The sequence below is a fragment of the Sulfitobacter donghicola DSW-25 = KCTC 12864 = JCM 14565 genome (assembly GCF_000622405.1).
Classification (GTDB): Bacteria; Pseudomonadota; Alphaproteobacteria; order Rhodobacterales; family Rhodobacteraceae; genus Sulfitobacter; species Sulfitobacter donghicola.
The window spans coordinates 1,658,266-1,714,492 of the sequence record NZ_JASF01000005.1 but is presented as its reverse complement, the minus strand read 5'-3'; the positions used below and the strand labels follow the sequence as shown (position 1 = coordinate 1,714,492).

Here is a 56,227-nt window from a genome sequence, read left to right as displayed (position 1 = left end):
ATTTCGGCCGCGCGGCCGCTCCGCTGGCGCTGATTATTGCGCCAACCCGCGAGCTTGCGATGCAAGTTAGTCGTGAGTTGACATGGCTTTACGGGAAAGCGGGCGCAATTGTCACCACCTGCGTTGGCGGCATGGACACCCGTACCGAGCGCCGCGCGCTGGACCGTGGCGCGCATATCGTTGTCGCCACACCTGGGCGTCTGTGTGACCACATCAAACGCAACAACATCGACCTCACCGATCTGCGCGCTGTGGTGTTGGACGAAGCCGATGAAATGCTGGATCTGGGCTTTCGCGAAGACCTTGAATTCATCTTGAGCGAATCCCCTGAAGAACGCCGCACTTTGTTGTTCTCGGCCACCGTTCCGGCAGCGATTGCGAAACTCGCACAAAGTTATCAGCGCGATGCGCAGCGGGTTTCTGTTGTTTCTGACAGCAAGCAACATTCGGATATCGAATACCGCGCGCTGACCGTAAATCCGCGTGACACGGAAAACGCGATCCTGAACCTCCTGCGTTTTTACGAAGCCAAGAATGCGATTGTTTTCTGCAACACCCGCGCCGCCGTGGCGCGCCTGACCTCACGCCTGACAAACCGCAACTTCTCGGTTGTGGCCCTGTCTGGCGAGCTGACCCAATCCGAGCGCACAAACGCGCTGCAATCCTTGCGCGACGGACGTGCCCGCGTTTGTGTGGCCACCGACGTTGCTGCACGCGGCATCGACCTGCCTAACCTTGAGCTGGTGATCCACGCTGACCTACCCACCAACGCAGACACGCTGCTGCACCGTTCTGGCCGTACAGGTCGCGCGGGGCGTAAAGGTGTATCCGCACTGATCGTACCGCCAAAGATGCGCTCGAAGGCGACCCGCCTTATGGGCTGGGCCAAGCTGAAGGCAGAATGGGGCGTCCCCCCTTCCGCAGCCGAAGTGAACGCCGCAGACCAAGAGCGCCTGTTGAACGACGACGCATGGAGCACCCCCGCCCCCGAAGATGCACAAGAGTTCGTCGCGACGCTGGCTGAACGTTACACCGCAGAACAACTGGCCACCGCGTTTGTGAATCTGCACCGCTCGCGTGCATCCGCCCCAGAAGAGCTATCTGCACCCGGTGAAGGCCGTGACAGCGCGCCACGCGCCGAGTTTGGCAAATCAGTTTGGTTCACTGTTTCAACGGGCCGCAATGACGGCGCAGAACCACGCACCTTGTTGCCCATGCTTTGCCGCGTTGGCGACATGACCCGCGACGACATCGGTGCGATCCGCGTACAGCCGCGTCATTCTTATGTTGAGGTTGCCGAGGGCGCCGTGGGCAAATTGGTCAACGCATTAGGCGCGGATATGAAAGCCGAGGATGGTGTCACTCTGACACGTCTTGACGGTGTACCAGAGTTCGGCCCACGCACCCCGCGCCCTGACAACAAAGGCAGCGGCCGCGCGCGTTTCGACAAAGAAAAACGTCCGCATCGTGGCAAATCGAACTACGATCCAGATGCACCCAAGCCACCACGCAAGCCGCGCGCACCACGCGACGATGCGCCAGCGGATGAATACAAACCTCGCAAGGCCGAATCCAAGCCACGCAGCGCGCCGGCGAAATCCAAGCGCGATGCGACCCGTCCGCCAAAGTCTCACAAGACAGAACGCACACCGATGAAATCTGGCGACAAGCCCAAGGCAAAGCCCGCCTGGAAGGATAAGCCACGAGATGCAGGTGGCGACAAGCCGGCGTCAAAGGCAGGAAAATCTGGTGCAAAAGCTGTTTGGAAAAAGCCGGCTAAAGATGGCGCGCCAAAGCGCGATGCAAAGCCATCCAGCGGCTATAACCGCGCAGCGGATTCATCCAAACGCTTCACCCCTCCAGGGGGCAAGGGCAAAAAGCCAAGCGGCGGCGATGCGCGACCAAGCCGGTCCAAACGCTAAACCAACCAACATCTGAAAAGCTAAGAGGCTGGGGCATCTGCTCTGGCCTTTTTTATTGCAAGAATGAGGCAAAGCGCATGATTTTCATGCATTCCTTCCACGGCGGGTGAAAGTCTGGCCCTATTCTTAGAATAGATCTGGACCTATTTTTTAACTGAGCTTCTCTGTCAAATAAGACAAAGATCGAAAAAGCACTGTTCGATTTCCCCACTATCACGCTCTCTCGAAAGGTCGCCATCATGGACGGTACATTTAAAGATAATGACATCTCTCACATCGTTGAGGCAGATCGCGCCCACGTTTGGCACCACCTAAGCCAGCACAAACCCTATGAAACAACGGATCCTCGGATATTTGTCGAGGGTAAGGGGATGCGCATTTGGGATCAAAAAGGCAAAGAGCACATCGATGCGGTCGCCGGTGGGGTCTGGACCGTTAACGTAGGCTATGGCCGCGAATCAATTGCAGATGTCGTGCGCGAACAATTGGTGAAATTGAACTTTTTCGGCGGCTCTGCTGGCTCTATTCCAGGTGCCATTTTTTCGGAAATGCTGATTTCCAAAATGCCAGGGATGAGCCGCGTTTACTATTGCTCTTCCGGATCGGAAGCGAACGAAAAAGCATTCAAAATGGTGCGCCAGATCGCTGTGAAACGTTTTGGAGGCAAAAAGCACAAGATCCTGTATCGCGACCGCGATTATCACGGCAGCACCATCGCCTGCATGGGCGCAGGCGGCCAATACGAACGCAACGCACATTACGGCCCCTTCCCTGACGGCTTTGTTTCCGTCCCTCACTGCCTAGAATACCGCAAACACGAACAAGCAGGTGCCCCTGATGAAAACTATGGCGTCTGGGCCGCCAATGAGATTGAAAAGGTCATTCTGCGTGAAGGGCCCGAAACAATTGGCGCCCTGTGCTTAGAGCCTGTGACAGCGGGTGGCGGTGTGATCACGCCGCCTGATGGCTATTGGGAACGTATCCGCGAAATCTGCGACCAGTATGAAATTCTTTTGCATATTGACGAAGTCGTATGTGGCGTTGGTCGGACAGGCACATGGTTTGGCTATCAGCATTTCGGCATTAAACCAGACATGGTTTCCATGGCCAAAGGCGTTGCATCCGGTTACGCGGCGATCTCTTGCCTCGTCACCACCGAGACTGTTTTTGATATGTTCAAAGACGATGCGTCAGACCCGCTCAACTACTTCCGCGACATCTCGACATTTGGTGGCTGCACCGCGGGACCGGCCGCGGCGATCGAAAACATGAAGATCATCGAGCGCGAGAACCTGTTGGAAAACACAATCGCGATGGGTGACTATATGCTGGATCAGCTGAACGCACTGAGCGACAAACACGCTGTCATTGGTCAAGCACGCGGCAAGGGTTTGTTCTTGGGCGCCGAATTGGTTGAGGATCGCGCCAGCAAAACCCCAATGTCGGAAAAGATGGTTGGTGCGGTCGTTGCTGATTGCATGCAGCAGGGTGTGATTATCGGTGCAACCAACCGCTCTGTTCCGGGAAAAAACAACACACTTTGCTTCTCACCTGCCCTCATCGCGACCAAGGACGACATTGATCAGATCATTGGCGCGGTTGACGGTGCTTTGGGCCGCGTATTTGGCTAGATCTACCAACGAAATTTCAGAAAAGGCCCTGCGCGTTGCGGGGCCTTTTCGCTGTCGCGGCTGCAGTCAAAGCCGATGTGGCGGGCATAGAAAGATTAACATCGAATGAAGATTTCCTTAACTTTCAGCTAATTACTTTACTTTCCTCTCTCAGCCACAGCTTGGGCACAATCTGAGCCTAAACCCGCCCAATTCAAATTTTAGATATTTCCTATCAGTTTTTGATCTGGAGATATTCCTATGCCTATCGGTGAGGTCGGTGCCTTAACACGAGGAAGTTTTGCTGAAGGTGAAGTCGTTCGTATCGATTTCACCGAACCAATGACTGATGCTATCATCCACCTGTCTTCGACAAACCAAGGTGGTAACGAATTTTCCCTGCGCGTTGTGTCTGTTGATGCGGACGGTTTTGATTTCATTCTAGAAGAATGGGAAGACGAGGACGGCCCCCACCCTGCGACGGAAACCATCAACTGGATTGCCGTAGAAACAGGCGTACATACACTCAACGACGGGCGCACCATCGAAGCGGGCACAACCACCGCCACAGACACAGCTAGCTCGGTTTCATTGTCTGGCACCCACACTGGCACCCCTGTTGTTCTCACCAATGTCATGAGCCAAAACGACCCGGATGTCGTTGACAGCGATCCGTTCAACGTGACCAACAGTGGATTTGATGTCCAACTGCAAGAGGGATCGCTTTCGGACGGTGTAAACACCGGTGAAGACGTTGGTTGGATCGCGATTTCTACAGGGGGTGATGGCACGGCGGGCTTTGCATCCCTTCACAGCGCTCTCACAACATCGAACAGCACGTTTGCCCTAGGCGGCAGCCTGACAGACGGCGCGGTTTTTGGCGAAACTCAATCCATGAACGATCCCGAAGCGGGCAACGTCGTTCTTGGAAACGGGGCAAGCGTAACGGGATCAACCGGAAACGTTGTAGCGAAATTTGACGAAGAAACCGGCAACGGCAACTCTGCCCACGCAACAGAATCTCTGGGCCTTGTTGGTTTTGAAATCGGTCAAATCCTGTGTTTTACACCCGGAACGATGATCGATACACCCCTTGGACCACGGGCGATCGAGACGATTGAAAAGGGCGACTACGTTCTCACTTTGGATAACGGTCCGCAGCCCGTCTTATTCTCAAGCCGGACGTTTACCAGCGCGCAACAACTACAAACCCAGCCCAGCCTGAAACCTGTCCTGATCAAAGCAGGAAGCCTTGGGCCGAACCTTCCGCAACGGGATCTTCTCGTTTCACCACAGCACCGCATGCTTATTGGCGGCTGGCGGGCACAGATGATGTTTGGAGAAGATCAACTGCTTGCCCCAGCAAAAGGGTTGCTTAACGACAGCACCATCCTAACCAAAACGCCTGCCGCGGGTGTGACATACATTCACCTTGGCTTTGCGCGGCATGAAATCATCACAGCCAACGGCGCTCTTTCAGAAAGCTTGCATACAGGCAGTGTCGCGAAATCCTCTATGGACATTGCAGCGCGGGAGGAACTCTTCAGCCTATTTCCAGACCTGCGCACGGCACCCCACAATCCCGGCAATGCAGCACGGGCCTGTCTGAACGTCACCGAAACCCGCCTGATTGCTCCAACCGCAATTTAGGGCGCGCGCCCTTTTGGTCCAAAACCTTGGCTCGCACTGGCCTCCGTCAGGAACAGCTTCACACGCCAAAATAGCGCGCCATTCAAAAACACAGCCTTCAATTTCAGATTACCCCTGAAAGCACAGGATGGAATACGCCTGTACTTTGGCACCATTTCACCTCACTATAAGTCCAGATTGCCCCCCAGCTATATCCAAAATCGGGATCATAAATGGCGCTTCCAGTAGAAACCTTTTTTCTTCAACCTGACGCGCAGGGAACATTGCAAGCGCAAATCCAGCAAATGATTGCACAGGGGATCCTCTCTGGTCGTTTTCAACACGGCGAAAAGCTCCCCTCGACGCGGAAATTGGCAACCCACCTTGGTGTCAGCCGGATCACTGTCACGATCGCCTATACCGAGCTTTTGGCGAATGACTACCTCTCATCCAAAGGCCGGTCGGGCTATTACGTTTCTGAAAACGCGCCCAGCCCCCCATCTTTTACGCCCAGCCCCGATGTATTGGACGCCGTCGATTGGAACCGTGCGATTGGCCAGCGCTTTAGCGGAGGGGTAACACCAACCAAGCCACAAGATTGGTCGCAATACCGCTATCCGTTTGTTTACGGCCAAGCGGATCAGTCCCTATTTGATCACGCAAACTGGCGCCTGTGTGCCCTTCAGGCTTTGGGGCAACGTGACTTTAATTCCATGACGAAAGACTACTACGATCAGGATGACCCGAACCTGATCGAGTTTATTGCGCGCCATACGCTTCCACGGCGTGGGATCACGGCTGCGCCTGAACAAATTTTGATAACACTTGGCGCACAAAATGCACTTTGGCTGACAGCACAGGTTCTGCTCACCCAACGGCGGCGCGCCACCCTCGAAGACCCTTGCTATCCCGCGCTGCGGGACATTCTGATCCAGTCCCGCTGTAACGTAACACCTGTGCGCGTTGATCGGGACGGCTTGCCTCCCGATGCTATTCCACCCGACACAGACGTCCTATTTACAACGCCAAGCCATCAATGCCCAACCAACGCGACCATGCCAATTGAGCGTCGCCGCCAGCTGCTGAAACGTGCAAGAGAGATCGACGCGATCATCGTTGAGGACGATTACGAGTTTGAAACCTCGTTTTTGCGCGCACCTTCTCCGGCTCTTAAATCCTTGGATACTGACGGGCGCGTCATTTACGTGGGCAGTTTTTCGAAATCTCTATTTCCCGGTTTGCGGCTTGGCTATCTTGTTGGGTCAGAACCCTTCATCCGCGAAGCGCGCGCACTGCGCGCGTCCGTTTTGCGCCACCCGCCTGGTCATATCCAACGCACCGCGTCTTATTTCCTATCGCTCGGCCATTATGATGCTTTGGTTCGGCGCACCAGTAACGCACTGCATGAGCGCCGTTCAAAAATGGAGAAGGCAATCGCCGACAATGGATTAAAAATTGCAGGGCAAGGTGCCCACGGCGGATCATCCTTTTGGATGCAAGCACCCGATGACATCGACACCCAAACCCTTGCAAATCGGCTAAGGGAAAAGGGCGTCTTGATCGAACCTGGTCATTCGTTTTTTGATGGGGAAACACCTCCGAAAAACTTCTATCGGCTAGGTTACTCATCCATCCATTCAGACCGCGTATTAAACGGGCTAAAGCTCATCTCTGCCGAGATTGATGAGATGATCGCATCTGGTCATACCCCATAAAATCAACTGGCCCTAACGTTTGATTCGAAGAAACCGTAGCTTGTCGCAAACCCAGATTTCTACTAATCCAGATCAAGGATCCCCCCTATGAAGATGACCACCGAAGAAGCCTTCGTCAAAACGCTCCAGATGCATGGCATCGATAACGCCTTCGGAATCATCGGCTCTGCCATGATGCCAATCTCTGACATTTTCCCTGATGCTGGTATTAAATTCTGGGACTGCGCCCATGAAACATCTGGCGGCATGATGGCAGACGGCTTCACCCGCGCCACTGGTAAGATGTCTATGATGATCGCGCAAAACGGCCCAGGCATCACCAACTTTGTAACCGCGGTTAAAACTGCCTATTGGAACCACACCCCTATTTTGCTGGTCACGCCACAGGCGGCGAATAAAACAATCGGTCAGGGTGGTTTTCAGGAGATGGAACAGATGAACCTGTTCTCTGACTGTGTTGCCTACCAAGAAGAGGTACGCGACCCCTCGCGCATCGCCGAAACCCTGAACCGCGTGATCATGCAAGCCAAGCGCGCCTCTGCCCCCGCGCAAATCAACGTGCCACGCGATTTTTGGACCCAAGTGATCGACATCGATCTACCAGTCATCGTCGATTTCGAATTGCCCCAAGGTGGAGCTGTTGCGGTTCAAGAGGCTGCTGATCTGCTGTCTTCTGCCAAGTTCCCTGTGATCTTGAATGGTGCGGGGGCGATCCTGTCCAAAGGCGGCATCGAAGCCTCCCGCGTTCTGGCAGAAACGCTAGATGCACCCGTTTGTGTGGGTTACCAACACAATGACGCCTTCCCTGGAAACCACCCATTGTATGCTGGCCCTCTGGGCTACAACGGTTCCAAGGCGGGCATGGAACTGATCGCCAAAGCCGATGTTGTTTTGTGCCTCGGTACGCGCCTCAACCCGTTTTCCACTCTGCCTGGATACGGCATAGATTATTGGCCAACAGATGCGAAAATTATTCAGGTAGACCTAAACCCAAATCGCATCGGCCTTACCAAGGCTGTGACCGTTGGCATCGTCGGTGACGCCGCCAAAGTAGCAACCGCAATCTCGGAGAAATTGGCCGATGATGCTGGTGACGCAGGTCGTACCGACCGCAAGAATACAATCGCTACAACAAAATCCTCATGGGCTCAGGAACTGACCTCGATGACGGAAGAGCAGGACGATCCCGGTACAGATTGGAACGTTCGCGCCCGCGCAGCCAAGCCCGACTGGATGGCGCCGCGTATGGCGTGGCGCGCTATTCAGGCCGCCCTACCTGCCCAAGCGATCATCTCTTCCGACATCGGTAACAACTGCGCAATCGGTAACGCCTACCCATCCTTCGACGAAAGCCGCAAATATCTGGCCCCTGGTCTGTTTGGTCCCTGCGGTTATGGCCTACCTTCTATCGTTGGTGCGAAAATCGGGCGTCCTGACGTGCCTGTTGTTGGTTTCGCTGGTGACGGCGCATTCGGCATCTCGGTCAACGAACTGACCGCGATCGGCCGCGGTGACTGGCCTGCGATCACCCAGATCGTTTTCCGCAACTACCAGTGGGGCGCGGAAAAGCGTAACTCAACCCTTTGGTTTGACGACAATTTTGTCGGCACCGAGCTGGACGAGCAGGTTTCCTACGCTGGTATCGCCTCGGCTTGTGGCCTCAAAGGTGTTGTTGCCCGCACGCAGGACGAACTGACCGCGGCGCTGGCCCAAGCGATCAAAGACCAGATGGAAAACGGGATCACCACATTGATCGAAGCGATGATCAACCAAGAGCTGGGTGACCCATTCCGCCGCGATGCAATGAAGAAACCTGTCAAAGTTGCCGGTATCGATGCATCCGACATGCGCGAGCAATCTGTCTAAAACGTGCTGACAACCGCACATAAAAAATGGGCAGGCCATCATGAACACGCTGCGCGATCTTCAGATATGCGCAGCGGCTCGGCCTGCCGACATCGTTCTAAACCAAGGTCACGCGCAACGGGCTTTGCGCCAAACCCATGCAGCGCTATATTTTAACATGCACAAGACTAAGGGAAGCAACCAAAGGATCACGGCGCAACCAGCCATGCCACACCCCAACAGGTATCCAGATAACCGTCAGGAGAGACTATGACCCACAAACAGCCAACGCTGGACCTGAGCCCAAAAGTCTCTGACGAGATCCGCAAAACCACATGCTATATGTGCGCCTGTCGCTGCGGCATTAATGTCCACATGAAGAAAGACCCGCTGGGCGACCTAAAGGTTGCCTATATCGAGGGAAACCGCGACCATCCTGTGAACCAAGGCGTCCTTTGCGCCAAAGGGTCGGCTGGCATCATGCAGCACAATGCGCCATCGCGCCTGAAGTCTCCGATGAAACGTGTTGGCGAACGTGGCTCGGGTGAATTCGAAGAAATCAGCTGGGATGAAGCCTATGAGATTGCTGCAAGTTGGCTAAAACCGATCCGCGAAACCAACCCTGAAAAGTTGGCGTTTTTTACAGGCCGCGACCAATCGCAGAGCTTTACCTCGTTGTGGGCGCAGTCATTCGGCACGCCGAACTATGCGGCCCACGGAGGTTTTTGTTCGGTCAACATGGCGGCTGCTGGCATCTATACAATGGGCGGCGCTTTTTGGGAATTTGGGCAGCCTGATTGGGACCATACCAAGCTGTTCATGCTTTTCGGCGTTGCCGAAGACCACGATTCCAACCCCATCAAAATGGGGATCGGCAAAATCAAAAAGCGGGGCGCCCGTGTTATTGGCGTAAACCCGATCCGCACCGGATATAACGCCGTTGCAGATGACTGGGTCGGCATTACACCTGGCACTGACGGTCTGTTTATCTTGTCGATGATCCACTGCTTGATGAAAGCAGGTCGGATGGATCTGAACTATCTCGCGCAATACACAGATGCGGCTGTGCTGATCAACGGGGACGACAAATCCCCTGAATTCGGTCTCAAGCTACGCGACGAGAATGGCAAAGAGCTGGTTATTGATCGCACCACGGGCAAGCTAACCCCTTATGACCAAAAAGGCGTAAAGCCCGATCTATCGGCAACCCACCGCGCCAAAGGGATCACCCACCGCCCCGTCTTTCATCAGATGGCGGAAATGTACCTAGACGATCAATACGCGCCCGAAACCGTTGCCGAAACCTGCGGCATCTCTGCTGAACGCATTCGCACAATCGCGGCCGAGCTAGCCCGTGTTGCATTCGACGAAGCGTTTGAGCTCGATCACGAGTGGACGGATTTCCGCGGTGAGACCCACAAAACGATGACGGGGCGCCCTGTGTCCTTCCACGCGATGCGCGGCATCTCTGCGCACGCAAATGGGTTCCAAACCTGCCGCGCGCTGCACGTGTTGCAGATCATTCTTGGCACTGTCGAAGTTCCAGGTGGTTTCCGCTTTAAACCTCCCTACCCAAAACCCGCCACTGCACACCCAAAGCCACACGTTGGCATTTGCCCTGATCAACCTTTGGATGGCCCGCACCTCGGCTTTGTTCATGGGCCAGAGGACCTAGCACTGAAAGACGACGGAACGCCTGCGCGGATCGACAAAGCCTTTACGTGGGAAAACCCGATGTCTGTGCATGGGCTTATGCATATGGTGATCTCGAACGCTTATGCGGGTGATCCCTACAAGATCGACACGCTGTTCATGTATATGGCGAACATGTCTTGGAACTCGTCCATGAACACCACGGGTGTCATCGAGATGCTCACCGACAAAGACGAAAGCGGTGAGTATGTGATCCCGCGCATCATCTATTCGGACGCCTATAGCTCTGAAATGGTCGCCTACTCCGATCTGATCCTGCCGGATACAACCTATCTGGAACGCCACGATTGTATCTCTCTGCTGGATCGCCCGATCTGCGAAGCAGACGCGGCGGCTGACGCCATACGGTGGCCTGTGGTAGAGCCTGATCGCAACGTCAAAGGGTTCCAATCCGCGCTTTGTGATCTGGGTGCCAAACTGGGCTTGCCAGCGTTTGTGAATGACGATGGCAGCCAAAAATACACCGATTACGCCGATTACATCGTAAATCATGAACGCCGCCCTGGTGTTGGTCCGCTTGCCGGATGGCGCATGGGTGAGAACGGCCTGCAAAACGGTCGTGGCGGGGTGAATGCGTCGCAAATGGAAAACTACATCGGCAATGGCGGTTTCTTTGTCGAACACATTCCGGACGGGGCAAACTATTACAAACCATGGAACCAAGCCTATCAGGACTGGGCCGTGAAAATGGGTATCTTTGATAGCCAACAACCGTATTTGTTTACGCTCTATTCCGAACCAATGCGCAAATTCCAGCTCGCAGCAGAAGGTCACGGCGAGCGGCAACCGCCTGAGCATCTACGCGAACGCGTGAAGGAAACGATGTCGCCACTGCCGATCTGGTATGAAACCGATCAGGAAGGGAACGAAGGATTTACCGTTACCGCCCTCACTCAGCGCCCAATGGCGATGTACCATTCATGGGGCAGCCAGAACGCTTGGCTGCGCCAGTTACATGGCCGCAATCCAATGTATATACCCAGCAAGCTGATGAAGGCCCACGCGCTAACGGATGGCGATTGGGCCGAGATCACATCTCCCCATGGCAAAATCACCGTGCCCGTTATGGAAATGGCCGCGCTGAACGACAACACCATCTGGACGTGGAACGCGATTGGTAAGCGCAAAGGCGCATGGGCGCTGGATGAAGAAGCCCCAGAAGCCACCAAGGGTTTCCTGCTGAACCATCTAATCCACGAACTGATGCCCCCCAAGGGTGACGGCCTTCGCTGGGCTAACTCAGACCCGATTACTGGGCAGGCCGCATGGTTTGATCTGAAGGTTGCGATCAAAAAAGTTGATGCGCCTAGTGATGCAGTATCCCTGCCGTCGATGAAGTCGATCAAATCCCCCGTTGGAAAAGGCCCTGCGGAACTGAAATGGAAGGTAGGCCAATGACCCAATTGCCCACCCATACTGACAAAAAGCTAGGTCTGGTTATTGATCTGGATACCTGCGTGGGTTGCCACGCCTGCGTGATTTCTTGCAAAGGCTGGAACACCGAAAACTACGGCGCCCCCCTGTCTGATCAAGACCCTTATGGCGCTGATCCATCAGGTACCTTCCTGAACCGTGTTCACAGCTATGAGGTTCAGCCCGAACGAGGCGAAGCCCAGCTCATCCACTTTCCCAAATCCTGTCTGCACTGCGATGATGCCCCTTGCGTTACCGTTTGCCCAACTGGCGCCAGCTATAAGCGCGTTGAAGACGGTATCGTTTTGGTTAATGAAAGTGACTGCATCGGTTGTGGCCTGTGTGCTTGGGCCTGTCCTTACGGCGCGCGCGAGCTGGACCAAGCCGAAGGCGTGATGAAGAAATGCACGCTTTGCGTTGATCGCATCTATAACGAAAACCTACCCGAAGTTGACCGCACCCCGTCTTGTGTACGGACCTGCCCTGCGGGTGCCCGCCACTTTGGCGATTTGGGCGATCCCAATTCAGACGTGAGCCAGCTGGTCGCCGAACGCGGCGGGATGGATTTGATGCCTGAACTTGGCACCAAACCCGTCAACAAATACCTGCCACCACGTCCAAAGGACCAACTGACCCTCCAAAGCGAAGAAATCGATATCCTCGCGCCTTTCCTCGACCCTATCGCGACAGAGCCAAGAGGCTTTCTTAGCTGGCTTGATAAAACTCTGGAGAAACTCTGATGCATCCAGCACCTTCCGTCATCTTCTTCTCCACCTTTTCCGGTCTAGGTTTTGGCCTGTTGGTGTTTCTTGGCCTCGGTATGCCTGATGTCACGGGGTGGACCGCGTTTGCGTTCTTCACCATCGCCTACCTATTGGCGGTCGGGGGCCTGATTTCATCCACCTTCCACCTTGGCCACCCTGAACGCGCGCTAAGGGCATTCACGCAATGGCGCACCAGCTGGCTGTCGCGTGAGGCATGGTGCGCGGTTGCTGCTCTTGTCCTTATGGGGCTTTACGGCGGGGGCTTGGTGTTTTTGGATCAGCGTTGGAGTGTGTTGGGTATCTTGGGCGCGATTGCCTCACTGGCGACAGTTTACACAACCTCGATGATCTACGGGCAGCTCAAAACAGTTCCCCGTTGGAACAGCCCTCTGACGTCGGCCAATTTCTTGTCGCTCTGCATCGCAGGCGGTGCGCTATTATCGTCCAAGATCACGTGGGCCATCGTCCTACTGATTGTAGCTGGGGCTGTTCAAATCGCCACGTGGATGCGCGGGGATAAGGCGCTGAGCCAAAGCGGCACGAACATGGAAACCGCCACAGGCCTAGGGGGCATCGGCAGCGTACGCGCGTTTGAGCCCCCCCACACTGGCACCAACTATCTGTTGCGCGAATTTGTCCATGTCATTGGACGCAAGCACGCGCAAAAACTACGGATCATTTCGATCCTGCTGATGACGGTCCTGCCTGTGATCTTCCTGCTAACGCCGTTCAGCCACTATTTGGCGCTATTCGCTGTGCTATCCCATATCGGTGGCGTCTTGACCGCACGCTGGTTATTCTTTGCCGAGGCAGAGCACGTTGTGGGCCTGTATTACGGTAAACGGTAAACTGACCAGACAAACGATAAACGCCGCTGCATCATTGGATACGGCGGCGTTTTTCGTTTCTGACAAATTGTTAGGTAGAGAGCGGCAGACGTTTCTCAACGATCCGTGCCATGACCGATGCGCCTACGGGCAGGATTTCGGGATCTAGGAAAAACGACGGGTTATGCAGCGGAGCAGTGCCCGAATGCCCGATGACACAATACGCACCTGGCACAACCTTTAGCATATCCGCGAAATCTTCAGATCCGGTCGCGGGCTCCTTTTTGTGATAGATATTCTCTTCTCCGACAATGTCTCCGGCGGCCTCCAGATAGGCATCGGAAAGCGCATCGTCGTTCATCAACACATCGAACACATTCCTTAGCTCTAGCGAGATCGTCACATCATGGGCCAGAGCAAACCCATCACAAATCGCCTGCATACGCGCTGCGGCCAATTCATAAACCTCGTCCTTAAAATACCGGATCGTCCCGGCAAGCGTCGCCACCTCGGGGATAACATTATAGGCGGCACCTGCGTGCATTTGGGTCACCGACAGCACGCAAGTCTCCAGAGGCGCGACATTCCGGCTGAGGATGGTCTGGAATTCGGTGGCAAGGCTGGCCGCGATGATCAGCGCATCCTTACTTTCTGAAGGGCGTGCAGCGTGGCTTCCCTTACCGACGACTTTCACATCAAAAAAGGCCGCACCTGCCATGGCAGCACCTTTGGTGATACCAACCTTACCTGCCTGCCCTGTGGGGGTATTATGCATGCCGTAGATTTCGTCGCAGGGGAATTGATCAAACAGACCATCGGCGATCATCTGTCGCGCGCCGCCTAAGCCCTCTTCGGCTGGTTGAAAGATAAGCACTGCCGTTCCATCAAAATCGCGGGTTGCTGCCAGATGTTTTGCGGCGCCCAACAACATCGTTGTATGCCCGTCATGCCCACAGGCATGCATCACCCCGTCGTTGGTTGAGGCATAGTCCAGCTCGGTTATTTCATGAATGGGCAGAGCATCCATATCCGCGCGCAAACCGATGCGGCGGTTTCCCTTTTGCTTGCCATGGACCAATCCAACAACACCGGTTTTACCAAGCCCTGTGTAGACCTCGTCAACACCATAAGCGCGGAGTTTTTCAGCTACGATGGCGCTGGTACGGGTTTCGGTGAATCCGATCTCGGGATGTGCATGCAGATCGCGGAAAATCTCATTCAGCTCATCTGTGCTATCGGCAATGGTTGGGAGGATGTTCATCAAAAAGGTCTCCGGACAATGGGGTTACAGGCACCCTATGTCCGGAAATCCATAATGTGTAGAGCGATCAAATCGCCAAAGGCTTAAAGAAGGCCTGCGTGCTTTAGAGCTGCTTCAACCAATGCGCGGGTGTCATCATTCAGACCTGTCAGGGGCAGGCGAACCTCCTCTGCGCATAGATCAAGGCAAGACATCGCATATTTCACGCCAACCAAACCTGGCTCGGTAAAGACGGCCTTGTGCAGTGGCATCAGCTTGTCCTGAATCTCCAAAGCGGTGGCATAATCACCCGCCGCACAGGCAGCTTGCAATTGCGACGCCAGCTTTGGCGCGACGTTTGCCGTCACGGAAATACACCCAACACCGCCTTGGGCGTTGAACCCATGTGCGGTGGCGTCTTCGCCAGACAGCTGGATAAAATCGGGACCGCATGTAATGCGCTGTTCGCAGACACGGGCCAGATCGCCAGTTGCGTCTTTAACGCCAACGATGCGCTCCAGTTTTGCGAGCTCGCCCATTGTCTCAGGCGTCATATCGATGACGGAACGGCCAGGGATATTGTAGATGATGATCGGCAGTTTGCAGCAATCATGAACGGCAGTGAAATGCGCGATCAACCCACGCTGGGTTGGTTTGTTGTAATAAGGCGTGACCAGCAGGATACCGTCTGCGCCGACTTTCTCGGCGTGCTGGGCAAGGCGAATGGATTCCAGCGTGTTGTTGCTGCCCGCACCTGCGATCACAGGAATGCGGCCAGCGGCGGCTTTTACCACAACCTCAACAACCGCTTCGTGTTCCGCATGGGTCAGCGTTGGCGATTCGCCTGTTGTCCCGACAGGAACCAGACCATTGGAGCCTTCACCAACATGCCATTCCACGAGTTTCTTTAGCGTTTCAATATCCAGCTCGCCGTTGCGAAACGGCGTGACGAGGGCAGGTAGAGAACCTGAAAACATGTGCACGCTCCTTATGTGCTGGAGACCGAAAGGCCATCCGGGGTGAAAGCGCCTCGCCGATCGAGGTCGCAAGAGAAAGACCGCCTGCGCAAGGATACGTGAATTGAACCTGCGTTAAGATGGACTATGTTAGAAGGCTCTACTGTGAGGATGATAGGAAATGCAAGCCATGACACGCTATCTGACGGTCCTGTTGCTGCTGTGTGCCACGGCTTTTCCCGCATTGGCCGAACGCCCAAGGCCGCTGGGCTGGGCCATTGATGCCATGCGAGGCGGCGATTTTGACGCCGCTGAAAAGATCGCCGCGCGGGATGGTAAGGTCGCTCAGGACGTTATTTTATGGCATCGCCTCCGCGCAGCAGAGGGTAGCTATAATCAACTGATCGACTTTATCAAACGTCGCCCTGACTGGCCTGGTATGGAATATCTGCTGCGCCGCTCCGAGCCTGAGGTGATCAAGGAAAATGACGACAAAATCCTCGCCTTCTTTGAACAATTTCCCGCCCAAACCCCAAAGGGCGTGTTGGCCCATGCCAAAGCTTTGATCGCGAAAGGGCTGACAGGCCCAGCGCAGGCCAACCTTGTTCTGGCATGGCGCACCATGCCGATGAACGCAAATTCGCAAGCCGCCTTTCTAAAGGATCACGCGGCCTTGCTAAAACCTCATCACGATGCGCGGCTGGATGCGATGGTTTGGCAACGCGAATATGATGAAGCACGGCAAATGTACGGCGTGGCCAGCAAAGACGCGGAAAGAGCCGCAGAATCGCGTATCGCTTTTTATCGTCGTTCTAGCAGCGCCGTGAACATCTATGAAAAACTGCCCGACAACCTGAAATCATCAGGCGGTGTGAACCATGCACGCTTTGAGTGGCGCATTCGCAAAAACCGCGTCGGGGATGCAAAAGACCTCCTTCTTGAGGCCTCCAAAAGTGTTGAGGCTTTGGGTGATCCTGCTGCGTGGGGCAACCGACGCCGCGCATTGGCACGCGGTGAAATGCGTTCGGGCGATCGGCAGCGCGCCTATGCGATGGCTTCACAGCATCACCTAACCGAAGGGTCGGATTATGCGGACCTTGAATGGTTGTCTGGCTATATCGCATTGCGGTTTCTGGATGATCCAATGCGCGCGCACCAACATTTCCTAAACCACGACTCGGCAGTTGAATCCCCAATCAGCCAAGGGCGCGCTGGCTATTGGCAAGGTCGTGCGCTGGAAGCGGCGGGCGACAATGAAGGCGCGACAGCCGCCTATCAGATGGGGGCGAAATATCAGACATCCTTTTACGGATTGCTAGCCGCTGAACGTGCGCGCATCCCCTTCCCAGACCGCCTGCGCGGCGCTGCCCCGACAACAGACTGGAGAACCAGCGCCCTTGCTCAGGCACCTCTGTTCGAAGCGGGTCTCCTTCTTCAGGCATCTGGTGAAATGAGCCTTGCCGAACGGTTTTGGACACACCTCGCAGAGCAACTGCTAGAGCCCGACCTAGAGCTTTTGGGCCAAGCCGCCATCGACGTTGAGCAGCCCCATATCGCCGTCATGATCGGAAAACGCGCCGCGCGGCGCGGTCTGGAAATCGCCGCGCCTTACTACGCGCTACATCCTGCGGGTGAGGCAGACCTGCCCATGGCGCCAGAGATGACATTGGCCATTGCGCGCCGCGAAAGCGAATTTGATCCTGTTGTACAGTCTCATGTGGGTGCACGCGGCCTGATGCAGCTGATGCCTGCGACAGCCCGTGAGGTAGCGCAGGAAATAGGCGTTCTACCCCAGCACACCACAGACCGCCTGACGGCTGATCCTGTCTATAACGCCCGCCTTGGATCACAGTATCTGTCAAAGCTGGCAGGTCAGTTTGACGGCAATGTCGTCATGATGTCCGCCGGATACAACGCAGGCCCCAGCCGCCCTATCCGCTGGATGGACAATTATGGAGACCCCCGTGAAGGCGACATCTATATCGTTGATTGGGTGGAAATGGTCCCCTTTAGGGAAACGCAAAACTACATCATGCGCGTCACTGAAAGCTTGCCAGTTTACCGCGCCCGACTGGGCCGTGACCCTCTTCCCATTCCTTTTTACGAAGAGCTGACTGGATCAACGCTGAAGGCGTTCGCGCCAAAAGGTGAATAGCCCCGCCGCCACAATAATCACACATCCAATGGCAACATTGGTCGAGACAGTCTCTCCAAAGGCCGAGATCCCGATGACCGCGGCGAAAACCAGCTGCAAATAAGCAAACGGTTGCACCGCACTTGCCTCTGCGACCTCATAGCAGCGGATCAACAACCAGTGGCCCGTAACCCCTGTGAAACACAGACAAGTCATCCAGATCCAATCTTGGCCGCTCATCGGTTCCCAAAACCAAACCCCTACGCTGGTCATGGCAACTGCGCCGACGACACCTGTCCAGAAAAAGCTGGTGGTCGAACTATCCCGTCGCGAAGCGAACCGTGTAAGCAACCCATAGACCGCGAACATCGTCGCCGCGAGCAGGGGAATGAGGGCGCGAATATCAAAGACATCTCCGCTAGGGCGTAAGATAATCACAACCCCGATGAAACCAACTGCAATCGCAGCCCAGCGCCGCCAGCCAACGTGCTCTCCCAATACTGGCCCTGAAAAGGCCGCGACCAAAAGCGGATAACAGGTAAAGACAGCATGGCTTTCGACCAAGCCAAGGATCGTAAAGGCCACAACCATGACGCAGATTTCTGTCGCCAGCAAAAGGCCGCGACCGATCTGGACCCATGGCTGATCCGTTCGCGCCACACCGCGAATACCCTTGGCATGGCGTTTGGCCAAAGCGATTACAAAGGCTGCAAAAAACCAGTACCGGATCATCACGATCATCAAGACGTTGTATTCACCTGCCAAATGGCGTGACAGCCCGTCCTGCACTGCAAAAACAAAGGTAACAGCAATCATAAGGGCGATCCCCAAAGGGATGTTATTGCTTTGCTTCACGCTAGAACCGCCTGTGTCATGTGTCTTTTGCGGCCATAGCCCTTTATCCGAGCGACTTCAAACCCAGCGTCTTGCAACCCACGCCGCACAAATCCTGCTGCTGTATAGGTGGCCGCCGTTCCAGTCGGAGCGGTATGCGCGCCAACTTCACGCATCAATTCCGGCGACCATAGCTCGGGGTTTTTGGCAGGTGAGAACCCATCAAGGAACCAAGCATCGGCTTGCCCTTCCCACTTTGGCAGCGTTTCTCGTGCGTCACCTATGATCACGCGCAATTCGAAATCTGGACCATCCAGATACGAAGGGAACTCACTTGCTAAAGCCAGATCATCCGGCAACCCTTCAAAGGCGCGCAAAGCCGCGTGTAAATCATCCATAACCATTGGGAAGGCTTCAAAGCTGGTGAATTTCAAAACGCCTTTGCAACCGCTATCGCGAAAAGCCTTTAACGTGACCAGAAAGTTCAAGCCCGTTCCAAACCCCAATTCGGCCACGTGAAACCCATCCACAAATCGTTCGGGCAGGTTATTGCCCGCCAAAAACACATGGCGTGTTTCATCCATGCCGTTCTCAAGGCTGAAATACGGATCATCAAATTGGGTTGAGACAGGTACCCGCCCATCGCGCCATTCGATCTGTGCTGTCTGGTCCTGCACGTGTTTGCCCTATATCTGTGATTCCAGCGCAATCTGCGCTCAATCAAAGGCAGGGGCAATGACCGATATCACCATTCGAGGCGCTGGCATTTTTGGCTTGTCCATTGCATGGGCATGCGTGCAGCGCGGCGCATCTGTGCAAATCGTTGATCCGCATGGCGCTGGCGCAGGCAGCAGCGGAGGCGTTGTGGGGGCGTTGGCTCCGCATGTACCTGAAAACTGGAACCCGAAAAAGGCGTTCCAACTGGAAAGCCTGCTGATGGCACAGGCCTTTTGGGACGAGGTGCAGGCCGAAGGTGGCGAAAGCGCTGGCTATGCGCGAACGGGTCGCCTGCAACCCATTGCTGACGAGGCCACCCTTGCACTGGCCCAGCGCCGTTGCGAAACCGCGCGCGAGCTTTGGCAAGACAATGCGACATGGGAGGTCATTCCTGCGGTTACCTCAGACTGGCGCCCTATCAGCCCGTCGGGCTATTTCATCCGTGACACTCTTAGCGCGCATATGCATCCCCGCCGCGCCTGTAGCGCCTTGGTCGCTGCGCTCAAATCAAAAGGCATTCACGTTCTGCCATCTGCTCCCGACAAAGGGGCGGTTCTTTGGGCGACTGGTGTCGCGGGATTAGAAGAGCTCAGTGCAGGACGGACACGGGTCATGGGAAATGGTGTAAAGGGACAGGCGGCAGTACTAGATTTTGACGCTTCTGGGTTACCGCAGCTCTTTGCCCAAGGTGTACATGCCATCCCTCATCTCGATGGAACCATCGCAATAGGGTCAACATCCGAACGCGAATACACGGACCCAACCAGCACCGATGCACAGCTGGATGATGTGATTGCCGCAGCACGCGCAGCAATCCCAGCGTTGGCCGAAGCACCAGTCTTATCTCGTTGGGCGGGGGTGCGCCCGCGCGCCAGATCACGTGCCCCGATGTTGGGTGCATGGCCGGACAGGTCGGGGCATTTCATCGCCAACGGCGGTTTTAAAATCGGGTTCGGCATGGCCCCCAAAATAGCACAGGTCATGGCCGACCTTTTGCTCTTGGAAAAAGATGCGATACCCGAAGGTTTTCGCGTAGAGGATAACCTGTGAAACCCAGCCTGAAAACGCTCGACCATTTGGTCCTTACGGTCACCGACATCCCGCGCACGGCTGCGTTTTACACCCAAGTTTTAGGGATGAGCGAGGCGCCATTTACGGTGGCGGACGGCAGCACACGTGTTGCGCTGACCTTTGGCAGTATGAAGATCAACCTGCACCAAGCGGGCCTTGAATTCGAACCAAAGGCTGGGCGGGCTACGGTGGGCTCGGCTGATCTGTGTTTTTTGACCTCAGCGCCACTAGACGCATGGCAACTGCATTTGGCTGACCTCACAGTTGAGATAGAAATTGGCCCGATCCGCCGCACAGGGGCCACCGGACCAATCATGTCACTCTATATCCGCGACCCTGACGGGAACCTCATCGAGATCAGCGAACAAATCTAAGCGCCGATTTCAGCACGCAGCGCTGCCATCAGCTCGGTTAGGTCTTTGGTGTAGATTTCGCTTTTGAGGTGACCGTTGTCGTCGAACTCGGCATAGCAGGACGCCAGATGAATTTCTGGCCCTTGCAAGATACGCGGACGGAACGGGACCATAAACCCGCGCAAAACAGATTGCGCACGCTCACCACCTGCGCGCCCTGCTGCGGCTGACATGACTGCGACGGGCTTATCCCCCCATGGCTTGATCGCGCTTCGGCTGACCCAGTCCAGTGCATTCTTCAACACGCCAGACGGGCCTTTGTTGTATTCAGGGGTCGAGATAACAACCGCATCGGCATCCGCAATTTGTTGCGCCAAGGTTTCCACGGCAGCTGGTACGCCATTCGCTTCTTCGTCATCCCCATCATAAAGGGGTAGGTTCAGGTCAGCTTGGGTGTAATGAGAGTCTCCAAAAAGACGTGCCGCCTCTGCCAAAAGCTGCGCGTTATGGCTGCCCTTGCGAAGAGAGCCGGAAATACCAAGAAGTTTAGGGGTGGCCATGTGCACTGTCCTTTTCAAGTTTTCGCTACCGATGATATGAGGCGCATCTGTGCGTTTTCTCAAGGGCCACGCGCAAACAGCCCATGTGCAAAAATGTTCAAAACGAAAAAGGCCCCAATGCATCACTGCATCGGAGCCTTTGAAACCTTAGAGAATGCGATCAGGCTGCGTTAGGCAGAATGATGATCTCTACGCGGCGGTTCTGCGCCTTACCTTCTGGGGTTAGGTTGCTGGAAACCGGCTGGCTTTCGCCGCGCCCGTCAACGCGAATACGAGACGTTGCTGTTCCGTTATTAATCAGAACATTCGCAACCGCATTTGCGCGGCTTTCGGAAAGTTGCTGGTTGTAAGAGGCATCGCCATCGCTATCGGTATGACCGATAATTTGGATTGTTGAGTCAGGATAAGCCTGCAAGTTGCTGGAAACCGCACCCAAATCGCGCTGCAGGTCAGGGCGCACCGCGCTTGATCCCGTTGCGAACAAGATGTCTTGCGGCAAGGTAACGATCAAACGATCACCAGTGTTGGTAATCGTCACGTTGTCATTGCCAAGGCTCGCGCGCAAATCGCTCTCTTGTTTGTCCAGCAGCGCACCGCCACCAGCACCCAAAGCCGCACCAATCAGCGCGCCCTTAATCGCACCTTGATCACGGTTACCATCACCACGCGACAGGGCACCAATAACAGCCCCCGCACCCGCGCCAATCAAGGCGCCGTTTTTCAGGTTTTTATTCGCATCACCATCCTGCGCCAAGATAGAGCCGTTAGGGTCTGTACATGCGCCCAACGCGATAACGCTCGTCACCGCAGCGACGAGAGGGAATTTCAAAAGTGTCATACTACTACTGCCTTACTGTTTCGGCTCCGTTCGGGCGAAGCATCTTTTCGATAACCGCAATATAGGGCGTTTTGGGCGCTGACAAAATGGCCCGCTACGGGGAATAAGCGACATTTTGCGCACATTGGTGTTATCAGCGCCTGCGTCAAACCGCTTCGACGCGGGCCGCCTCATACCCCAACATCGCACGTTTCATGGGGAGCCCCCAATGATAGCCGCCCATTTCACCCGATTTGCGCAGCACACGGTGGCAGGGGATAAGATATCCAATCGGATTGCGCCCCACTGCCGTACCAACAGCGCGAATCGCCTTTGGGCTGCCGATGGCTTCGGCTATTGCGCCATAGGTCGTGACCTGCCCTTCTGGTAACTGCAACAAAGCCTCCCAAACCTTTATCTGGAACGGCGCGCCCGTCAGATACAGCGGGGCCTTTTCACCTTTTCGCCCTCGACCAAATGCCGTTTCCACCCAATCCTTCAACCGCGCAGGGTTTTCGCGAAATTCCGCCTTTGGCCAACGCTTGCGCAAATCCTCCATTGCGGATGCCTCACCCATTTCGGCGGCTAGGGACAGGCCGCAAATGCCTTTGTCTGTTCCCATCACCAAAACAGGACCAAAGGGGCTTTTGAACCACCCCCAGTCAATCATCAGCCCCTGCCCTCCGGTCGCGAAATCACCGGGGCTCATGGCTTCCCACCGCAAAAACAAATCATGCAGGCGACCCGTCCCCGATAGGCCGCTTGAATGGGCCGCTTGGAGCGTTGTCGTTTGCGCGCGCAAAAGGGATTTTGCGTGGCCCAAGGTCAAATATTGCTGATACCGTTTGGGCGACACCCCCACCCATGTTGAAAAGACGCGCTGAAAATGCGCCGCACTCATGCCCATCTCGCGCGCGAGCGCTTCTAGGGTCAGCGTTTCATCCGCGGCATCAATGATTGCAATTGCGCGGGCAATGACGCCGTAGTGATAGCTATCCTGCAAGTCGTCGGGGTTTTGTATCATCTGTGTCATACCCCCACATTATGCGCGGTCCCGCTTGCACGCGACCCGAAACCTGCGCATACCTTTGCGCCATGAGCAAACCGTCAAAACAACTCGATTATCACACGATCCGCGCCATCATGGAACGCTTTCAAGAGGCCGACCCTGAGCCCGAAGGCGAGTTGGAGCATGTGAACGTCTATACATTGGTTGTGGCCGTCGCCCTGTCAGCCCAAGCAACCGATGTCGGCGTCAACAAAGCCACCCGCGCCCTGTTCAAAGTCGCGGACACGCCGCAAAAGATGCTGGACCTTGGGTTGGAAGAGCTAACCGAACACATCAAAACAATTGGACTGTTTCGCCAAAAAGCCAAAAACGTGATGAAGCTTAGCCAGATTTTGGTGGATGAATATGACGGCATTGTTCCGAACTCTCGGGCTGCGCTGCAATCTCTGCCTGGTGTTGGGCGCAAAACGGCGAATGTTGTTTTGAACATGTGGTGGCAGCAGCCAGCACAAGCCGTTGACACCCACATATTCCGCGTCGGCAATCGCACAGGCATCGCTCCTGGCAAAACCGTGGACGCCGTTGAGCGCGCGGTAGAAGACAATATCCCTGCAGATTTCCAGTTGCATGCGCATCACTGGCTCATCCTGCACGGGCGCTATCATTGCAAAGCACGCAAACCTCAATGCAGAACCTGCATCATCAGAGACCTTTGCGAATACAAGGACAAAACAGAATGAAGACTTACGACCTCGTTGGCATTGGTAATGCTGTTGTGGATGTCATCAGCCATTCAGACGACGCGTTTCTCGATAACATGGGTATCGAAAAAGGCATCATGCAGCTGATCGAACAGGACCGTGCCGAGCAGTTGTATGGCGCGATGGGTGATCGCTTGCAGACCCCTGGCGGCGCTGTGGCGAATACTGTTGCTGGCGTTGGGGCCTTGGGCCTGAACACCGCGTTTATCGGGCGCGTCCGCGATGACGGCTTGGGCCGTTTTTATGCTGATGCAATGACGGACAATGGCATTGATTTTGTGAACCCACCCGTAGCCGAGGGCGAAACGCCCACCTCGCGCTGCATGATCTTTGTCACACCCGATGGGGAGCGTTCGTTGAACACCTATCTAGGGATTTCAACAGGCCTCACCTCAGAGGATGTGCCACAGGACGTTTCGGGCAATGCAAAACTGATGTTCCTAGAGGGATACCTGTTTGACCACGACGCGGGAAAATCAGCTTTCCGCGAAGCAGCCCGTTCCGCCAAAGCTGGCGGTGGCATGGCTGGTATCACCATCTCTGATCCCTTCTGCGTCGAACGTCATCGCGCTGACTTTCTGCAGATGATCGAACATGAGCTGGATTATGTGATCGGCAATGAGGCCGAGATCAAATCCCTGTTCGAAACAGATGACCTAGAAGCAGCCATGACCAAAACAGCTGCGATGTGCCCCATCATGGTGTGCACCCGTGGCGGCGATGGCGTCACCCTTATCCGCGGCGATGAGCGTGTCGACATTCCAGCCCCCGAAAGGGTTGTGCCAGTTGATGCCACAGGTGCTGGTGATCAGTTTGCCGCTGGCTTCCTTTACGGTTTGGCAACAGGCCGCGATTTGGAAACCTGTGGGCGGATGGGGAACCTATGCGGTTCCGAGGTCATCTCGCACATCGGGCCGCGCCCAGCGACCGACATGATGGTCGAGTTCCGCAAAGCAGGTTTGGTCTGATGTTAACGGATGGATTTCACCCTGTCCCCAAGGGCAAGCTTGCCATGGTTGTCACCCATCTGGAAATGCACGCCCCCGCAACGATCAAAGATGTTCCGCTTCCCGACGGGATCAGCTTTCGGGCAGTCAAACCGACACTCGAATGGTACCGCGATGTTTTCACCCGTGTCGGCGCGTTAGAGTGGCTATGGTTTGGCCGCCTCAAAATGTCAGACGCTGAATTACAAGCGATCCTTGATGATCCAAACGTCTCTTTCTTTACGCTTTCCAAAGACGGCGTTGATGAAGCCCTGCTAGAGCTGGATTTCCGCGCGGATGGCGAATGTGAGCTTGCTTATTTCGGCCTGACGCCCAACCTGATTGGAACAGGCGCGGGGCGGTATTTGATGGATCAGGCGATCACCCAAGCATGGGCGCAAAACATCAAACGTTTTCACGTGCACACCTGCACATTAGACAGCGCGCAGGCGTTGAACTTTTACATCCGCTCTGGATTTACCGCCTACAAACGGGAAATCGAAGTAGACGATGACCCACGCCTGACGGGTGTTTTGCCAGCGAACGCTGCCGCTGGGGTACCGATTATCTAAGCGGTTTACACGACCGGCCAGCAAAGCACCCTTTGACCGCGCGGATCATTTTGGGTGTCGGTGAATGGAATAAAAACCCGCCACATGGGTTGGTTGTGATAACATCTCCGGCTTCGCTCTGCTCAACAAAGGCAAGCACCTCGCCGCCTTGTTGCGCTGATGCGCACCACGGACCAAAACAATGCACGGCCAAGGTGACCGATTTGTTGAAAGGCGTTTTAAAGCCTTTGCGCGACAAAACCGACCCAGACAGCCGCGCCTTGATGCGCGTTGTCTGCGGGGGCGTCTGATTTACCCCTCCGTCCGCCTTTGGCAATTTTCGTTCATCAAACTCAAGCTGCCCTTTGACAACAACAAAGCGCGCCTCGGAACCGTCTGCCTCGAGGTACGCGGCCTCGACGGAATGAGGTGTACAGGACAATGCTGCCACCGATACCGGCGTAAGGGCAAACAAAGTGGCTGCAAGAAGTCTCATCAAATCTGATCCTCGAATTCTTTGATAACGCGCGCATAGACGTCCTTTTTGAACGGCACGATGCTGCCCAACAGTTTATCGGTAGAAATCCACTTCCATTCCCTAAATTCAGGCTCGGCTGTTTGGATATTTACCTGATCGTCCGTCCCATTGAATCGCAATAGGAACCATTTCTGCTCTTGCCCGCGAAAGCGGCCTTTCCACAGTTTTGGCACCAGATCATGGGGTAGCTCGTAGGGCAGCCAATCTTTGGTCTCGGCTTCGACCGTAACCAGATCGCGTGTGATACCTGTTTCTTCCTCCAACTCGCGCAGCGCCGCGGCCTGAGGGTCTTCGCCCGGATCAACGCCACCTTGCGGCATCTGCCACGCATCCGCATTGTTATCCAACCGCTGCCCGACAAACACTTTTCCAGAAGAGTTTATAACCATGACACCGACACAAGGCCGATAGGGCAGTTTTTCAATTTCTTCAGGCGTCATCGCACATATCCAACTGATTGATCTATTTTGAACACACTCTACATCACCTCAAGCAAGGCGGAAACCGAAAGCAGCCTGACGCCGCGTTCTTAATGACAGCGCCAGATGCTATTGCCATGGTATGGTGAAATTGAATAACCGCCAGAAGGGTTCCCCCATGTCCAGCTACCCCAACATGCTCCGTCCACTTGATCTCGGCTTTACCACGCTCAAAAACCGCGTCCTCATGGGGTCGATGCACACAGGGCTGGAAGAGACGAAAGACTGGAACCGCGTCGCCGAATTTTATGCGGATCGCGCACGCGGTGGTGTTGGCCTGATGGTCACAGGCGGCATTGGCCCCAACCTCGAAGGGTCCGTCCTGCCTGGTGCTGCGATGCTGAGCACCGATGAAGACGTCGCCAACCACAAGATCGTCACAGATCGCGTTCACGAAGCAGACGGCAAGATCGCGATGCAGATTTTGCACGCTGGTCGTTACGCCTATGGCCCCAAATGCGTGGCGCCTTCGGCGATCAAATCCCCCATTTCCCCCTTCCCACCAATCGAGCTGGACGCCGCAGGCATCGAAAAACAAATCGCCGACATTGCTGCCTGTGCGGGCCGTGCCAAGGAAGCAGGATATGACGGGGTAGAGGTAATGGGGTCTGAGGGTTATTTCCTGAATCAGTTCCTTGTGACCCACACCAACAAACGCACCGACGAATGGGGCGGTTCATATGAAAACCGCATGCGCCTGCCAATCGAAGTGGTGAAACGCGTTCGCGAAACGGTCGGAACCGATTTTATCGTGATCTACCGCTTGTCGATGATCGACCTTGTTCCCAATGGATCAACCTTTGACGAGGTTGTACAGCTGGCTCAGGAAATCGAAAAAGCTGGCGCGACGATTATCAATACGGGCATCGGCTGGCACGAGGCGCGCGTTCCCACCATCGCAACATCGGTTCCCCGTGCGGCCTTTGCTTGGGTCACCAAGAAACTGATGGGCAAGGTTTCGATCCCGCTGATCACGTCGAACCGCATCAACACCCCCGATGTCGCGGAGGAAGTCCTATCAACCGGATGCGCCGATATGGTTTCGATGGCGCGCCCGATGTTGGCTGACGCTGATTTCGTGAATAAAGCCGCAGCAGGCAAGGCCGATCACATCGCGCCCTGCATTGGATGTAACCAAGCCTGCCTTGATCACACCTTCAGCGGCAAAATCTCTTCCTGTCTTGTGAACCCGCGTGCCTGCTATGAAACCGAATTGGTTTTGGAGCCCGCCGAGAAGGTAAAAACAATCGCCGTTGTTGGTGCTGGCCCTGCTGGCCTATCCGCTGCCATCGCCGCCGCAGAGCGCGGCCATACCGTAACCATCTTTGACCGCGCGGCTGAAATCGGTGGCCAATTGAACCTCGCCAAACAGGTCGCAGGTAAGGAAGAGTTCTGGGGCTTTGTCGATTGGTACCGCACGATGGTTGCCCATCACGGCATTAACGTAAAGCTGAACACCGAAGTCTCGGCAAATGATCTGGATGACTTTGACGAGGTTATTATCGCGACAGGTGTTGTGCCGCGTGATCCACAGATCGACGGCCAAAACCACAAAAGCGTATACTCCTACATTGACGTCCTTCAGGGCCGTGCCACGATTGGTGACCATGTTGCAGTCATTGGCGCTGGCGGCATCGGCTTTGATATCTCTGAACATCTGGTGGATGATGGCGAAAGCACTACGCTTAACCTTCCTGAATGGATGAGCGAATGGGGTGTGGCAGACACATCCGAACACCGCTCAGGTCTGGCCCCTGAAGGGCCACAACCCCATCCGGCTACGCGTGCCATCACGATGATGCAGCGAAAGCCATCCAAACCGGGTAAGGGGCTAGGCAAGACAACAGGATGGATCCACCGCGCGTCACTGACCATGAAAGGCGTCAACATGATCGCTGGCGTTAACTATGAGCGGATCGATGATGAAGGTGTCCACATCACCTTTGGCGAAGCACGCGAGAACCCACAGGTGATCCCCGCCGATACGGTTGTTCTATGCGCCGGCCAGCTATCGGATCGCAGCCTTGCCGATGCATTAGAGGCCAAAGGCAAAACCTGCCACGTCATCGGCGGCGCCGATGTTGCGGCCGAATTAGATGCAAAGCGCGCCATTAACCAAGGTACGCGATTGGCCGCGACCCTCTAAACCAGAAATACAATAATGATTCCCCAAGACGTTGTTTTGGGGAATCAACGCTCAACTGTTTCCCAAAAACGCCTGAGTTTTTAACTCCGACAGAACGGTCAAGAGCTGCCCATACCCTCGATCAGCTTCGCATAGCCCAATAAAACAAGGCGAATGAGCCCATCGAAACACACTGTTCCCGTGTTTCCTGCCGCGCAACGGTTGCGTAATTACCTTGCTACTGTCCCACCGCTGCCCAGATTGCGCCCCAATCCACCATCATATCTATCCCTCGAAATATGAATGGAAAGGGACGGCAAATGGACCGCCTTACAGAAATGGAAGCATTCGCCACCGTGGTGGATCAAGGGGGCTTTACCGACGCCGCCAAAAAGATGGGGATTTCAAAATCCGCTGTCTCGAAACATGTCTCATCTCTTGAGGCACGCCTTGGCGCCCGTTTGTTGAACCGAACAACGCGCCGCGTGTCCCCAACAGAGATTGGCCTCGCTTACTATGACCGCGCCCGCCGCGTTCTGAATGATGCTGGCGAAGCCGATGCATTGGTCACGTCGATGCAATCTGCGCCATCTGGCCTATTGCGGATCTCGGTTGCGACTGATTTCGGGGTGAACCACCTATCGCCGGTTTTATCCGAATTCCTTGGTGATTTCCCTGATATCACGGTCAACATGGTCTTGAACAACCGCTACGTTGAGCTGATCTCCGAAGGCTTCGACATGGCCGTTCGTATCGGTGAGCTGGAAGACAGCACATTGCGGGCACGCAAGCTGACCGAAACAACAAAACGTATGATCGCCTCGCCCGAATATTTCGAAAAATATGGCCGCCCTGAAAAGATCGACGATCTGAACGATCACAAGCTGCTGCACTATTCAAACCAGTCTTCTGGCAACGTCTGGAAACTGACGGCCCCTTCTGGTGAAAAGCGTCAGGTACGGACCGCTGGCTGGCTATCGGTCAATGACGGTCAATCCTTGCTGAACGCGGCGATCTCTGGCCTTGGCATCGCTTACTTGCCTAGCTTCCTCTATGCAGAAGCGATGGAGCAAGGTCTGGTTATGGATGCGATCCCTGATTTGCCGCAAGAGACCCAAGGCATCTACGCTGTATACCCACCAGGCCGTTTTACACAGCCAAAGGTACGCGCCTTTATCGATTTTCTGGTCCACGCTTTTGCCGAGAAAGGCCCAAGCGACTGGTAACCAGACCCAAGACACCAATCCCCTCGGTGACCTTCCCCCTCGGTATTGCATTGCAATATCGGGGGTTTTTTATTGGGCGAGGAGGATAACTTCGACCCGTCGGTTTTCTTCTCGGCCCTCTTTGGTCAGGTTTGTCGTGAACGGCGCGAGATAGCCCATGCCCTGCGCCTCTAGGCGTGAAGGGGTGACATCGTATTTATCAATCAAACGGTTACGTACCGCATTGGCGCGGTTGCGTGATAGTTGGATGTTCCCCTCAAGCCCTCCAATATTGTCGGTATGCCCCACCAGCGCGACGCGCAGATCAGGCTGTTCCTGTAAGGCTATGGCCAAATCGGACAAAGCGGCAAAAGGGCCTGTGCCTAGATCGGATGTCCCGCTGTTGAACTCCAATCCTCCCAGCACGGCACGCCCGTATGTCAGCAGCTGTTGGGCAAGCTCACCTTCAGGTTCCACCACGTCAGCAAAAGCACGAGGCGGGGCGACCGCATCAATCTTATTTTTGTCGGCAGAGGGTGCGACTTGGATGATTTGTAAGAAAGACACCCCACTAGAAGCACTCGCGAAAATGCTAACAACTTCGGCACTCTCACCCGTGCCTCTTTTCGCTGTCAGAACGTGGTAGTTTCGAATGTTAACATACATGTTTGGGGCTGGCATAACCTCGGTAGCGAACCGAAAATCATAGCCACCGCACGCCACATCAGCACAATCCAGCACCACCTGATATCCAGCTGCCAACAACTGATCCTGCAAAGGTGTCACCACCTGAAGCGGCGTCAATCCGGCAAGGTCAATCCGCCATGAGCTGCGCGCGATAGCCCCTTGGAAAACCTGTGCAGGCAAGGCACCTTCTTGAAAGGGACCGATAGGAGCAAAGTATCGATCCTCTACCGTTTCACGCACTATCAACTGGCGCGCGTTGGCGGGAAGCTGCAGCTCAACCGCTTGCGCTGCTCCTCCAATCATCACCGCCAATGCACACAGCCAATGCTTCATCGTGATAGCGCGTGGTATTCTTTGTTTGGCCGCATATCTGTGGCACTTGCCACACGGTTGGTCATGTTAAAGAAGGCCGCAACCGACGCGATATCCCAAATATCGCGATCCGAGAAACCCGCAGCGCGCAAGGCGTCACGGTCTTCGTCTTCGATGATCTCTGGCGCCTCTGTCAGCTTGACCGCGAAATCCAGCATCATCCGCGTTTTCGGGTCCAGATCCGCAACACGATAGTTCATCACCAGCGTTTCACCCAAAATAGGATCACCCGACAGTTCCCGCACCGCCTGACCATGCGCGGTGAGGCAATAGAAACAACGGTTCACAGCCGAGACCACCACGGCGATCATTTCACGCTCAAGCTTGGTCAGGTTGCTCGCGCCTAACATCAGGTCGTTATACAGCGCGGTAAAGCTGTTCAGCTTGTCGATATCAAACGCATAGGCCTGCAGAACGTTCGGGATCATTCCCAACTTATCCGTACAAATATCAAAATATTTCTGGGTCTCAGGGGGTAGCGGATCGACCATTGGCAGATCGAGAGCGGTTGGGGCGTCGTCACTCATGGGGCGTTCCTTTATTCTGGTAAGATACGGTAATGGTATGTTCCAATCGGGGTAAAGCCCATCTTGGAATAAAGCGCATTCGCTGGCTTGCTATCCGTTACACAAAGAACGGCGATCTGCGTTGCCCCTTGTTTTTGCCCCCAAATTGCAGCGGCCCGCATAATCCATTGCGCGACACCTTGTTTGCGCTGGTGCGGCAAAACCTCAACGGCATGAACCATCGCAACACCATCGTGCACAGCGGCAAAAGCAACCCCTGCCGGTTTTTCATTCCAACGTGACAGGATGCCCGTCTTGGCCTTGGCCCGCTTCATCACCTCCAGACGCGCAGGGCCAACACCCCCCTGTGCCCAGATTTCTTCCATGATGGCCAAGGGTTCCCAAATCTCGAAACAGGTAACGCGCGGGATGGGAAGATCCGTCAGCAGCCCAATTGGCGCGGTATACAGCGTCACTTCGTCGATCAAATCATACCCACGCGCAGCAAGGAGCGCGTCCAGCGCTTCCTCCCCTTCGCGGATCATAAACAGAGGCGTTTGCCCGATCTTGCGCATCTTGGTTTCCGCAAGTGGAATATCTGCGTCCGTGATACTGCCCGCAGCTGTCGCCGCCGAAACACGCTTGCCACCCTGCGCACCATCACGCAGCGTCCATGGCCCTTCGGCCCACACATTTGCAGGTGGCCAAGTCCCCTCGATGACATCGTAAAGCGCCTGAATATCTATGCTCATGAAAACGCCTCGCTCAATTTGCCCATCGCTTCATCCAGCATGGCCCGATCCTGACCACGCACAACAAGGTGGGCACCGTATCTACCATCTTTCTGAAACGGATAGCTGCCCATGGACAGCGATGGATAAGCTTCAGCAATCGCACCGAAGGGGCCGGCGATATCACCCTCGCCCCGATGAACGGTCAGGGTTTCACTGAGCAGCGGCGCCCCGCCCGTAAGGGTTGGTAATACACTGGCAACCATGGCGATAAAGACGCTAGGAACGCCGGCCATGACATGAACATTCTCAATGGTAAAACCTGGCGCCGAGGAGACAGGGTTATCAATCAACGTCGCGTCCGCCGGAATACGCGCCATACGAAGGCGCGCCTCATTCAGCTCGGTTCCGGATTTATCGTAGTGAGCTTGCAGAATGTCGCGCGCATCGTCGCGCACATCAATGGTCTGACCAAAGGCAGCTGCCATGCAATCTGCGGTGATATCGTCATGGGTTGGCCCGATGCCACCAGAGGTGAATACGGTGTCGTAGTTTGCAGCCAATGCCTGAACCGCCGCGATAATCACATCCCGCTCATCCGGCACAACGCGAACCTCGGCCAGAGCAATGCCTGCATCCGTCAATTGCCCCGCGAGATAATGCATATTCGCATCCCGCGTCCGCCCCGAGAGGATTTCATCCCCGATCACCAACATTGCCGCTGTGGGGTTCTTCATTCTACCTCTCCTTGAGCCTGTTCTTACAAAGGTATAGCCCTATGGCATGCGCTTTCAAACCGATCTTGTGCCCGCCCGCCTAATCCGCCGTTACAAACGTTTTCTAGCTGATTGTCGGTTAGAAGATGGGCGGGAAATTACCGCCCACTGCGCCAACCCCGGATCAATGATGGGCTTGGCCCTAGAGGGAAGTAAGGTGTGGCTAGAGCCAAATGACGACCCGAAAAAGAAGCTCGATTACGGGTGGCGATTGGTCGACCACGAGAACGGTCACTTTACTGGTGTTGATACATCCCTGCCCAACCGCGTTTTACGCGCCGCTTTGGAGGCAGGTGAAATATCCGCGCTGAGTGCCTATAAAACCGTCCGTCCCGAGGTGAAATACGGCACGAATTCACGCATTGATTTTCTGCTCAGCCAAGATGGCCTGCCCGATGCCTATGTCGAGGTAAAATCCGTCACGCTGTGCCGAAGCGAGGGGCAAGCCGAATTCCCCGATTCCGTCACCGCCCGCGGTGCCAAACACATGGGCGAGCTGGCAAAAGTCGCGCAGCAAGGCCACCGCGCGGTCCTGTTGTATCTCGTGCAGCGCACGGATTGCACCCATGTCGATATCGCAAGCGACATTGACCCGAATTATGCGCAAGCCCATGCAGCAGCAACCAAAGCAGGTGTTGAAACTCTTTGTATTGGCACCCAGATCACACCCGAAGGCATCAGCATTTCTAGCCCTCTGGCCCTTGGCCGCGCGGCAGGTTAAACAAACCCAAACAACCGATGGAGAGCCCGGTGACAGACACCCACAAAGGTCGCACAACTAAAGACGGCATTCGCATTCACGAAGCAGCCGATTTTGCGGGCATGCACGCAGCGGGCAAGCTGGCCGCGACCATCCTTGATGAGATCGCAGAACATGTCATCGTTGGCCAAACCACTGCCGAGATCGACCGCATCATCGAAGAAAAGGTCAACGCAGCGGGCGCCAAATCAGCGACCATTGGCTACAAAGGCTATCAACACGCCAGCTGTATTTCGATCAACCACGTTGTTTGTCACGGCATCCCAAGTGACAAAAAGCTGAAAGATGGCGACATCGTCAACATCGACGTCACCGTGATTGTTGATGGTTGGTTTGGCGACACATCCCGCATGTTCGTCGCGGGGAAACTATCACGCAAAGCCGAACGCCTGATCGACATCACGCATAAGGCCCTGATGAAGGGCATCGAAGTTGTCAAACCCGGCAACACATTCGGCGATATTGGCCACGCGATCCAATCATTTGTCGAAGGGCATCGCATGTCGGTTGTCACAGACTTTTGCGGTCACGGATTGGGCCGCGTATTCCACGCGCCGCCAAATGTTTTGCACTATGGCAAGGCGGGCACAAAATCCGTTCTGGAACCAGGCATGTTTTTCACCATCGAACCTATGGTGAACCTTGGCCGCGCCGAGACGAAAACTCTGGCCGACGATTGGACCGCAGTAACGCGTGATAAATCCCTTTCGGCGCAGTTCGAACATTCGATCGGTGTGACCGAAGACGGCTATGAAATTTTCACGCTGTCCCCAGCCGGAAAATTCCACCCAACTTACTAATTCCCCAACCCCGCTAACCTGAAAAAGGGGCGGGGTTGACTTTTACCTATCATGTAATAATGTAATTACATGTTTACTAATAACGATATGGATTCGGTTTTTCAGGCCTTGGCCCATGAAACCCGCCGCGCGATCCTAGATCATCTGCGCGACCACCCCGGCATGGCAGTGGGTGAACTGGCCGCCCATTTCGACGTCTCGCGCATCGCTGTGATGAACCATCTTCGCGTCCTGACCGAGGCCCAACTCATCACCAGCCGCAAAGAAGGGCGCAGTCGCCGCCTCTACCTCAACGCGCTTCCCCTACAGCTCATCTATGAGCGGTGGATCGACGGCTATTCCGCCCACTGGTTGGACCGGATGAGCCTAATCAAAGCCACCGCAGAAGCCGTCGCTAAAAAGGAAATTGGAAAATGACCGAATATGCCCCGAAATCTATCAGCCGCACCTTCATCGAAGCGCCCATCGAAACGGTGTGGTCCACGCTAGTGGCAACCGACACGCCGCTCCCTTTCTTTTTCGGCGCCGTTTGCCAGACAACAGACGGCCTAAAGGAAGGCGCAAAGATGCGGATGGTGAACCCAAACGGCAAAGTCGCGATGGTTGTTGGCGAAGTGTTGGCCTTTGATCCGCCGCACCGCTATGCCCACACCTTCCAGATGACAAACATCGACGAGCCGCCCTGCACCGTCACCTATGAGCTGCGCGAGAAAGACGGCGGCACCGAATTTGATCTAATCATCACCGAAACCGTCGAAGGCTCCAAACTGCGCAAGGAAATGCTGGGGGCACAGGGCTTTATCGCCTCGAACCTCAAAGCCATGGCAGAGACGGGCAAAGCAGCCTTTACAGGGCGGATGGTCGTCAAAATGAGCCCAATCATGGGGTTGCTGGCAAAGAAATCCCAGCGGATCGAGAACTGGCCGCTTTGATTTAGCTAATCAATCAGCTGTCAGCAGCGTGACATGCGTGTCACCATATTTGCGCCGATCTGTACGGGTGTAGCCATCGGGTGCATCCATCGGCGCACTCTCTTCCCATACGACCAACGCACCTTGGGCCAGCCACTTGCCCGACTGGATGGCCGACAACGCCTGTTGTCCCATCCCTTTGCCATAGGGCGGGTCAAGGAAGACGAGATCAAATGGCGGGACCGAGCATACCCCCAAACGCGTTGCATCATTGCGCAGCAACGTGGTTTGGTCTGCCGCTCTGAGCTTATCAACGTTCTGGGTGATTAGCTTTTGCCCAACCCGTCCGTTTTCAACAAACGCAACTTCATCCGCGCCGCGCGACAGCGCCTCCAGCCCTAACGCGCCAGTTCCTGCAAACAGATCAAGAACCCGCGCCCCGTGAATGACATCAAGGTGCGTCAGCATAGAAAACAGGCTTTCGCGCACACGATCCGAGGTTGGCCGCAAATGTGCTGCGGCATCCCCCTTGCCGACATCGGCCAACACCGTGCCGCGTGATTTTCCTGCGATGATCCTCACGCCTTTAGCAACGCCTTGAGGTCGGTATCAGCATCGGCGACCAACTCAGCCGCAGGTGACTTGCCGCTTTCGATCAAACGTTTGCCCACCATATAACCACGGGGGTCATTGGCGGCATCAACCGCCAAAAGCGTTTCACCTTTGTAATACCAAAACGACACCGGACCGGGGGCGGCCCCGCGTGTGACCACACGGTCATATCCAGTGTTCAGCCCCGCGATTTGCAGCTTTACGTCATATTGATCCGACCAGAACCAAGGCTTCGCGGCATAGTCTTTCTCGGCACCCATCAGGTTTTGCGCAACGACTTCGGCCTGCTCAATCGCGTTTGGGACGCTTTCCAAACGGATGCGCCCATCGCGGTAAGGGAAAGACGTGCAATCCCCAGCAGCCCAAACATGCGCGACATCTGTGCGACCATGGCTATCGACCGCGATCCCGTTGTCCAACCCCACACCAGCCGACTGGGCCAACGCGGTTGCTGGCGCGATACCTACACCGACGATCACAAAATCAACGTCCAGCGTGGTACCGTCCGTCAAAACGGCTCCGGTTACTTTGCCTTCACCCGTCAGGTGATCTAGGCCGACCCCCTCGCGCAGGTCCACGCCGTGGCCCTTGTGTAGGTTGCGAAAGAAATCAGAGGTTTCAGGCGCGGCAACACGTTGCAAAATACGGGGGGCCATTTCAACCAGAGTGACCTCAAGCCCCAGCTTTGCAGCAACCGATGCCGCCTCTAACCCGATATAACCGCCGCCTACAATCAGCACGCGGGCCCCTTTGACAAAGCGCGACTCCATCGCGTCAACATCTGCAAGGCCACGCACCACATGCACGCCGTCTAATGCTCCTCCAATCGCGGCGGGCAAATGATGGGGGACCGATCCAGTGGTCAACACCAACTCATCATAATCCAATACCCCATCACTGGTCGTGATCTGCTGCGCGGCAGTGTCGATAGATTCGACCGTAATGCCAAGGCGCAGATCAATATCGTTCTCGCCGTAAAACGCCTCAGGCTTGAGAAACAGACGCTCCAGCGTCATGTCCCCCATCAGATAGGCCTTTGACAATGGAGGCCGCTGATAGGGCGGCTGAGCCTCGGAACCAATCAGAGTGATCTTACCATCAAAACCACTGTTGCGCAGCTTCACAACGCAAGACGAACCCGCCTGCCCAGCTCCGATCACAACGATGTGCCGCATGGTAATCTCTCCTTATGCTCTGGCCCCGACTCTATGCAGACCCTATATCTGGGATAAGGACAAACACAATCATATGAAAGGTTACCCTATGTCGATTTCTCAAGGTGATACTCTGCCCGACGCGACACTTGTTCAAATGGGCGCGGAAGGGCCAACACCGGTAAAAATGAGCGACAAGACAAAGGGCCGCAAAGTTGTGATCTTTGCTGTGCCAGGTGCCTTTACGCCGACATGCCACTCGGCCCATGTGCCCAGCTTTGTCCGCACCAAGGATCAGTTCGACGCAAAAGGTGTGGATGAGATCATCTGCATTTCGGTCAACGATCCATTCGTGATGAAGGCATGGGGCGACGCAACTGGCGCAAATGAAGCAGGCATCACAATGCTGGGCGATGCATCATCGGAATTCACAAAAGCCATCGGCATGGATTTTGACGCAGTTCCAGCAGGCCTAGTCGCGCGCTCAAAGCGTTATGCGATGTTGGTTGACGACGGCAAGGTCACGCTGCTTCAGGCAGAAGAAAACCCCGGTATGTGCGAAGTATCTGGTGGTGAAGCACTGCTCGATAGCATGTAAAAACTGGACGAGGGTCGCAGCACTGCGGCCCTTGGCCCCTACCTATAGCTGGTCCATTTTCTGGGCCAGCTTGATATCAAGATCGCTCAGCCCATCAACGCTGTGGGTGATGAGCGTCACAGTCACCTTGTTATAAACATTCGCCCACTCGGGGTGATGGTTCCACTTTTCGGACCAGATTGCGGCGCTGGTCATCCAGCCAAATGCAGCGGCGAAATTTGCAAACTTGTAGGTTTTGGTAATCGCGTCGCGCCCTTGAACCATTTCCCAACCATTAGACAGCAAGGGTTCCAATAGCTCTAAACGGTCCTGCTCTGTTAGCTTCTCGCTCATTCCTGTTCGTCCACTTTCACCTGCTTGAACGGGCCGTAATCCGTGAGGATTTCAATCTCTTCATCAACGGCCGCGCGTTCGGCTTCCAGAAACTCGCCTACAGCGCGGGCAAACCCTTGGTCACGCATCCAATGCAGGGACCATGTTGGCGTGGGCAAATATCCGCGGGCAAGTTTGTGTTCGCCCTGCGCGCCGGCCTCAACGCTGCCGAGGCCCAACTGGATCGCGATATCAATCGCCTGATAATAGCACAGCTCAAAGTGCAGACATGAGTGGTGCTCGATACAGCCCCAATACCGCCCATAAAGCGAGTCCGCGCCGATAAAATTCAACGCCCCCGCGATCCACCGCCCATCCCGTTCCGCCAGAACCAGCGAAATGTCATCGCGCAAGGTTTCCTGCGCAATGTCAAAAAACGCGCGAGTCAAATAGGGCTGCCCCCATTTGCGTGCACCAGTGTCCTGATAAAACATCCAGAAGGCATCCCAATGATCCGCGGTTAACGCATCCCCCGTGAACGTCTGGATAGTGCCGCCAAATCCCTGTGCGGTTGCACGTTCTTTGCGGATGTTTTTACGTTTGCGCGAACTTAGCGTTGCGAGGAAGTCATCAAAGGTTTCATACCCCTCATTGCGCCAATGAAACTGCTGGGTTTTGCGCGCCATCATGCCCAGGCTTTCGGCGCGCGCCGCTTCGTCGCTGGTACAAAAGGTTGCATGCAGCGAGCTAAGGTTATTGTTATCCGTCAGCTGCACTGCGCCTTGAACCAAGGCGTTAAACCCCGTCTCCTCAAACCCTTCACGGGTCAAAAACCGGCGCCCAGTGGCTGGCGTATGGGGCACAGCGATCTGAAGCTTGGGGTAATACCTGCCGCCTGCGTTTTCGTACGCGTGGGCCCAAGAGTGATCAAAAATATACTCACCCTGCGAATGCGATTTAACATACAGCGGGGCCACCCCGATAATCTGCCCCTCAATAAGGGCGATCAAATACTGCGGCTGCCAACCCGTTCCCACGCCAACGCTGCCGCTATCTTCCAGTGCTTTAAGGAACCTATATGTCGTGAACGGGTCTTTGGCGCGCGCACCCTCAACGGCGTCGGGGCAGGCACAAGCATCCCAATCAGCGGCATCGATTTCAGACAGTGATTGAATAATCCTGATCTCGACCTGTTGCTCGCTCATTTAGGTGTCCTTGATTTCAGCTATCCGTATTAAGTGGCATCCCAAACGGGATGTTCAAGCGCCTAGTGCCGCCGGATAACCCTCAAACGTAATAGTGTCAGCCACATCGCGCGCGGCAACTTCCTGTTCTGCGCTGATCACCGTCCAGCAGCAAATCATGGCTCCGGCCTGTTTCAGCTCGGCCACCCGTGCCCGATCCAGATCATCGACCTCATGGCTGATAAACGAAGCCCCGACAGTATCGTAATCTGGAATGCCGCGAAGACGGTCGCATGTCGCATCCGATAAAGGCCATTCATGCGAACGATAGGCCGAAGTTGTAAGGCCCCGCGGGATCTCAGGGCAAAGGGTTTGTAACAGCTTCACCGAGTGTGGGTTGAACGACATCACCGCTACATCGCCCTCATACCCCTCAAGTGCCTGTGCCGTGGCACGCTCAAGCTGGCCAATGTTCTCTCCCATTGCGCCATCTTGATCTTTGAGTTCGATAAGTAGTGGCACCTGCCCCGCAACGAGGGATAAAACCTCGGGAAGGTCCGGTATCCCTTCAGCATTTCCGCGTAACGCCGTTTGCTTCAACTCTTCTGATGTCGTGAGCCGCACAACTCCCTGCACCTCGGTCAATCGCCCAAGGTGATAATCATGAAAAACCATCGCTGCGCCATCTGCACTCAGCTGGACATCGACCTCGATGCCATAGCCCGCCTCGATGGCCGCACGGATGGCCGCACGCGAGTTTTCCGGACGGCCCTCGTGGACATTATGCAATGCGCGGTGTGCAAAAGGCACCCGCGCAAAGCTTTCTGGCAAGCCTGTCGTCGTCATGAGATTTCGAAAATACCTTCGATTTCCACGGCTACGCCCAATGGCAATGCACCTGCTGAAACAGCCGATCGTGCGTGCCGACCAGCATCCCCCAATGCTTCAACCAAAAAGTCGGAGCAACCATTGATGACCTTAGGCTGGTCTGTGAATTCCTTGGTTGAGTTCACAAACCCCGTCAGTTTCACAACGCGCTTTAGGCGATTGATATCGCCACCACAGGCTGCTTTGACCTGCGCGAGCAACTGAAGCCCGCATGTACGCGCAGCGGCAGCCCCGTCTTCGACGCTCATGTCGTCACCCAAAACACCAAGAATCAATGCATCATCCGTGCGTGAAATCTGGCCTGAAACATACAAGGTATTTCCGACCTGCACGAAGGGCACATAGTTCGCCGCCGGAGCGGAGGCGTCGGGAAGAGTAATGCCCAGATCTGACAGGCGTTTTTCGATGCTCATTTTGCAATCCTTTGCTTCATTGATTTGAAGCCGACGCTATCCCGCTTCCCCCAGAGGGGGAAGACTTTGGATTAGCTTTCGCGCCAAGATTTCACAAAATATGCTGCAACCGGTTTCACCAGATAGGTAAGTGGTGAACGATCACCCGTTTTAATAAACGCATCCACCGGCATGCCTGGTAATAATTGTGTCCCTTCAGGCAGGCGTTCAATTTCCCCCGGAGACAAAGTGATCTCGGCGCGGAAATAGCTGATACCTGTGTTTTGATCATCCAGCGCATCCGCAGAAATGACCTCAACACGGCCTTTCAATTCCGGTGTTGTACGTTGATCCAGAGACGAAAGGCGCAGGTTTACTTCTTGGCCAACAGAAACCTCATCAATATTCGTGGGCATTACCTGCGCTGCGATCACCAGTGGCCGATCCTGAGGGATCAAGAACATCAACGGTTCTGCCCCGCGAATAACCGAACGGGGTGTGGTAACCTGCAAGGAATAGACAATACCCGAAACCGGTGCGCGAATATCCAGCCTGTCAATTGTCGCCAGCAGCGCGCGGCGTTGTTCAATAATTGCCAGTTCTTGGAAACGGATTTCCCGCAATTGCGAAATAGCCTCTTCGCGGCCAGAGGTGCCCAATTTCAGCTTTACGATTTCCAGTTCCGTTATACGCCCTTCTGCCTCGGCGCGTGATGCAACCAGCCGTCCAATTTCTCCGGTCAACCGTGCCGTTTCACGTTGCAAACCTAAAACTGACGCGACTTGGGCCAATCCCTGATCCAATAGTTTTTGCTGGCCATCCAGTTGCTGCTCGATCAGTTTCAATTGCTGGGCCAGCGAGGTTTCCTGAGCCGTGATGCCGGAAATCTGATCTTCGATTTGATTCCGCTGCTTTTCCAACTGCTCAGTTTCGCGCGCAATACTATCGCGGCGCGCATCGAAAAGGTTTGATTGACCGTCCATCAATTCCTGAGCGTCGGCATGAACGGCTGCCACCGCAATGAGTTCCGCATCAAACACAACACTCTCAAGTTCATCGCGCTGTGCTTCAAGACGGCCACGGCGCGCCATCAACTCATACAGTTGCCCTTCTATCAAATTCAGTTCGGACTGGGCCTGCTGTGGATCAAGTTGGAATAGAAGATCACCGGCCTTGACCAAATCGCCCTCGTCAACATGGATTTCAGCGATCGTTCCACCGGTGTCATGTTGAACAACCTGACGGTTCCGATCCACCTCGATGCGGCCCGACGCAATAATCGCACCAGCAATGTTTGACATGACCGACCACGTGCCAAAACCGCCGAATAAAACAGCGATCCCGATAAAGCCGACGGCGACAGGCCGCCAAGCTGACCATTTCTTTTTATCGCTCATGACACACCTCCCGAGCCGGCTGGCGCCTGCTGAATTTCCTGATGGTTTTTCACCATACCTTTCAGAACTTCATCTTTGGGGCCAAATGCCATCCGCATGCCGCCATCCAATACCAGCAGCGTGTCACATTCCTGAATAGCTGCGGGGCGATGCGCCATAATAAGTACAGAACGACCCGCAGCTTTCATGGCGCGAATGGCGTGGTTCAAAGCCTGAGATCCCGTGTTGTCCAGATTTGAATTCGGTTCATCCAAGACGAGGATTACGGGCTCATCATATAGGGCCCGTGCAAGCCCAATACGCTGCATCTGCCCACCGGATAATCGGACCTGCCCCGCCTGAACAACCGTGTCATACCCATCAGGCAGTTCAAGGATCATCTCATGCGCAGCTGCCATCTTTGCCGCGGCGACAACTTTCGCGTCATCAGGAACATCCGCAAGACGGGCAATATTCTGGGCAATCGTTCCGTCAAAAAGGGAAACCCGTTGTGGCAGATAGCCGATGTGTTGGCCCAGTGTTTCTGTTCCGTAATGCTCTAGCGCAGCACCATCCAGACGCACCGACCCACCCGCAGGGCGCCACACTCCCGTTAGAGTTCTTGCCAATGTGGATTTACCTGCACCAGAAGGCCCGATAACCCCAACCGCCTGACCAGGCTCAACTTTGAAAGAGATCGATTTCAGTGACGCTTGTTTCTCTCCGGGAGGGACGACTGTTAGGTTTTTGGCAACCAATGCTGCCTTTGGCTTTGGCAGCTCGGTGCGTGGTCCTTCCGGAGCGACTGTGCCTAACAATTCAGTCAGATTGGACCAGCCGACCATACCGCGTTGCAAAATTGGCCATTGGTTCAGCATCATTTCTACAGGAGCAAGAGCACGTCCCAACAGAATAGAACCTGCGATCATCGCCCCCGGGGTGAGTTGGTTTTTGAGGACAAGATAGGCCCCCATCCCCAACATTGCAGACTGCAGGAACAGGCGAATGGTTTTGGTCATCGAGCTGAACGTACCACCTACATCGGCTGCGCGAACTTGCCCTTCCAAGGCTACTGTTCTCGCTTTCCGCCAGCGCCCAAAGGCGGCCTCGCGCATGCCCATGGCCTGCACCATCTCGGCTTCGGTTCGGATTTGATCCGCCATGCTTGCCGCGTGTTGTGCCGCCATGTTTGCGCGCGCCTGAACACCGCGTGACAACATCTGATTTGCGATCGCAATGACCACCAGAACAGCACCGCCCAGCAACGCCATAATGCCTAAATAGGAATGAAATACAAAAATCGCAGCGAAAAAGATTGGTGTCCAAGGCAGATCAAATGCCGCCATCAAAACCGGAGAGGTCAATGTCCGTTGAACTGACTCTAAATCCGCAAGGCTTGCATTTGTTTTTGAATCCGGCGCAACCGCTGACTTTCGGACAACAGCATCAAAAACGCGCCGATCCAGATCATCCTGAAACCTAGCCCCGACGCGCCCCATGATCCGTCCGCGCGTGTAATCCAGAATGCCCATCACAGCATATAGAAACACTACCAACAGCGACAACGCGACCAAAGTTTCCTGACTGCCCGACCCTAAAACGCGATCATACACCTGAAGCATATACATCGGGCCCGTCAGCATCAGCAGGTTCGCAAAAGCGGAAAACAAACCGACAGTCCAGAAAAGAGCGCGGCTTCGTTTACGCACCTGACGCAGTTCTTCGCGCCCGCGTTTTATCAAATCGCTTTGCATAATTACCTTTCAAACAATATCGGTCGCTTGGGCTTTATACCGCAAAATACCAGTAGCTTCCAAACGACATGTAAAAATCACGGCAACTGTACTCAGGTAGCCATCGAGATAACAAGGTAGTTTCCTTATATAGCGACCCCGCTATGTACGCTCTACCGATCCCCACCAGATGGGTTGGAACTGGCACTGCCGTCACCCGTGCCGCCGAAAATATCCTGCAACACCTGATCAATGATGTTGGTCGGGCGGCTGGGTTGGGTTGGCTGTTGCTGAACCTGAGGAGTTAGCGGCTCGACCTCGTTAACATCGCCTTCGAATATCACCTGCGCCGGAGCAGGGGCGACCATTGGCAATGGCTTTAAGGGCACACCTTGGTGGACACGCTGCATTGCTTCGCGGAAAATTTCAGCAGGTAGGCCACCGCCTGTTACCCCTTTAAGAGGCGTATTATCGTCATAGCCCATCCAGACGCCAGCCACATAGTCAGCAGAAAACCCGATGAACCATGCATCCTTTGCCGCCGAGGTTGTGCCTGTCTTACCAGCAATCTGACGATCCCCGAACTGGGCACGTTTACCTGTGCCTTCAGACACAACCTTTTCCATCATATAGATCAGCTGACCCGCTGCATCCTCCTGAATGACGCGCTCACCAATACCGCCACCAGTTCCCATCAAGGGCTCTGCATCTCCGCGCAGACGTAGATCGATCAGACCAAAGGGGGTAACGGATGAGCCGCCGTTCAAGATGCCTGCAAAAGCCCCTGTCATTTCGATCAGCGTGCTTTCCGAAGCGCCAAGAGCCAAGGCAGGGCCAGCCGCCAGATCATTTTTGATCCCAAACTGCGAGGCAACCGTGCTTACCGTTTGCCGCCCTACAGATTCCGATATCTTCACCGCAGGAATATTCAACGATTGCGCCAACGAGTTGGTCATTGTGGTTTGCCCAACAAAACGCTTGGTATAGTTTTTCGGACACCATTCGCCCGAGCCAGGAATGTTCAGACAATAGGGGCTGTCATCAACAAGGTCGTTCGGGGAATACCCCAGATCAAGTGCCGCCGCATACACGAAAGGCTTGAAGGCCGATCCGGTTTGGCGCAACGCTTGCGTGGCGCGGTTGAATGCCCCTGACACTTTGGTTTTGCGCCCACCGACCATGGCCCGTACCGCACCATCTGCGCTCATCACGACAATAGCGGCCTGCGCCTTTGATCCCGCGCGCACCTTGTTATCAAACACCCAGTTCAAACCATCTTCGGCAGCTTTCTGCATCCGCTGATCTAGGGTTGTTCGAATAATCACGTCTTCGGTTGTTTTGCGGGTAAAAAATTCAGGCCCTGTCGACATAACCCAATCGGCAAAATACCCACCCGCGCGCGCTTCGGCTGCCTCGGACAGGGTCGCGGGATTTGCCTGCGCTACGGCCATTTCCTCATCTGTGAGATAACCCTGTTCGTTCATCAGGCGCAGCACAGTTGCCGCACGGTTACGCGAACGTTCTAGATTAGAGGTCGGCGACAAGGTGCTGGGCGCTGTCAGCAAGCCAGCCAGCATTGCGGATTCGGCGGGGTCAATCTCGGCTGCGTGCTTGCCGAAATAACGCTGTGCCGCACCTTCGGCCCCATAGGCACCGCCCCCCATGTAGGCGCGGTTTAGGTAAATAGAGAGAATTTCGTTTTTGGAATACTTCGCTTCCATCGCCATCGCATAAACAGCTTCTTTGGCTTTACGCTTGATCGACCCGCGGCGACATTCTGCTTCGTACTCAGCCTCGGTCTGCCCCGCACTGGGATCAAACGGCTCTCCCAAGCACAACAGTTTTGCCGTCTGTTGCGTAATCGTCGACCCCCCATGCCCCGACAGCGGGCCACGGCCTTCGCTTAGGTTGATGCGAACAGCTGACGCAATACCGCGCGGGCTGAGGCCAAAGTGACGATAGAACCTCTTGTCCTCGGTTGCGATCACCGCATTCTTCAAATGCGGAGAAACATCTTCGGCGGTCACTGCGCCGCCAAACTGATCGCCGCGCCATGCAAACACTTCACCCTCGTGATCCAACATAGTGACAGAGCCACCCGCGCGCCCATCCAAAAGATCTTCGAGAGGAGGCAAGGTTGTATAAAAATAGCCAACGATCAGCCCCAGCAATAACATGCCGACCAAAACAGATCGTGAAGTAACCACCCAGATCAGCCGAAGGATCCAACGCACCACCCCGACAAAGAACCCCATAATGCCACCACGCCGCTTCCGCGGTGTCTTGGGCTTTTTCGGCGCCCGTTTTGGCTTGGGCTTTGGTTTTGCCTTGGCTTTGGCCGCAGGCATAGCTGCCGTGACCTTGGCCTTCGAGCCATACCGATTCTCGGCAACCAGCGGCCGCCTGCGTTTAGGAGTGTCATTCATGTTAATTTGCCTGCTCGGCTTTCGTTTTTTTCCACCTTAGCCCCCTACAGCCCGATTGTTTAGCGTTTCATGCCTAAGTTTATCTCAAAATACTGACTGATTTTTGAGCAGTTAACGATTGCTGCCTAATTTTTAATCGCACTAGCGCCAAAAACATGCAATTTTAACCTCTCTAACCTTCCCTTTTGGAGCCTCAATCCAGTTTTCTGCAGCGGCATCATGCAGAAAAATCTGCGAATAAAGAGGGGACAATTTGATGAAACTCATCATTGCCACAATCAAACCATTCAAGCTCGAAGAGGTTCGCGAAGCGCTGACCGAAGCGGGCGTCCGAGGCCTGATGGTCACGGAGATCAAAGGTTTTGGCGCGCAATCCGGCCATACCGAAATTTATCGCGGCGCAGAATACGTCGTAAACTTTGTACCAAAGGTCAAATTGGAGCTCGTCGTTGCAGACAGCGTTGCCGACCAGATGGTCGAAGTGATCAGCAAGACAGCACAAACCGGCAAGATCGGCGACGGCAAGATCTTTGTGCTCGATGTCGAGCAAGCTGTGCGCGTGCGCACCAGTGAAACCGGCGAAGACGCTCTGTAAATTCAAGGACGATAAGATGACTATGAAATCTCTCATTCCAGTAGCAGTCGGAGCCACGTTGCTGCCGACTTTTGCTTTGGCCCAAGACGCGGCGGCGCCTGTCTCCGCTGATATGATCTGGATCATGAACACATTGCTGTTCCTGATCGGCGGCTTTTTGGTATTCTTCATGGCGGCAGGTTTTGCCATGCTCGAAGGTGGCTTGGTACGTTCCAAAAACGTAACCATGCAGATGACAAAAAACGTAGCCCTGTTTTCACTGGCGACAATCGCCTATTGGGCGTTCGGCTACAACCTGATGTACCCACTGGGCACATGGTCCATTGAGGGCGTTCTGTCAGGCGTATTCGGCGCAGGCGTTCTGGAAGCTGTTGGCATCGATCTGGCTGGCGCCGACGATGGCGAATATGCCTCCACCGGTTCCGACTTCTTCTTCCAGCTGATGTTCTGTGCGGCAACAGCATCCATCGTTTCTGGTGCCTTGGCTGAGCGCATCAAACTATGGCCTTTCCTGATCTTCGTGGTCATCCTGACAGGCATCATCTATCCTTTGCAGGCTTCCTGGAAATGGGGCGGTGGTTTCTTGGACGAAGCAGGCTTCCTCGACTTTGCGGGTTCCACAGTTGTGCACTCTGTAGGCGGCTGGGCTGCTCTGGCAGGCGCGCTGATCCTTGGACCACGTATCGGCAAATACAAAGACGGCCGTGTAAACCCAATGCCAGGTTCCAACCTCGCACTGGCGACACTGGGTATGTTCATCCTGTGGCTCGGTTGGTTCGGCTTTAACGGCGGCTCACAGCTGGCGATGGGTTCCGTAGGCGATATCGCAGATGTATCCCGCATCTTTGCCAACACAAACGCAGCTGCTGCTGGTGGTGCTGTTGTAGCGCTGATCCTGACGCAGGTTCTGTACAAAAAGCCTGACCTTACAATGATCCTGAACGGCGCATTGGCTGGTCTGGTATCCATCACAGCCGAGCCTCTGACACCAGGTCTAGGCATGGCGACATTGATCGGTGGTATCGGTGGTGTGATCGTGGTCTTCGCGGTTCCATTCCTCGACAAGCTGAAAATCGATGACGTTGTTGGTGCGATCCCTGTTCACCTCTTTGCAGGTATCTGGGGCACAATCGCTGTTGTTCTTACAAACGGCGACGCGAGCCTCGGCACGCAGCTATACTCCATCGTTGTTGTAGGTATCTTCACCTTCGTTGTGTCCGGTGTGGTTTGGTTCATCCTGAAAGCAACAATGGGTATCCGTGTTAGCGAAGAAGCCGAGATCGCTGGTCTCGACACTGCTGAGCTGGGCATGGAAGCCTACCCTGAATTCACCCGCGGGTAATATCAGATAACGCCCCTCCCGATTAGGGAGGGGTACACAAACGAAAAGGCCCCGCATCATTTGATGCGGGGCCTTTTTACTTGTTCAAATGGAACCCTGTTAGATACCGGAATCAATAATCGCTTTTGCCAAAACCGGAACGGTCTGTGCATTCAAACCCGCAATGTTCATACGGCTATCGCCCACCATATAGATGCCATGCTCAACCCGAAGTTTCTCAACCATCTCAGGTGTCGTTCCAAGACGTGAAAACATACCGCGGTGCTGCGCAAGAAAGCCAAAGCGATCAGAACCTGAAAGGCGTTGCAGCTCTTCTGCAAGCTGGCTGCGCAGCCCCAGCATCGATTTGCGAACCTCTTCCAATTCAACCTGCCAGTCGGCGCGCAGGTCAGCATCGGAAAGGATTGTTGTGACAATGCGCGCACCGTGATCTGGCGGGAAGCTAAAGTTCTGGCGGTTCAGATAGGATAGCGTCCCTTGATTTAGGCCCGTTGCGCTATCGTCTGCGCTGATCGCCATCAAAATGCCGGTACGTTCGCGGTAGATCCCAAAGTTCTTTGAGCAGCTCGCCGCGATAAGGCATTCTGGAACCGCCGCAGCAACCTTGCGCGTGGCGGTGGCATCCTCTTGCAAACCATCACCGAAGCCTTGGTAGGCAATATCAATCATCGGGGTCGCGCCGGTTTCCAGCAACACCTTGATGACCTCATCCCATTCGGCGCTGTTCAGGTTCGCGCCGGTCGGGTTATGGCAGCAACCGTGCAACAGAACCACATCGCCCTTTTTCGCGGTTTTGAGGTCCTCGATCAGACCATCAAAATCAACGCCACGGGTTTCGCTATCGAAATAGCGATAGGAAACCGTTTCGATCCCGAGATAGCCAAGGATGGCAACATGGTTTGGCCATGTCGGGTTTGATACGAAAACCCGCGCATCCGGATTTGCCATTTGGATCAGTTCAAAGGCTTGGCGCACTGCGCCCGTTCCACCCGGTGTGGCCGCAGCAGCGACATTCCCGCGCGCAACAGCATCCCCAAGGACAAGATCAACCATCACGTCACTAAACGCCGGATCACCAGCCAGACCTGTGTAAACCTTGGTGTCTTGGGACTCCCAAATTTTCTGCTCCGCGGCTTTCACCGCACGCATAACAGGCGTTAGGCCTGTCGCGTCTTTATAAACACCAACACCTAGATCCACTTTGGTGTCGCGCGGATCTTCGCGGTACATCTGGACAAGAGCCAGAATTTTATCGGCAGGTTGGGGTTTTAGGGTTTCAAACATCACGCATCTCCAGTTGCGACTGGCACAGTCGGGAACATTCCCCACTCGGCCCATGATCCATCATAAAGAGCCCACTCACTGTGGCCTATTCGTTCTAACGCCAATGCTAAAACGGCGGCAGTTACACCCGATCCACATGACGTGATGATCGGCTTTGCCAAATCCAAACCTGCGGCTTGAAACACGGCCTTGCACTCGGCCTTGGTTTTCATCGTTTGCCCGTCATTCAATAGGCTGGCGAAAGGCACATTGCGGGATTTAGGGATATGGCCCGCGCGCAGACCCTCGCGTGGCTCTGGTGCTTCGCCCCGAAAACGGGGGGCCGCACGTGCGTCGACGATCTGCGGCAACCCCAGTTTGGAAGCATGAGCAACCTGTGTAACATCGCGGACAAGTTGGTTTTGGAAACGGACCGTCATGTGGCGATCACGAAGGACTGGCGGCATGTCTTCTGTGGGGCGACCCTCAGCCACCCATTTCGGCAGACCACCGTCCAAAACCGCAACGTTCTCTTGGCCCATCAGCTTGAACAACCACCAAACGCGCGGTGCAGACATAATGCCAGCGCCATCATAAACGACCACTTGGTGCCCGTCACCCACGCCCAAGGCGCGCATGCGTGACATGAATTTTTCGATGGGAGGAGCCATATGCGGCAGACTGGATCGCCCGTCTGATATTTCATCAATATCAAAGAACCGAGCACCCGGAATATGAGCCGCGTCATATTCGGCCTTTGGGTCGCGTTCATCCGTTGGTAAATACCATGACGCATCCAACACCCGAATATCGGGATCCTTTAAATGTTGCGCCAACCATTCGGTTGAAACCAGAGTTTTGGGATCGTCCGCCATTTCATGCCCTCGACAACAGTTTTCTTTGCCTAGCTGTCTGGGCCGGAAACGGCAAGAGCAGGAGGGTTTGCCCCCTGCTCTGCTAGGCAGTTTAGCCCATTTTGTTGCGGATCATCCCAACAACAGCAAGAACAACACCACCACCGATGCCGCCGCCCGCTACTTGGGAGATGATTGAACCAATATCCATCCCTGCTGTGGGATCACCACCACCAGAGATCATACCGAGGATAGAGCCACCAAGCCCCCCACCTACAATACCTGAAATCGAGTTGATCAACGTACCTTGGTTAAGCCCACCAATTGCTTTGCCAGCTAAGTTGCCGCCTACTGCGCCTGATAGCAGGCCAATAATAAGTTCCATATCTTATCCCCTACGCCGTAAAAAAGTGATTTCGTGTTTTCAGCACGGCTTCCCGAAAGTGAACAAACGCTAACAAGCGGGATCAAAGGGGTAACGGGGAATTCGGATAGTAGCCTCTCAGCCGTGATCCTTCATCAAGCGCGATTTTTGCCGCGACCAATCACGCTTGGCTGCGTCTTCACGCTTGTCGTGCAGCTTTTTACCCTTAGCGATACCAATCTTGATCTTGGCTTTGCCACGGTGGTTAAAATACATAACCATCGGCACCAAGGTCATCCCTTTGCGCTGGGTTGCGTTCCACATATCGGCAAGTTGCTTGCGGCTTACCAACAGTTTGCGGCGGCGGCGCTCTTCGTGGCCAAAGGTTTTCGCCTGCTTATACGGCGCAATATAGCTGTTCACCAACCATAGCTCACCGTCTTCTACAGCAGCATAGCTTTCAGCGATGTTCGAACCACCCATGCGCAGGGATTTCACTTCGGACCCCTCCAGCATAATGCCGCATTCGATATCTTCCTCGATCGCATAGTCAAACCGCGCGCGGCGGTTTTCTGCGATGACCTTATAGTTCGGGTCTGCTTTGGATGATGATTTTACCTGAGCCATAGAAAGCGATGTAGGACGCTAGCGCCCTTTGCGCAAGGGACCGCCTTAGCGCAGCCCTTTGCGTGCTATGTATTTAGCGAGGTCCAGCACGACCTGCCCCCGTGCCTGTGCAATCGCCGCTGGTCCGGCTTCGGGGTCATAAGGGACGCTCAGATCAAACAACCCCGACCGTTCGCGCCCCTCGTAAACCCCAACAAAATACTGCCCAGACGCACGGAACACGCCATCCGTCCCCGCCACTAAATCGGTAAACCGAACATCTAATGTCGCCGCCGCATCTTCTTCAAAGGGCCAAGGCTCTGACGCGACGCGCTTGCGGGAAAGCCGCGCAAGGTTTCGGCTCAACTCTAGCCCGACAGCCCGCTCAGGAGAATCAGCCCAAAGAACCTTTGACGTAATCATAGTGCCATCAGGCGCTTGCTGAGCGATTTCATCCGCCGCCGCATAACTTGGCAAAGAAACGTCTTTGACCTCAACCGACGCAAACCCGATCCGAACGGTTTCTTTGATTGCAGGTGGGTTCACCGCAACGAGATCAGGATCACCGCAAGCCGCGAGCAAAAGCAGCCCAGCAAACATGGCGGTGAGTGGTTTCGAAAGTATCATATTATCTTCCCAGCAGCAGAGAATTCGGGTTTCGTTCAATGGTACGTGCCAGCTTTTCTAACGCACCTGCGGCCTGTTGAATATCACGTAATGCAGCCTCGGCAGCGCGGCTCAACTGGTCGCCCTTGTTATAGCCCTCAATCGTTTGGCCTGCCTGAACGAACAATGCGTTCAGGCGCTCGATAACCTTTGGCAGGTCGCGCGCACTGATTGCGATGCTATCTGCCGCGGTCTGTGCAGAGGCAAGCGTCTTGTTCACATTCTCAACCGCTCCACCTTCGCGCAATTCTTTCAAGGTTGCGTTTAGTTGATCCAACGCCCCTTTCAGCGCCACGGGCAACTGGGCAGTGTCTGGGCTGCTCACCAATGCCTCGGCGGAAGTTGTCAGCGAAGTCAGCTCGTTTATCAGTGTATCAAACTCTAACGCTGCTGCCTTTGAAGCAACTGCCTGAATATCCTCTATCAACTCAGGCACGCCGGCAGCTGATGAAGTGACCGTTTCAGCAGCGGCCGAGGCCGCCTCTAACGTTTCACCCAACGAGGCAACGATGCGTTGCTTTTCCAATTCCGCAACCAGACTTTCGACACGCACCAGCGTAGCGTTCAACGAAACTGGGATGTTTTTCACATCATCCGATCCCACGATCCCTGACAAATCGTTCAAAAGGGCCCGAACGTCGCTGGGCGTCTGCTGTAAATCCTGATTGGAAATCAACGCATCAGCCGAGTTCATCACATTGATCGCGCTGCTCAGCAACTCTTCGATCGGGAGGCTATTAAGCCGGTTAAAGACCCCCTCAACCGTCGCGCTGGCATCGGATGTTTCGCTTTTTGTTGTCGGCATGATTGGCAAGTCAAAACCGGAAATAGTTAGCTGGCCAAAGGGCGGGTCTTCGACCTCTATCAGTTCTACCTTTAGACCACCGGTCAGCAAACTGGTTGTTGCAAGCCGTGCTCGAAGGCCATTTGTAACGCGGTCTTGTAGTAAAGATAGCGCGGAATTGGCAGAAACCTCCCCTGGCAATCCTAGACGCGCAGGTTGAATGGATAAAATCACGTTGAGCCGCACGCGGCTGTCGCCGAACTGATTGAAATCAACAATGCCAGACAAACTATCAACAGAGCCGATCCGCAAGCCGCTCAACTCAACCGGAGCGCCAACCGTCAGGCCCGAAACATTCTCTTCAAAGATCACGCTCAGGCGCAGTGGTTCAACATCGGAAGTCGTGAACAGGCTGTTATGCGCCTCATCCCTTTCGGTATAGACATCAAAAACCTCGCCATCCCGCACAGCATCCCCGCCAGAAACAAAAGTATCAAACGTGATGCCGCCACCAATTAGGGTTGCGATAGATGTAAAATCGATCTCGGCACCTGATGGCCCAATCGAAACATCAAATCCGGCTGTTTCCCAAAACCGTGTGGATGAATTCACAAGGTGCCTGTGCTCTTCAAAAATCAAACCCTCAGTAATTGCAAAAGCACCACTACGCGCAATTTGCGCACGACCTATCTGGCCCACTTCGATCCCCCGAAATAGGATCGGCGCGTTATCCGTCAGCGAGCTGTTCGTCGTCGTCTTAAAGGCGATCTGCAATCCGCTTTGACCAGGTTTAATCAACGGCGCCTCGTCAGATCCCCGAAAGGTATCCGCGAACGCGCCGATTTCGCTATCCCAAGATCCTTCGATGTAAACACCGCTCAAAACAGTGCTGAGCCCGCTAATGCCACGGGCCGTCACCTCGGGCTGCACGATCCAGAAAACCGAATTTACGTCGACATAGGGGGCGATGTTTTTCTTGAGACGGATATGCGCCTCGACAAGGCCCAGATCCTCGCTAAAGCCAACATCCTCGACTTCACCAACGTCGATGTCGCGATATTTCAGCTTTGTTTCACCTGCCGCAATGCCTGCACCATCAGCGAAGCTCACGATGATGACAGGACCGCGCGCGGCAAAAGATTGCCATGCAACCGCAATCGCAACGATCAAAGCCGCAATCGGAATAATCCAAACCAAGGACGCACCGCGCAAAGTGCTTTGCGATGTTGGTTTTATCGAAACAGGGGGGGGCATGTCAGACATGTTTACGTGCCTCATCGTCATCTGTTTGCTGCGCGTCCCAGATCATTCGCGGATCGAATGCCTGAGCTGACAACATGGTGAATATCACCGAAAGGGCGAAAAAGAACGCAGCAGGCCCTGGCGTGATAGATACAAGCCCTTGCAGTTGCACCAGCGCCGACAGGATGGCAACAACAAAGATATCAATCATAGACCACCTGCCAATATACTCGACCACCTCATAAACCACCATCCGGTTGCGAGAGGTAAAACCGCTATGGGAGCGAACACTGACAGCCAGAAATGCAATTGCCCAGAATTTACCCAGCGGGATAATCACAGAGGCAAAGAGAATAATTGCTGCCACGCCAAAAGACCCGTGATGAGCAAGCTCAACCGCCCCGCCAATGATCGTGCTATGCGTTTCCGAAAACAGCTGCTGTGTGTTCAACATCGTGTATATGTTTGCGGGAAAATAACACATGAGCCCGACGATCCACAGCGCCCAGACTTTTTGGAGGCTTTGATCATCACGCGAAACAAGCGGCGCACCGCAGCGCCCGCAAATTTGCGTACCCAATGGCCACGCCCGCGTACACCGCGTGCACGCAACAACACCCGCTGAACGGGCGGTTATCGTCTTTTGGGATGTTCCAGAGAGTTCCATACAGACCACTTACACATATATCCGTCCTGCGCGATGACCAGCACCACCAAAACACCAAACATCCAAAACGCCGGACCAAAGCTAACCGTCGCCAGATCCGCAACTTTTACCAACGCCACAGCACAACCCAACGCAAAAATCTCGGCCATGGACCAAGGTCTCATCGCTTCGGACAATCGAAACGCACGGATGGCATATCGCGCAGGTGGCTTATCCAGAACCACCGGCACCAGCACATATAGTGTTAACAACATGCGCGTCAGCGGAACAAAAATGATAAATCCCGCCGTCAACAACGCAAGAACCATCATCGGCCCATGCGTAAACGATAACGCCGCATCCAGAATAGAAACAGCATTGCTGCGCCCTGCCGCGCTAATCCGTAAGAACGGAAAAACACTGGCAAACACAATCAGGATAACAACGGCAATCGAAACCGCGATTATCTGCATCCCTGCTTTTCGACGCGGTTGGATCAAGACAGTATGACAGCGACTGCAAACCGCTTGCTCGCCATGTTTAGGGCGCTGCAATTGGTATGCCGCGTCACAGACGGGGCAAACAATCAGTTTTTCGAGAGGGCCAGAAAGAAAATCATCGGCATCGGTCATAGTGCTTTTATAGCGGGATAAACGACAAGGTTACACTCCCAATTGATGCCTTCCGCAGTGCCTGAGCTTTAGTCAATCTGCCAAGGTTTCATCGGCTATCGGATCCAAGCCGAGTTGCGCCAGAATATCTGCGGTATCCGCACCAATCGCAGTTGGCGTTTTTGGATCATCCGGCATCGAACGACTAAACCGCGGCGCTGGCGCCGATTGCGTTATCCCATCAGGGGAGATGAATGATTTGCGCTCTGCCATATGGGGATGAAACTGTGCCTCTGAAAATGTTAAAACAGGGGCTACACAAGCATCGGTTCCATCAAAAACCTCGGCCCATTCATCACGGCTCTTTTGAAAAAAGGCATGGGCGTATTGCGCCGAACGCGTCTTCCAATGTTGCGTGTCGTTTTGGCTCTGTTGATGATCAACGGGGAGGCCCGCATTTTCCAACAAAATTGCGTGGAACTGCGGCTCCAACGCCCCAACCGAAATAAACCCACCGCAAGAGCACGTGTAACAGCGGTAAAACGGTGCGGCGCCATCTAACCAATTTGCGCCCCGTTCCTCGCTCCAGCGCCCCTGAGCCAACATCGCATGGATCAACCCCATCATGGCTGGCACGCCATCTACCATCGCCGCATCAACAACTTGGCCTTTGCCCGAAATTCCGCGCTCGATCACCGCGCTTAGAATACCCAACAGCAAAAACATCGTGCCGCCACCATAGTCCGCGACCATGTTCAGCGGCGGAACAGGAGGGCGATCCGCATCTCCCATCGCGTGCAATGCGCCCGTCAAAGCAAGATAGTTAATGTCATGCCCCGCCGTCTGCGCCCATGGGCCATCCTGCCCCCAGCCCGTCATACGGGCATAGATCAACGCGTCGTGGCAGGTGTCTGGACCCACCCCCAATCGCTCCATCACGCCGGGGCGAAACCCTTCGATCAAAACATCGCTTGATGCAATCAGCTTGTGAACAGCTTCAATTCCCGCAGTTGTTTTGAGATCCAAAACAATCGAACGCTTACCGCGTCTGTTGATATCCGATGGGTCGGCTGGCGCGGCTTTTCGATCTACGGTGATCACATCAGCCCCCAGATCAGCAAGGAGCTGCCCAGCTAAGGGCGCCGGCCCCAGCCCCGAGAACTCAACGACTTTCAGTGATTTCAATGGCCCCGCCATTTTGCCCTCCGATTTCGCGACTTGTGTGTAAATTTTCGCGAATTACAGAATATTGAAAGAAAGCC

54 protein-coding genes (1 of these 54 cut by a window edge) are annotated in these 56,227 nt (G+C 54.8%); 23 read left to right on the top strand and 31 right to left on the bottom strand.

Annotated features, from left to right (window positions below; genetic code table 11):
- The 8 genes from Z948_RS0109275 to Z948_RS0109225 all read left to right on the top strand — a co-directional run.
- Window positions 1-1,922 carry the 3' portion of a DEAD/DEAH box helicase gene (locus Z948_RS0109275; protein WP_025059289.1) on the top strand. The gene continues 184 nt to the left of window position 1, outside the view, so only the last 1,922 of its 2,106 coding nucleotides appear in the window; the start codon falls outside the window, past its left edge; it ends in the stop codon at window positions 1,920-1,922.
- A 239-nt stretch (window positions 1,923-2,161) separates the two neighbouring features.
- Window positions 2,162-3,553: an aminotransferase family protein gene (locus Z948_RS0109265; protein WP_025059287.1), complete on the top strand. Its 1,392-nt coding sequence runs from the start codon at window positions 2,162-2,164 to the stop codon at window positions 3,551-3,553.
- A 240-nt stretch (window positions 3,554-3,793) separates the two neighbouring features.
- Window positions 3,794-5,182: a Hint domain-containing protein gene (locus Z948_RS18445; RefSeq protein WP_025059286.1), complete on the top strand. Its 1,389-nt coding sequence runs from the start codon at window positions 3,794-3,796 to the stop codon at window positions 5,180-5,182.
- 212 nt (window positions 5,183-5,394) lie between these two features.
- Window positions 5,395-6,876: a MocR-like pyridoxine biosynthesis transcription factor PdxR gene (gene pdxR / locus Z948_RS0109250; protein ID WP_025059285.1), complete on the top strand. Its 1,482-nt coding sequence runs from the start codon at window positions 5,395-5,397 to the stop codon at window positions 6,874-6,876.
- 87 nt (window positions 6,877-6,963) lie between these two features.
- Window positions 6,964-8,742: a sulfoacetaldehyde acetyltransferase gene (gene xsc, locus Z948_RS0109245; protein ID WP_025059284.1), complete on the top strand. Its 1,779-nt coding sequence runs from the start codon at window positions 6,964-6,966 to the stop codon at window positions 8,740-8,742.
- Window positions 8,743-8,991: 249 nt separating this feature from the next.
- Window positions 8,992-11,832: a molybdopterin oxidoreductase family protein gene (locus Z948_RS0109235; protein WP_025059282.1), complete on the top strand. Its 2,841-nt coding sequence runs from the start codon at window positions 8,992-8,994 to the stop codon at window positions 11,830-11,832.
- A complete protein-coding gene (locus Z948_RS0109230) occupies window positions 11,829-12,587 on the top strand; it encodes a 4Fe-4S dicluster domain-containing protein (RefSeq protein ID WP_025059281.1) in 759 nt (252 codons plus the stop codon). Before Z948_RS0109235 ends, Z948_RS0109230 begins: the two co-directional genes overlap by 4 nt.
- Complete coding sequence (locus Z948_RS0109225; protein ID WP_025059280.1) at window positions 12,587-13,459, top strand: dimethyl sulfoxide reductase anchor subunit family protein; 873 nt, start codon at window positions 12,587-12,589, stop codon at window positions 13,457-13,459. Before Z948_RS0109230 ends, Z948_RS0109225 begins: the two co-directional genes overlap by 1 nt.
- Before the next feature lie 70 nt (window positions 13,460-13,529).
- Here the strand turns inward: Z948_RS0109225 and Z948_RS0109220 are convergent, their stop codons facing one another.
- Both Z948_RS0109220 and dapA read right to left on the bottom strand, forming a co-directional pair.
- Window positions 13,530-14,699: a M20 aminoacylase family protein gene (locus Z948_RS0109220; RefSeq protein ID WP_025059279.1), complete on the bottom strand. Its 1,170-nt coding sequence runs from the start codon at window positions 14,697-14,699 to the stop codon at window positions 13,530-13,532.
- Between the two features lie 83 nt (window positions 14,700-14,782).
- On the bottom strand, window positions 14,783-15,655 hold the full coding sequence (dapA, locus tag Z948_RS0109215; protein WP_025059278.1) for a 4-hydroxy-tetrahydrodipicolinate synthase: 873 nt from the start codon (window positions 15,653-15,655) through the stop codon (window positions 14,783-14,785).
- Between the two features lie 160 nt (window positions 15,656-15,815).
- Here dapA and Z948_RS0109210 point away from each other — a divergent pair, with 160 nt between their 5' ends.
- Window positions 15,816-17,789, top strand: coding sequence for a lytic transglycosylase domain-containing protein (locus Z948_RS0109210; protein ID WP_025059277.1), 1,974 nt, complete (start codon window positions 15,816-15,818; stop codon window positions 17,787-17,789).
- On the opposite strand, the gene Z948_RS0109205 is transcribed toward Z948_RS0109210, so the two are convergent.
- A complete protein-coding gene (locus Z948_RS0109205; RefSeq protein WP_025059276.1) occupies window positions 17,754-18,623 on the bottom strand; it encodes a DMT family transporter in 870 nt (289 codons plus the stop codon). The two genes, Z948_RS0109210 and Z948_RS0109205, sit on opposite strands and share 36 nt — an antisense overlap.
- On the bottom strand, window positions 18,620-19,279 hold the full coding sequence (gene mnmC2 / locus Z948_RS0109200; protein WP_025059275.1) for a tRNA (5-methylaminomethyl-2-thiouridine)(34)-methyltransferase MnmC2: 660 nt from the start codon (window positions 19,277-19,279) through the stop codon (window positions 18,620-18,622). Before mnmC2 ends, Z948_RS0109205 begins: the two co-directional genes overlap by 4 nt.
- A 58-nt stretch (window positions 19,280-19,337) precedes the next feature.
- Here mnmC2 and Z948_RS0109195 point away from each other — a divergent pair, with 58 nt between their 5' ends.
- Both Z948_RS0109195 and Z948_RS0109190 read left to right on the top strand, forming a co-directional pair.
- A complete protein-coding gene (locus Z948_RS0109195; protein ID WP_025059274.1) occupies window positions 19,338-20,369 on the top strand; it encodes an NAD(P)/FAD-dependent oxidoreductase in 1,032 nt (343 codons plus the stop codon).
- Window positions 20,366-20,764: a VOC family protein gene (locus Z948_RS0109190; RefSeq protein ID WP_025059273.1), complete on the top strand. Its 399-nt coding sequence runs from the start codon at window positions 20,366-20,368 to the stop codon at window positions 20,762-20,764. Before Z948_RS0109195 ends, Z948_RS0109190 begins: the two co-directional genes overlap by 4 nt.
- Here Z948_RS0109190 and Z948_RS0109185 read toward each other — a convergent pair.
- The 3 genes from Z948_RS0109185 to Z948_RS0109175 all read right to left on the bottom strand — a co-directional run bounded on the left by Z948_RS0109185 (window position 20,761) and on the right by Z948_RS0109175 (window position 23,153).
- Window positions 20,761-21,303: an NADPH-dependent FMN reductase gene (locus tag Z948_RS0109185; RefSeq protein ID WP_025059272.1), complete on the bottom strand. Its 543-nt coding sequence runs from the start codon at window positions 21,301-21,303 to the stop codon at window positions 20,761-20,763. The genes Z948_RS0109190 and Z948_RS0109185 overlap by 4 nt on opposite strands.
- 160 nt (window positions 21,304-21,463) lie before the next feature.
- A complete protein-coding gene (locus Z948_RS0109180; protein ID WP_025059271.1) occupies window positions 21,464-22,141 on the bottom strand; it encodes a YiaD family glycine zipper/OmpA-like lipoprotein in 678 nt (225 codons plus the stop codon).
- 145 nt (window positions 22,142-22,286) lie between these two features.
- A complete protein-coding gene (locus Z948_RS0109175) occupies window positions 22,287-23,153 on the bottom strand; it encodes a methylated-DNA--[protein]-cysteine S-methyltransferase (RefSeq protein WP_025059270.1) in 867 nt (288 codons plus the stop codon).
- A 62-nt stretch (window positions 23,154-23,215) separates the two neighbouring features.
- Here Z948_RS0109175 and nth point away from each other — a divergent pair, with 62 nt between their 5' ends.
- The 3 genes from nth to Z948_RS0109160 are packed head-to-tail and all read left to right on the top strand — an operon-like array spanning window position 23,216 to window position 25,448.
- A complete protein-coding gene (gene nth, locus Z948_RS0109170) occupies window positions 23,216-23,869 on the top strand; it encodes an endonuclease III (protein WP_025059269.1) in 654 nt (217 codons plus the stop codon).
- Window positions 23,866-24,858: an adenosine kinase gene (locus Z948_RS0109165; protein ID WP_025059268.1), complete on the top strand. Its 993-nt coding sequence runs from the start codon at window positions 23,866-23,868 to the stop codon at window positions 24,856-24,858. Before nth ends, Z948_RS0109165 begins: the two co-directional genes overlap by 4 nt.
- A complete protein-coding gene (locus tag Z948_RS0109160) occupies window positions 24,858-25,448 on the top strand; it encodes a GNAT family N-acetyltransferase (RefSeq protein WP_025059267.1) in 591 nt (196 codons plus the stop codon). Before Z948_RS0109165 ends, Z948_RS0109160 begins: the two co-directional genes overlap by 1 nt.
- Here Z948_RS0109160 and Z948_RS0109155 read toward each other — a convergent pair.
- The gene (locus tag Z948_RS0109155) at window positions 25,441-25,923 is read right to left on the bottom strand and encodes a hypothetical protein (RefSeq protein ID WP_037951427.1); all 483 of its coding nucleotides are present in this window, start codon (window positions 25,921-25,923) and stop codon (window positions 25,441-25,443) included. The genes Z948_RS0109160 and Z948_RS0109155 overlap by 8 nt on opposite strands.
- Window positions 25,923-26,405 (bottom strand): RNA pyrophosphohydrolase, encoded by a 483-nt coding sequence (locus tag Z948_RS0109150; protein WP_025059265.1) that lies wholly within the window; start codon window positions 26,403-26,405, stop codon window positions 25,923-25,925. Before Z948_RS0109150 ends, Z948_RS0109155 begins: the two co-directional genes overlap by 1 nt.
- A 157-nt stretch (window positions 26,406-26,562) precedes the next feature.
- Here Z948_RS0109150 and Z948_RS0109145 point away from each other — a divergent pair, with 157 nt between their 5' ends.
- Entirely contained in the window at window positions 26,563-28,590 is a 2,028-nt protein-coding gene (locus Z948_RS0109145; protein ID WP_025059264.1) for an NADPH-dependent 2,4-dienoyl-CoA reductase, read from the top strand.
- 299 nt (window positions 28,591-28,889) lie between these two features.
- Window positions 28,890-29,795 (top strand): LysR family transcriptional regulator, encoded by a 906-nt coding sequence (locus Z948_RS0109140; protein WP_025059263.1) that lies wholly within the window; start codon window positions 28,890-28,892, stop codon window positions 29,793-29,795.
- A gap of 69 nt (window positions 29,796-29,864) precedes the next feature.
- Here the strand turns inward: Z948_RS0109140 and Z948_RS0109135 are convergent, their stop codons facing one another.
- Genes Z948_RS0109135 through Z948_RS0109120 form a run of 4 tightly spaced genes read right to left on the bottom strand, consistent with a single transcriptional unit; the run spans window position 29,865 to window position 32,807 of the window.
- Window positions 29,865-30,794, bottom strand: coding sequence for an OmpA family protein (locus tag Z948_RS0109135; protein ID WP_025059262.1), 930 nt, complete (start codon window positions 30,792-30,794; stop codon window positions 29,865-29,867).
- Window positions 30,791-31,360 (bottom strand): peroxidase-related enzyme, encoded by a 570-nt coding sequence (locus Z948_RS0109130; protein ID WP_025059261.1) that lies wholly within the window; start codon window positions 31,358-31,360, stop codon window positions 30,791-30,793. The genes Z948_RS0109135 and Z948_RS0109130 overlap by 4 nt, the downstream gene beginning before the upstream one ends.
- An 11-nt stretch (window positions 31,361-31,371) precedes the next feature.
- Complete coding sequence (locus Z948_RS0109125) at window positions 31,372-32,091, bottom strand: GNAT family N-acetyltransferase (RefSeq protein WP_025059260.1); 720 nt, start codon at window positions 32,089-32,091, stop codon at window positions 31,372-31,374.
- Entirely contained in the window at window positions 32,088-32,807 is a 720-nt protein-coding gene (locus Z948_RS0109120; protein WP_025059259.1) for a competence/damage-inducible protein A, read from the bottom strand. Before Z948_RS0109120 ends, Z948_RS0109125 begins: the two co-directional genes overlap by 4 nt.
- Window positions 32,808-32,853: 46 nt before the next feature.
- On the opposite strand from Z948_RS0109120, the gene sfsA reads away from it, so the two are divergent.
- The 4 genes from sfsA to Z948_RS0109100 all read left to right on the top strand — a co-directional run bounded on the left by sfsA (window position 32,854) and on the right by Z948_RS0109100 (window position 35,338).
- On the top strand, window positions 32,854-33,567 hold the full coding sequence (gene sfsA, locus Z948_RS0109115) for a DNA/RNA nuclease SfsA (RefSeq protein WP_025059258.1): 714 nt from the start codon (window positions 32,854-32,856) through the stop codon (window positions 33,565-33,567).
- Between the two features lie 17 nt (window positions 33,568-33,584).
- Window positions 33,585-34,406, top strand: coding sequence for a type I methionyl aminopeptidase (gene map / locus Z948_RS0109110; RefSeq protein ID WP_037951422.1), 822 nt, complete (start codon window positions 33,585-33,587; stop codon window positions 34,404-34,406).
- Between the two features lie 69 nt (window positions 34,407-34,475).
- Window positions 34,476-34,823, top strand: a complete 348-nt coding sequence (locus tag Z948_RS0109105) for an ArsR/SmtB family transcription factor (RefSeq protein ID WP_025059256.1) — start codon at window positions 34,476-34,478, stop codon at window positions 34,821-34,823.
- The gene (locus tag Z948_RS0109100) at window positions 34,820-35,338 is read left to right on the top strand and encodes an SRPBCC domain-containing protein (RefSeq protein ID WP_025059255.1); all 519 of its coding nucleotides are present in this window, start codon (window positions 34,820-34,822) and stop codon (window positions 35,336-35,338) included. Before Z948_RS0109105 ends, Z948_RS0109100 begins: the two co-directional genes overlap by 4 nt.
- A 9-nt stretch (window positions 35,339-35,347) precedes the next feature.
- On the opposite strand, the gene rsmD is transcribed toward Z948_RS0109100, so the two are convergent.
- Window positions 35,348-35,899 carry a 16S rRNA (guanine(966)-N(2))-methyltransferase RsmD gene (rsmD, locus tag Z948_RS0109095; RefSeq protein WP_025059254.1) on the bottom strand — a complete coding sequence of 184 codons (552 nt, stop codon included), beginning with the start codon at window positions 35,897-35,899 and terminating at the stop codon, window positions 35,348-35,350.
- Window positions 35,896-37,104 carry an NAD(P)/FAD-dependent oxidoreductase gene (locus tag Z948_RS0109090; RefSeq protein ID WP_025059253.1) on the bottom strand — a complete coding sequence of 403 codons (1,209 nt, stop codon included), beginning with the start codon at window positions 37,102-37,104 and terminating at the stop codon, window positions 35,896-35,898. Before Z948_RS0109090 ends, rsmD begins: the two co-directional genes overlap by 4 nt.
- Window positions 37,105-37,192: 88 nt before the next feature.
- Here Z948_RS0109090 and Z948_RS0109085 point away from each other — a divergent pair, with 88 nt between their 5' ends.
- Window positions 37,193-37,681: a peroxiredoxin gene (locus Z948_RS0109085; RefSeq protein WP_025059252.1), complete on the top strand. Its 489-nt coding sequence runs from the start codon at window positions 37,193-37,195 to the stop codon at window positions 37,679-37,681.
- Between the two features lie 42 nt (window positions 37,682-37,723).
- Here the strand turns inward: Z948_RS0109085 and Z948_RS0109080 are convergent, their stop codons facing one another.
- From Z948_RS0109080 to Z948_RS0109050, 7 genes are all read right to left on the bottom strand, one after another.
- Window positions 37,724-38,014 carry a 4a-hydroxytetrahydrobiopterin dehydratase gene (locus Z948_RS0109080; protein WP_025059251.1) on the bottom strand — a complete coding sequence of 97 codons (291 nt, stop codon included), beginning with the start codon at window positions 38,012-38,014 and terminating at the stop codon, window positions 37,724-37,726.
- On the bottom strand, window positions 38,011-39,198 hold the full coding sequence (locus Z948_RS0109075; RefSeq protein WP_025059250.1) for a GNAT family N-acetyltransferase: 1,188 nt from the start codon (window positions 39,196-39,198) through the stop codon (window positions 38,011-38,013). Before Z948_RS0109075 ends, Z948_RS0109080 begins: the two co-directional genes overlap by 4 nt.
- 54 nt (window positions 39,199-39,252) lie before the next feature.
- Window positions 39,253-40,023 (bottom strand): glycerophosphodiester phosphodiesterase family protein, encoded by a 771-nt coding sequence (locus Z948_RS0109070; RefSeq protein WP_025059249.1) that lies wholly within the window; start codon window positions 40,021-40,023, stop codon window positions 39,253-39,255.
- Entirely contained in the window at window positions 40,020-40,478 is a 459-nt protein-coding gene (locus Z948_RS0109065; RefSeq protein WP_025059248.1) for a RidA family protein, read from the bottom strand. The genes Z948_RS0109070 and Z948_RS0109065 overlap by 4 nt, the downstream gene beginning before the upstream one ends.
- Before the next feature lie 71 nt (window positions 40,479-40,549).
- Window positions 40,550-41,854, bottom strand: a complete 1,305-nt coding sequence (locus Z948_RS0109060) for an HlyD family type I secretion periplasmic adaptor subunit (protein WP_025059247.1) — start codon at window positions 41,852-41,854, stop codon at window positions 40,550-40,552.
- Complete coding sequence (locus tag Z948_RS0109055) at window positions 41,851-43,587, bottom strand: type I secretion system permease/ATPase (protein WP_025059246.1); 1,737 nt, start codon at window positions 43,585-43,587, stop codon at window positions 41,851-41,853. Before Z948_RS0109055 ends, Z948_RS0109060 begins: the two co-directional genes overlap by 4 nt.
- A gap of 152 nt (window positions 43,588-43,739) precedes the next feature.
- On the bottom strand, window positions 43,740-45,992 hold the full coding sequence (locus Z948_RS0109050) for a transglycosylase domain-containing protein (RefSeq protein ID WP_025059245.1): 2,253 nt from the start codon (window positions 45,990-45,992) through the stop codon (window positions 43,740-43,742).
- 256 nt (window positions 45,993-46,248) lie between these two features.
- Between Z948_RS0109050 and Z948_RS0109045 the strand changes: the two genes are divergently transcribed.
- Both Z948_RS0109045 and amt read left to right on the top strand, forming a co-directional pair.
- Window positions 46,249-46,587: a P-II family nitrogen regulator gene (locus Z948_RS0109045; RefSeq protein WP_025059244.1), complete on the top strand. Its 339-nt coding sequence runs from the start codon at window positions 46,249-46,251 to the stop codon at window positions 46,585-46,587.
- Between the two features lie 16 nt (window positions 46,588-46,603).
- Window positions 46,604-47,929 carry an ammonium transporter gene (amt, locus tag Z948_RS0109040; RefSeq protein WP_025059243.1) on the top strand — a complete coding sequence of 442 codons (1,326 nt, stop codon included), beginning with the start codon at window positions 46,604-46,606 and terminating at the stop codon, window positions 47,927-47,929.
- Window positions 47,930-48,028: 99 nt separating this feature from the next.
- On the opposite strand, the gene Z948_RS0109035 is transcribed toward amt, so the two are convergent.
- From Z948_RS0109035 to Z948_RS0108995, 9 genes are all read right to left on the bottom strand, one after another.
- A complete protein-coding gene (locus Z948_RS0109035; protein ID WP_025059242.1) occupies window positions 48,029-49,213 on the bottom strand; it encodes an amino acid aminotransferase in 1,185 nt (394 codons plus the stop codon).
- A complete protein-coding gene (gene sseA / locus Z948_RS0109030) occupies window positions 49,213-50,067 on the bottom strand; it encodes a 3-mercaptopyruvate sulfurtransferase (protein WP_025059241.1) in 855 nt (284 codons plus the stop codon). The genes Z948_RS0109035 and sseA overlap by 1 nt, the downstream gene beginning before the upstream one ends.
- Window positions 50,068-50,158: 91 nt before the next feature.
- Entirely contained in the window at window positions 50,159-50,431 is a 273-nt protein-coding gene (locus Z948_RS0109025) for a hypothetical protein (protein ID WP_025059240.1), read from the bottom strand.
- Between the two features lie 117 nt (window positions 50,432-50,548).
- Complete coding sequence (gene smpB / locus Z948_RS0109020) at window positions 50,549-51,037, bottom strand: SsrA-binding protein SmpB (RefSeq protein WP_025059239.1); 489 nt, start codon at window positions 51,035-51,037, stop codon at window positions 50,549-50,551.
- 45 nt (window positions 51,038-51,082) lie between these two features.
- Entirely contained in the window at window positions 51,083-51,643 is a 561-nt protein-coding gene (locus tag Z948_RS0109015; RefSeq protein WP_025059238.1) for a PqiC family protein, read from the bottom strand.
- A gap of 1 nt (window position 51,644) precedes the next feature.
- Window positions 51,645-53,729: a PqiB family protein gene (locus Z948_RS0109010; protein ID WP_025059237.1), complete on the bottom strand. Its 2,085-nt coding sequence runs from the start codon at window positions 53,727-53,729 to the stop codon at window positions 51,645-51,647.
- On the bottom strand, window positions 53,722-54,375 hold the full coding sequence (locus Z948_RS0109005) for a paraquat-inducible protein A (protein WP_052033045.1): 654 nt from the start codon (window positions 54,373-54,375) through the stop codon (window positions 53,722-53,724). Before Z948_RS0109005 ends, Z948_RS0109010 begins: the two co-directional genes overlap by 8 nt.
- A complete protein-coding gene (locus tag Z948_RS0109000; protein ID WP_025059235.1) occupies window positions 54,342-54,986 on the bottom strand; it encodes a paraquat-inducible protein A in 645 nt (214 codons plus the stop codon). Before Z948_RS0109000 ends, Z948_RS0109005 begins: the two co-directional genes overlap by 34 nt.
- 72 nt (window positions 54,987-55,058) lie before the next feature.
- Window positions 55,059-56,162: a CaiB/BaiF CoA transferase family protein gene (locus Z948_RS0108995; protein WP_025059234.1), complete on the bottom strand. Its 1,104-nt coding sequence runs from the start codon at window positions 56,160-56,162 to the stop codon at window positions 55,059-55,061.
- Between the last annotated feature and the right edge of the window lie 65 nt (window positions 56,163-56,227).

What these genes read in the sequence shown, in the direction of transcription:
- Z948_RS0109090 (WP_025059253.1), bottom strand. Translation starts at nt 37,104, where the DNA reads ATGCGGCACATCGTTGTGATCGGAGCTGGGCAGGCGGGTTCGTCTTGC.
- Z948_RS0109140 (WP_025059263.1), top strand. Translation starts at nt 28,890, where the DNA reads ATGGACCGCCTTACAGAAATGGAAGCATTCGCCACCGTGGTGGATCAA.
- Z948_RS0108995 (WP_025059234.1), bottom strand. Translation starts at nt 56,162, where the DNA reads ATGGCGGGGCCATTGAAATCACTGAAAGTCGTTGAGTTCTCGGGGCTG.
- Z948_RS0109195 (WP_025059274.1), top strand. Translation starts at nt 19,338, where the DNA reads ATGACCGATATCACCATTCGAGGCGCTGGCATTTTTGGCTTGTCCATT.
- Z948_RS0109120 (WP_025059259.1), bottom strand. Translation starts at nt 32,807, where the DNA reads ATGAAGAACCCCACAGCGGCAATGTTGGTGATCGGGGATGAAATCCTC.
- Z948_RS0109160 (WP_025059267.1), top strand. Translation starts at nt 24,858, where the DNA reads ATGTTAACGGATGGATTTCACCCTGTCCCCAAGGGCAAGCTTGCCATG.
- map (WP_037951422.1), top strand. Translation starts at nt 33,585, where the DNA reads ATGGAGAGCCCGGTGACAGACACCCACAAAGGTCGCACAACTAAAGAC.
- sseA (WP_025059241.1), bottom strand. Translation starts at nt 50,067, where the DNA reads ATGGCGGACGATCCCAAAACTCTGGTTTCAACCGAATGGTTGGCGCAA.
- Z948_RS0109000 (WP_025059235.1), bottom strand. Translation starts at nt 54,986, where the DNA reads ATGACCGATGCCGATGATTTTCTTTCTGGCCCTCTCGAAAAACTGATT.
- Z948_RS0109230 (WP_025059281.1), top strand. Translation starts at nt 11,829, where the DNA reads ATGACCCAATTGCCCACCCATACTGACAAAAAGCTAGGTCTGGTTATT.
- Z948_RS0109135 (WP_025059262.1), bottom strand. Translation starts at nt 30,794, where the DNA reads ATGAAGCATTGGCTGTGTGCATTGGCGGTGATGATTGGAGGAGCAGCG.
- smpB (WP_025059239.1), bottom strand. Translation starts at nt 51,037, where the DNA reads ATGGCTCAGGTAAAATCATCATCCAAAGCAGACCCGAACTATAAGGTC.
- Z948_RS18445 (WP_025059286.1), top strand. Translation starts at nt 3,794, where the DNA reads ATGCCTATCGGTGAGGTCGGTGCCTTAACACGAGGAAGTTTTGCTGAA.
- Z948_RS0109125 (WP_025059260.1), bottom strand. Translation starts at nt 32,091, where the DNA reads ATGAGCATAGATATTCAGGCGCTTTACGATGTCATCGAGGGGACTTGG.
- Z948_RS0109010 (WP_025059237.1), bottom strand. Translation starts at nt 53,729, where the DNA reads ATGTCTGACATGCCCCCCCCTGTTTCGATAAAACCAACATCGCAAAGC.
- dapA (WP_025059278.1), bottom strand. Translation starts at nt 15,655, where the DNA reads ATGTTTTCAGGTTCTCTACCTGCCCTCGTCACGCCGTTTCGCAACGGC.
- xsc (WP_025059284.1), top strand. Translation starts at nt 6,964, where the DNA reads ATGAAGATGACCACCGAAGAAGCCTTCGTCAAAACGCTCCAGATGCAT.
- Z948_RS0109075 (WP_025059250.1), bottom strand. Translation starts at nt 39,198, where the DNA reads ATGAGCGAGCAACAGGTCGAGATCAGGATTATTCAATCACTGTCTGAA.
- Z948_RS0109065 (WP_025059248.1), bottom strand. Translation starts at nt 40,478, where the DNA reads ATGAGCATCGAAAAACGCCTGTCAGATCTGGGCATTACTCTTCCCGAC.
- Z948_RS0109055 (WP_025059246.1), bottom strand. Translation starts at nt 43,587, where the DNA reads ATGCAAAGCGATTTGATAAAACGCGGGCGCGAAGAACTGCGTCAGGTG.
- Z948_RS0109165 (WP_025059268.1), top strand. Translation starts at nt 23,866, where the DNA reads ATGAAGACTTACGACCTCGTTGGCATTGGTAATGCTGTTGTGGATGTC.
- Z948_RS0109225 (WP_025059280.1), top strand. Translation starts at nt 12,587, where the DNA reads ATGCATCCAGCACCTTCCGTCATCTTCTTCTCCACCTTTTCCGGTCTA.
- Z948_RS0109045 (WP_025059244.1), top strand. Translation starts at nt 46,249, where the DNA reads ATGAAACTCATCATTGCCACAATCAAACCATTCAAGCTCGAAGAGGTT.
- amt (WP_025059243.1), top strand. Translation starts at nt 46,604, where the DNA reads ATGACTATGAAATCTCTCATTCCAGTAGCAGTCGGAGCCACGTTGCTG.
- Z948_RS0109015 (WP_025059238.1), bottom strand. Translation starts at nt 51,643, where the DNA reads ATGATACTTTCGAAACCACTCACCGCCATGTTTGCTGGGCTGCTTTTG.
- Z948_RS0109145 (WP_025059264.1), top strand. Translation starts at nt 26,563, where the DNA reads ATGTCCAGCTACCCCAACATGCTCCGTCCACTTGATCTCGGCTTTACC.
- Z948_RS0109155 (WP_037951427.1), bottom strand. Translation starts at nt 25,923, where the DNA reads ATGAGACTTCTTGCAGCCACTTTGTTTGCCCTTACGCCGGTATCGGTG.
- Z948_RS0109235 (WP_025059282.1), top strand. Translation starts at nt 8,992, where the DNA reads ATGACCCACAAACAGCCAACGCTGGACCTGAGCCCAAAAGTCTCTGAC.
- Z948_RS0109050 (WP_025059245.1), bottom strand. Translation starts at nt 45,992, where the DNA reads ATGAATGACACTCCTAAACGCAGGCGGCCGCTGGTTGCCGAGAATCGG.
- Z948_RS0109035 (WP_025059242.1), bottom strand. Translation starts at nt 49,213, where the DNA reads ATGTTTGAAACCCTAAAACCCCAACCTGCCGATAAAATTCTGGCTCTT.
- Z948_RS0109005 (WP_052033045.1), bottom strand. Translation starts at nt 54,375, where the DNA reads ATGGAACTCTCTGGAACATCCCAAAAGACGATAACCGCCCGTTCAGCG.
- Z948_RS0109185 (WP_025059272.1), bottom strand. Translation starts at nt 21,303, where the DNA reads ATGGCCACCCCTAAACTTCTTGGTATTTCCGGCTCTCTTCGCAAGGGC.
- Z948_RS0109080 (WP_025059251.1), bottom strand. Translation starts at nt 38,014, where the DNA reads ATGAGCGAGAAGCTAACAGAGCAGGACCGTTTAGAGCTATTGGAACCC.
- Z948_RS0109070 (WP_025059249.1), bottom strand. Translation starts at nt 40,023, where the DNA reads ATGACGACGACAGGCTTGCCAGAAAGCTTTGCGCGGGTGCCTTTTGCA.
- Z948_RS0109175 (WP_025059270.1), bottom strand. Translation starts at nt 23,153, where the DNA reads ATGACACAGATGATACAAAACCCCGACGACTTGCAGGATAGCTATCAC.
- Z948_RS0109180 (WP_025059271.1), bottom strand. Translation starts at nt 22,141, where the DNA reads ATGACACTTTTGAAATTCCCTCTCGTCGCTGCGGTGACGAGCGTTATC.
- nth (WP_025059269.1), top strand. Translation starts at nt 23,216, where the DNA reads ATGAGCAAACCGTCAAAACAACTCGATTATCACACGATCCGCGCCATC.
- Z948_RS0109220 (WP_025059279.1), bottom strand. Translation starts at nt 14,699, where the DNA reads ATGAACATCCTCCCAACCATTGCCGATAGCACAGATGAGCTGAATGAG.
- Z948_RS0109060 (WP_025059247.1), bottom strand. Translation starts at nt 41,854, where the DNA reads ATGAGCGATAAAAAGAAATGGTCAGCTTGGCGGCCTGTCGCCGTCGGC.
- Z948_RS0109025 (WP_025059240.1), bottom strand. Translation starts at nt 50,431, where the DNA reads ATGGAACTTATTATTGGCCTGCTATCAGGCGCAGTAGGCGGCAACTTA.
- Z948_RS0109265 (WP_025059287.1), top strand. Translation starts at nt 2,162, where the DNA reads ATGGACGGTACATTTAAAGATAATGACATCTCTCACATCGTTGAGGCA.
- Z948_RS0109100 (WP_025059255.1), top strand. Translation starts at nt 34,820, where the DNA reads ATGACCGAATATGCCCCGAAATCTATCAGCCGCACCTTCATCGAAGCG.
- Z948_RS0109130 (WP_025059261.1), bottom strand. Translation starts at nt 31,360, where the DNA reads ATGAGTGACGACGCCCCAACCGCTCTCGATCTGCCAATGGTCGATCCG.
- Z948_RS0109105 (WP_025059256.1), top strand. Translation starts at nt 34,476, where the DNA reads ATGTTTACTAATAACGATATGGATTCGGTTTTTCAGGCCTTGGCCCAT.
- pdxR (WP_025059285.1), top strand. Translation starts at nt 5,395, where the DNA reads ATGGCGCTTCCAGTAGAAACCTTTTTTCTTCAACCTGACGCGCAGGGA.
- Z948_RS0109210 (WP_025059277.1), top strand. Translation starts at nt 15,816, where the DNA reads ATGCAAGCCATGACACGCTATCTGACGGTCCTGTTGCTGCTGTGTGCC.
- sfsA (WP_025059258.1), top strand. Translation starts at nt 32,854, where the DNA reads ATGCGCTTTCAAACCGATCTTGTGCCCGCCCGCCTAATCCGCCGTTAC.
- Z948_RS0109150 (WP_025059265.1), bottom strand. Translation starts at nt 26,405, where the DNA reads ATGACGCCTGAAGAAATTGAAAAACTGCCCTATCGGCCTTGTGTCGGT.
- Z948_RS0109085 (WP_025059252.1), top strand. Translation starts at nt 37,193, where the DNA reads ATGTCGATTTCTCAAGGTGATACTCTGCCCGACGCGACACTTGTTCAA.